This window comes from Desulfatibacillum alkenivorans DSM 16219, from assembly GCF_900142135.1.
GTDB classification, from domain to species: Bacteria; Desulfobacterota; Desulfobacteria; order Desulfobacterales; family Desulfatibacillaceae; genus Desulfatibacillum; species Desulfatibacillum alkenivorans.
The window spans coordinates 58,180-115,850 of the sequence record NZ_FQZU01000018.1 but is presented as its reverse complement, the minus strand read 5'-3'; the positions used below and the strand labels follow the sequence as shown (position 1 = coordinate 115,850).

The window sequence follows — 57,671 nt, the reverse complement described above, 5'->3', positions numbered from 1 at the left end:
TGCCCGTGGACCGGGTGTTCACCATGCACGGATTCGGCACGGTCATTACAGGAACCCTGACATCCGGAAAGATTCAGGTGGGCGATCCCGTGGAGATCTATCCTTCGGGCGTCATGTCCAAGGTCCGGGGCATTCAGGTGCATAACGACGCCATGAACGAAGCCCAGTCCGGCATGCGCACGGCCATCAACTTCCAGGGATTGGAAAAGGAATCGGTCAATCGGGGCGATGTTTTGGCCTCGCCGGGCGCCCTGTTCCCCAGCTACATGGTGGACATTCAGCTGAACGCCTTAAAGAGCCTGACCAAGCCCATCAAAACCCGGCAAAAGGTGCGTTTTCACACCGGTTCCAGCGAAATCATGGGCCACGTAATCCTCTTGAACAAAAACGAACTGCTTCCCGGAGAGAGCGCTTTGGCCCAAATGCGGCTGGACGCTCCCGTGACCGTGGTCAAGGACGACCATTTTGTCATTCGCAGCTATTCCCCGGTGGACACCATCGGCGGCGGCCGCATTTTAAACCCGGTCCCGGTCAAGCATAAAGCCAACAGGCCCGAAGTGATTGAGCACCTGGAAATGCTTTTGGACGCTGATCCCATGGAAATGGTCAGCCAGCTTGTTTCGGGCGCCAGTTATGCGGGCGCGTCTTTCGCCCAATTGCTGGTCATGACCAATCTTCCGGCCAAGAAGCTGCAGGAAATGACGAACAAGCTCCTGTCCCAAAAAACCCTGGTGACCGTGGACAAGGAGAGCAAGACCTACCTGCACAAAAAAATCATGGACTCCCTGGAAAAGCGGGCCGTCTCCTATATGGAGGATTACCACAAGGCCAATCCCCTGAAAAACGGCATGCCCAAGGAAGAGCTTAAAAGCAAGTTCCCGCCGATCCTGAGCGCCAAAACCTTTCATATGCTGTTGGAAATCATGACCTCCGCGGGCCTGGCCGTCCTGGAAGAGGACCTGATCCGGCTGGCGTCCCACACGGTTTCTCTGCAGCAGGACCAGGAGGAAGTCCGGGCCAACATCGCCAAGGCGTACAAGGACGGCAAGCTCATGCCTCCGTATCTCAAGGAGATCGTCCAAACCATGTCCCTGGATCCGGCCAAGACCAAAGACCTGATTTCCCATATGGTGAGCGAGCAAACCATCGTCAAGGTCAAGGAGGATCTGTACTTTGACGCTGGCGCCATCCAGGACCTCAAGGACAGGCTTACGGCCTTTTTAAAGGAAAACGGGGAGATTTCCATGCCCCAGTTCAAGGAAATGACCGGAGCTTCCAGAAAATACGTCATCCCTCTTATGGAGCATTTCGACTCCATCAGGCTCACCTTGCGGGTGGGGGACAACCGGAAGCTGCGATAAAACAATTTTGAAGCGCCCTATTGGAAACCGGAAAGGAAAATTACCATGGATAAAGATGCTATTCTCGCTAAAATAAGCCAATGGGGATCCGCCCTCTGGATCTGGATGCAGGACAGGAAGCACATGGCCTATGTGTTCATAGGCATGGTGGTTTTTATGATTCTGCTGTCCATCATGGTTTTCTCCGGCGGCGTGGAATCCCCCCAATACCAGACCGCCTCCAACTCGCATGCGGCAGTCAGCAGCCACACAACAACGCCTGCGAAAGCGGTCTCCCAGGATACGGCAGCCGCTGCCGCGCATGAAACCGCATCAAACACGGAGTCCCACGCCGCTCCGGCCGTCAAGGAGGAAACAACGCACAAGGCCGCGCCTGCAGCTTCTTCGCATGCCGCTCCGGTCGTACATTCCAACTTTCCCAAGGGCGTCTTTTTTGTGGAGCAGGCCATGAAGCCCATGCAATACGAACTGGACGACCGGTTCTGGGGCTGGCGTCCCAATGACATCACCCGCCAGTTTACGGACAACGTCAATGAATTCCAACTGGGAGTTTTGGAGGCCACGCGCCGGACCACGGAAAACCTGGCCAAACGCCTTTCCCGCACCGGCGACACCGACTCCTTCGACCCCAACCTGGAGCTGGCCATGAATCAGTTCATGATCGGCGCCAAAAGCCTTGTCTTTCCCTCCGCGGAAGGCGCCTACTCCACGGGCCTCAAGGAAATGGAAAAGTACAAGGAGCGCCTGAAAAAAGGCCAGGCCAGGTTCTACGTCAGATCCGACAACCTGATTCCCCTGCTTAAGGATTACCGCGACCTTCTGGGAAGCTGTGACGAAAACCTGGTCAAGTCCCATGAAGACAACGGCGAGGAAGTCAGCACCTTCAGCGCGGACAACTATCTGTACTACTCCAAGGGCGTGGCAAGCGCCGTGCACACCATGCTGGAAGGCATTTTGGTGGACTTCCAGGAAACCCTGGAGCCCAGGCACGGAGAAGAATTGGTCGAACACGCCATCCATTCCCTGGCCCTGGCCAAGGAAATGGATCCCTGGCTTGTCACCGAAGGCGCCATGGACGGCTTCATCGCCAACCACCGCGCCAACATGGCCGCGCCCATCAGCCACGCCCGGTTCTATTTGGACAAGTTGATCGAAACCTTGTCCACCTAAGCAACGCAGACATAACGCTAAATCAATAATCCCCGCACGCTCTCAAAGCCCGTGCGGGGATTTTTTTGTTTTTCAGGGACGAATGCCAGGCAATCCCTACCGTTTCATCCTTGAAGCTGTTTTGGTTCTATTCATTAGGCGCCTGACGGAATTGCATGATCGTTTGGTTATCGGCCAAGGTCAAATATAAAACGCCGTCCTCCACTTTAAACGAGGAGGCATTCTGCAAATTATCCGCAAAAATGATGTCCTGCGAATCCCGGCAAAACATTTTGGTGGACATCATGGGGCCGAAAGAAAGTCTGCCCCGGCTGATTTCATAAGTCCCGCCGCCCCCGTTGCAGTCAAACTTCACCTGCGCACGGCCGTCAGCCAAAAAGATCGTGTAACGCTCAGGGCCGATCACCGCGACGTCGTGCTGCGGCCCGCTGATGACGGTCCATTGCCAGGTTTTATTCAAAACAGCTTCAGGGTCCGTGCTGGACACCTGGGCGTTTCCGGCGCCTCCGGTTGCGCAGCCCAAAGCAATGAGGCACAGCATCAATACCGTCAAAATTCGACTCATATTTCTTCTCCCGTTTCATAAAAGGATTCAACAATGAAGAAATCCGCGCCCGTTACGCTGAAATCACGCGCACAGACATTTCCCGTTCAGTTTGTGAGATTGAATTAATATACTCGCAAAGATTGGGCGCGGCAACCATGGCGCCCTATTTGGATTCCAAACGCCGCTCTTTACAATGCAAACGCCGTTACGCCTATTCCAAGCAATTAGCCAGCAACTGGCAGACGCCGTCCGAAAAAAGCATGCCCTTTTTGGTCAAGGCGAAGGATTGGGAGGAATCTTTGGCCAGGCCCTCGTCCTGCAAACGTTTCCAGTCCGGGCCGAAAATCTCCAAAAACCCTTTGCCGAACCGCTGCAAAAAGTCACGGGCCTCAATACCTTTTGCCTGGCGCAAGCCCACATACAGCCATTCCAGCATATGCTGGGAGGTGGTCAGGGATTCCTCTTCCTCAACGGCTGAGTTTCCGGCTTGAATCAACTCCAGATATTGGTCCAGGTCGGAAATATTCCATTGCCTTGTTTCGCCCGAATAGGAATGGGCGGCGGGTCCAAGACCGAGATAAGGGGCGTGGTTCCAGTAGTGAAGGTTGTGGCGGCAGGTTTTTTCCCGCCCGCGGGCGAAGTTGGATATCTCGTAATGGAGAAATCCCTCGTTTTCCAAGAAGTCCGAGGTGTGGAGAAAAAGCTCCCCCACCCTGCCCTCGTCCATGGGGGAGAACTCCCCCCGCTCCAGCATGAGACCCAGGGGGGTGGATTCTTCTATGGTGAGCATGTAGCAGGACAAATGGTCCGGGCCGTAGGCCAGCACGCCTTCCAGGTCCTTGGTCCAGGATTTTTTTGTCTGGCCCGGAACTCCGTAAATCAGGTCGCACCCTACGGAATCAAATCCGGCCTCCATGGCCCAGTCCAAAGCCAGCCTGGCTTCGAAAGCGCTGTGAATCCTGCCGAGAAATTGAAGGGTTTGATCGTCCAGAGATTGGACGCCCAGGCTTATCCGGTTGACTCCGGCTGAGCGAAAGGCCTCCAGATCGCTTTGGGAGACAGTGCCGGGGTTGGCTTCCAGGGTAACTTCCGCGTCCGGGGCGATTCCGTATATCAGGCTGGCTCTTTCCAGGATTTCGGCAACGCGGCCGGGAGGCAGAACCGAAGGGGTGCCGCCCCCGAAAAACACGGTGTCAAAGGGGCCTGCATCCCATTCCCTGATTTGCATTTCCCGTTTTAAAGCCTGAATGTAAGCCGGCATTGCGGAGTCATCCGTCACCGAGTAAAAATCGCAATACCGGCATTTTTTCTTGCAAAAGGGAACGTGGATGTACAGGCCGCCCATGGCGCCTCCCGGTTTTCCCGGCCTGGCCGGCCTTTACACGAACCGCTGCATGAGTTCGTAAATGATGGAATCCACATTCTCCGGATTGGCGCCCAGGCGGTTGACCACGCCCTGAGCCTGGCTAAGCTGCCCCGGATCTTTCAGGTCTTCCAGCCCCCGGAATATGCCCGCGCGCCGGCCCACCTGATACAAAACCTGTTTATCCGGCGGCAGGGCCAGGAAATCCTTAACCTGGCCGGTCATTTTCTCCTTGTCCTGGGGATAGCGGCCTTCCAGGGTTTCAAACAGGTTCAAAATATGGTCGCTCTTTAAATAGCTGGTAACGCCGTCCAGGGTTTCCAGGAACAAAAGCAGCTCCTTGGCGGTTTCCACTCCGGTGAGAAGGTCGAAGGCGCCTTCCTGATGCTCCTGATAAATGGGCGCGTTGGGCGGCAGGGCCAGGCTGCGAATGCGGATGAAGTCCGCATTAATCTGGTTGAGGGCGTCCGCGGTTTCCAAAGCATGGTCTTCGCTCAAATCCCGTCCGCCCAATCCGGGCATGACGTATTCGGACAATTCCATGCCCGCATCCTTCACCAGCTTTCCGGCTTTAATATGGGTCGCTTTGTCCACGCCCTTTTTCACCCGTTTCAATACCTTGTCCGATCCGGACTCCATGCCGATATGGATGCGGTTCAGCCCGGCCTCGGCCATGGCGGTCAGGTCTTCCAGGCTGATTCGGGCGATGGTGTGGGACCGGGCGTAAGAGGTGATGCGTTTGGTCCACGGGAACCTCCTGCGCAAATGCTGCAGGATTTCAATCAAGTCCTTGGGCTTGATAATCAGGCTGTTGGCGTCCTGGATGAAAATGGACTCCATGCCGTAGTTGATCCAGTTGATGGCGGCCTGATACGCCGAGGGGTCATGGGGGGTTACCGTGCGCACGGCCTCCTGAAGCTCCTGGTGCGTGATGCGGTCCTGTTTCTCCAGCATAGGCAGGATTCTTTCAAGATACCTGTGGACGGCCTCGATGTCTTCGATAACATGGTCTTTGGACCGCAGGGAAAACTTGGAGCCTTTATAAACCGGGCAAAAAGTGCACCGGTTCCAGGGACAGTTTCGGGACACCCGAATAAGCAGGCTGCGCGCCTCGCTGGGCGGCCTTATGGGACCTTGTTCAAATCCGTTATAGGTTTCCGCCTTGATCTTTCCCGCCACTTTTTGACTCTGAGCCATACGACAGCCTCCCCTGGTCTTTCAATATTCACGTTGCTCGCTCTTGACCCCAGATTACCATGGGCGGCGGCGAGCCGCAAGCTATGCCTTTCAAGGCCGATTTGTTAAAAAATTGTAAGTTAGAATGCAATACCTGCTTTGCATTTTTGCCGGCATGTGATATAGCCGGTCCATGCTTACAATAAGACTTTCCCTCAGCTTGGCAACAAAGGCTTTTGTCCTGGCTGGAATCCTGACCTCTCTCATGATTCCTTGCGCTCCTGCGTCTTATGCATGGGAGCAATCCCTGGATGCGGAAACGCCTTTGCAGTACACCATCCACATTACGCAAAAGGGCGATACCCTTTGCGACATGGCCGCCAGCCTGGATGTGTACGGCTCTTGCCTTAAGTGGCCCCAACTGTACTACTATAATATTGAGGAAATTCGGGACACCATCCCCCATGATATGGATCTGCCCTTCACCCCGCTGCCTCCGGGCCTGAGCATCGCCATTGTGCACCCCAGCAATGTGAAGGAGCGCGCCAGGAAGATCAACCGCGAATTCCGGAATTTTTGGACCATCAACGTCATGTCCAGGGACCAGTCCAGGGATCTGTCGGAACTGGCCCTGGCCCTCATGGACCAGGGCTATTACTGCTACATCACCAAATTTGTAACCGAGGACACGGTTTGGAAAAGGCTCAGGGTCGGATTCTTCCCCAGTTTGGAAATCACCCGGGAAATACAGCAGGAATTGGGGGAAAAGATGGGCCTGAACGATGCATGGATTGTCAAAGCGTCTTCCGAAGAGGTGCTGGAGTTTGTGGGTTTTTTGGAGTAGCATTTTCTGAACTTTCCGCCCGGCGGCCGTCCAGCCTCTTTTTCACGCTGTGAAATACCTCACTCCCAAGTTGTCACTTCATGTTTTCCCTTGCGCTATCAAGCCATTTTTTCTATAAAGAACTTTTAATTCTTATACTTATACTTTTTGATGGAGGTAATGCACATTGGGCGATAATCAAATTAACTTCCAAACCATCCCCATGCACGGAAACCGCCGCAGCGTGGGCTGCGATGAAACCCGCGAAAAAATCCTGGATAACATGGTTATCGTGGGCGGTCCATACCGGGGCGGAACAACCATTCTGACTGATTTCATCAACTCCCATGAAGAAATTTGCGTGGTCAGCGACTTTTTGGAAAGGGAGCACACCTCCATCTTTTATTTCGCCGGCCAAACCGGCTTATGCGCCTATGTGAAGAACCCGGAGCTGTCCCAATACACGGCCAGGGGCATTATCGCCAACGGAGTATTCGACGGCGAACATGTTGTAGGCCTGACCAAAATTCTGGGCAACGGATTCAAAAACGAACGCTTCACCTACCGGGGCGACAAGCGTTTCGTCATCAACGACCTGGGCCGTTACACCCTGCCCATCGAGCATTTTCACCAACGCCACAGGCTGGCCATGAAACACCCCGAGGTGGCCTATTGCTTTCCCAGGCTGGCCGGCGTTCTGGACAAAGCCAAAATCCTGCTCACATACAGGCCCATGCAGTATGTGGTCCGCTCCTGGGTGCGCGCCACCACGTCCAAGCCCGGAACCTGGGCGGACCTGTTTGACGTCTGGCTGGACGATGAGGGCAAGAAAGCCCTGCCCGTGCACGTCCCCCACGACCTTAAGGACGCCTGGCAGGATTATAACGTCTTCCAGAGAATCGTCTGCTTCAATAATGAGTTGTACAAAGCGTTCCTGAAAGGCGTGCGCACCCTGGACAGGGACCGCTTCCTGCTTTTGCACCACCAAAACCTGGTGGAGCACCCGGACCTGCACCGCAAAGCCATCTGCAGCTTTATCGGCATTTCGGACCGGTCCCGGAGCATGTTTGAATTCCAGAAAAAATTCCTGCGCAATCGGAACAAGGAAATCTCTTTCACGGACGAACAAAACGCCCAGGCCAAGGAAGTGCTGGGCGTGAGCATGCAGGAAGCCCAGGAAGCCTTTGAAGAGGAATTTGTCAAGGAACTTACGGTCGTGCCGCGCAAGCTGGCCACCACGACGCCCAAAGAGCCTCCCAAGGCCATGGTGACGCCCATGTTGTTCCAGCAAAGCGCATAAACTTATGAGTGACGTTCCAGGCAAAATCGTGTGGGATAGAGAAGGATCTTACGCGGATCCTTACAAAGTGACGACAATTATAACGGAGCCTACCGGAGGCGCGCCGGAAAATCCATTAATCATCCTATTGTCAAGAGGGGCCTTCCTCCACGTTGAAAGCCCCGCAATGGCGAAAACCAGACAATGGATGGCGGACGAACTGAACGCCGTATGCATTGAAAGCAACTGCTTCATGACCGACTTTCTGAATATTCCGTCCCCCAGGCACAATTATCGCCTCCCCGGCGGGTTGAAGGACGGAATTTCGGGCGCGTTCAAAAACGGGATGGATTTGCAGGAACTGATCGCAAAATGCAAAAAAGGGAATGTTCACCCGGAGTTGCTATGCTCATTCAAGCAAACTCCCCGAGGCCTGAAACATGTGTTTTTTCTGCAGGCCTATGACATATTAACGGGTTTTGTCAAAGCTCTGGAATCCTTGAAAGGCAACGGAGTCGTTCCGGAACGGATCATGGCCGCCGGCTTTTCTCACGGCGGCAACATGGTGCATATCTGCAATGCATTTTGGCCAGGCCTTTTTGGCCTTGTTGTGGATGACTCCTCTATTGGGGAGGTGGATTACATCAAACCCCCCAGAAGGGTCTCTGTGCAAATTAACGGTCTCGCCGTTTCCTTTATTTGGAAATTCGACAGCCTTGTGGATGATGTGGAGCCGGATTTGTACTATCCGGAAAAAATATACGCCCAACTCAATGGAACATTCCCCTCGTCTGATATGTTCTTTTTTTCCAATGAAGAGGATGTAATCGGCGCCGCAGCAAAAAAAGAAACTTTGTGGGGAGACAGGACCGGTTGCCATGTATTCACGGCAAACAAGGAAAACCGTTTTCTGGAGGGGCTGTATAACTCTAGCGGCCATGCGGATTCCGACCGGGCGGCCTTGGTAAAAAAGGCCCTGGAACTGCAATCTTCCCTAAAAAGACCCGAGAGAGCGGGAAAGCCCGAACGTATTCGATTCAAAACAACACATTTTCTCTATGAGGTGGACCTCCCTTTCACCAGGAATGAGGCCGTCTCTATCAAGCCAATATAAGACCAAAGGGAGAACGACCGAACTATGATCATTATATCAGGTACATACAGAACAGGCACCAGCCTTATGATGCAAATCATGGAGGAAGCGGGATTCGACGTTCTGGGGGAAAAATTCCCCAAAGCCTGGAAAGGCGCCAACAACCACCTTAATAAGGAAGGCTTTTACGAATCCCGATGGATCGACAAAGGCGTCAACAAGGAAAACTGCAAGCTGGACCCCAAAGCCACCCAGCTGAAAGCCTGCAAGGTCTTCACCCACGGCTTGGCCACCACCGATATCGAATACATGCATAAATGCATTCTCATGACCCGCGATTGGCGGGAGCAGCATAATTCCGCCACGATCCTGGACGAAACCAACCGGAAGTCCCACGGCAAAAAACTGGTGGGCTACTACCCTCCCGGACAGGTCTTTTTAATCAACTACGCCAAATTTCTGGCCGATTTCTCAAAAAGAAAATATCCGTCCATCGTGGTGGATTTCAATGACTTGGTTTCCCAGCCCGTGAAAACCTGCCAGAGGATCAGGAATTTCCTGGGCGCCGGCAGGTTCGACCTGGCGGCTCAGCGCATCAAACCCAAATTAAAAACCGTAAGCGAGACAGGCCCGGAATGGAAAGAACCCTTCCACCTGTTCATGGACCGTTTTTATAAAAAGCTGAAAACAGGCCATTTGGAAGCCACCTTTCTGAAAGAGGCCCAAGCCTGGATCAACAAGGTTTCCCCTGAAATCCAGAAATTCAATGAATTGAGAAAAGCGGAAGACGGGGACGATGCAAAGCCTCAAGCGGAAGCGGAGGGCGCCCAAGTCGCTTAGCGGACCGGGGAAAAGCCCCTCCCCCGACGGCGTGAGGGTGCGCGCAGTCCTCTCCGTACAATCATTTGCAACTCCAAGGGCCGGGTTTTCCGGCCCTTTTTTTGTCTCCCCCCATAAGCGCCGCTAAACCAAGCCTACGCCCCCTTTACAAACACGTATGCCAGAATCTTTGTTTCGCCGGAATTATGTTTGCCGGCGCCGCTCAAAGACGAGGTTGTTGACGGCCGTTTCAAGGACTGGGGGCAAAAGACCGGCGCAGGCGGCTGGAATTGTGGAAAGGGCGGTTTCGGCCGGCGGGAAAGGCCTGAAGGAATGTAAATTTAATTATCGTCAACATTCCTGCGGGGCCTGACGAAGTTCGTATATTGATTAGCATTATACATGGTACACATTGATTTCAAAGGATATTGCAGGGATAATATTTTCATTTTAGACTACAAAGGCCGTTATACATGATAAAACACCTGTTAAAAACAGTTTCTTCCTGGTTCCCATTTCATAAAATCCGTTGCAATTTTCTCAAAATTTTGTCACCATAGGCTCAAGATAACTAGTTCGGAATTTCGGCCGGGAGTCCAGACTCCAACCGGCTTCATTTTTTCAGGTTCCTTTGTCAATAACAAAATAGAGTTGGTTTTTTCCAAGGAAAATCATCGCATACGGGGGAGGCCCCGGTGTGCAGACGGCTATAACAGCAGTAATGGTAGCAGGTTTGATGGATAGTTTGCCCACAGCCATGAGCACGACTCGCCAGGAATCGCCGCATAACCAATCTGTCCGCCGTATTTTCCAAAACCACCACCTGTTTCACACAGATCCCGTCTTCCGGGAATCATTAGCAGGGCTGCCGCTGAAGCAGTGATTGGAAATGGAGGAGCGGCGATGAACCGCGCTGTTCTTCCTAATCTTTTTTATAGGCCATGCAAAGCGGCGACCCATTAAAAAAGGGAGGGAGTATGAAAGCAATGCATAGATTGGGCTGGTTGGTTGTATGTCTTGCCGTGGTTTTAACCATAGGCGTTCCCGCCTTTGCGCAGGAACAGGCCGTCAAGGAGGAATGCGTGGCCAAAGTGAAGCAGGCTGTGGAAATGGCTCAAAAAGTCGGAATGGAAAAGGCCATCCAAACCCTGAACAACCCCGACAGCCCGTATATATGGAAAGACTCCTACGTATTCTGCCTGGACCTGGAGAAGCGCCTGGTTTCCGCCCACCCCGTCAATCCCGCACTCGTGGGCAAGGACTGGGCCATGAGCGCCAAGGACGCCAACGGCAAGATGTTTTTCGCCGAATTCATCAGAGTCGCCATGGATCCCGGAGAAGGATGGGTGGAGTATGTCTGGCCCAAGCCCGGAGAAACCACGCCCGAAAAGAAAGCCACCTATGTGCTTAAGGTTCCCGGCCAGCATTACTGCATGGGCGCCGGCGCCTATACGGAATAATGCAAACCGGGGATTATCTCTTTTTGCGCCATTTTGATTGCCCGCCGGAACGCCGGGCGGGCGGGAGTTAAGTTATGTTCTTATCCAAGATCAGGTTATCCAGCATCGGAAGACGCATCACCTTTTTGACCTTTATGGGCTTGTTGCTCATGGGAGTCATCGCCGGAATGAACGGGGTGCTGAACTTGCGGAAAACCACTGCTACCCGGGTCGAACGCATGAGCCACGCCATCACCCTCAACGTGGTGGAAAGCATGAAGCTGGAAGAACGGTTCATGAACAACCCGAACCCAGAAACCCTATCGGAGTTGGAAGGCCTTTCCAAGTCCATTAGCAGCGCTACGGAAGGCATTCAAAAAAGAGCGACCGGAAAGGCAGGCAACCCCCTTTGGGTGGATATCAAGCATACGCTTCAGGGAACCTGGCAGGCTGCCATGGGGGGAGACGCCGGCCCCACCGTTGAAGAGCTCAGCAAAGCCATTGAAGTCAGCTTAAAAGAACATGCCGAGAATTTCGACAAAGCAGCCGAGAACACGCAGCAAATCGTCAAGGACGAAAACGCCTTGGCGGCGCAGGCCGAACAGGAAAGCCAGGCGCTGAAGGACTTTATAGCCAGCATCAATCAAAAGGAAGTGCAGTTGATGATGTCCGGCGGCAAAACCCTGGATCCGGCTCTGGCGGGGCTCCGCGATGAGGCTAAAGACCTGCTGCGCGCTACGGAACAGGTTCTGGCCCACGTACGCGCCCTGGTATACATGCATGTTGACCGCGGCGAAGAGCAGGAAAAAGAGTATATGGCCCGGCGGCGGGAGACGCTTGACAACTTCAAGTTGCATGTGACCAACACCATCAACGGCTTAGCCGCCATGCCAAAGCAGGAATATGCAGACCTGGCTGAAAAATTCTCCGCAGCCAAGGACGAATTCCTGGCCCTGGAAGCAGCCATTATCGACAAGTGCATAAAGAAAAAACAGTTGGCCATAGAACTCCAGGGAACCCGGAAAAGAGTCCGGGAAGCGGCGGAAAAAATCGCTGAGCACACGGAAAAAAGCATTTTCATGAGCGAAAGCATTCAGCACGCCGTAGGCTACACCGTGGTTTTCACGGGCCTGGGATTCATGATCCTGCTGGGCTTCGCCGTCCACCGCTCCATTGTAAAGCCCGTCAGAATGGTGGTGGAGGGGCTTAAAAACATCTCGGAAGGAGAAGGCGACCTGACGGTCCGCCTCACCATAAAAGACGATTCGGAAATGGGGGAGCTGGCCAAGTATTTCAATCTCTTTATTGAAAAACAGCACACCATGATCAACCGGATCTCCGAGGCCGCCCAATCCCTGGGCGCCTACACCGTTGAGGTCACCAGCACGGCGTCCCAGCTGGCGGCCAGCGCCGCAGAGGAAACCACCAGCGTCTCGGAAGTGACCACCACCACCGAAGAGGTTAAGCAAACCGTGGCTCTTTCCAGCGAAAAAGCCGAAATGGTGGCCCAGGAGTCCGACGCCATGTCCCAGGTTTCCCAGGCGGGCATTGACGTCACGACAAGAGCCTCCGACGGCATGGCCGCCATCATGGAGGAAATGGAGTACATCGCCCAGAGCATTATCAAGCTGAGCGAACAAACCCAAAGTATAGAAGAAATCATCAACGCCGTCACCGAGCTTTCCAACCAGTCGGACCTGCTTTCGGTCAACGCTTCCATCGAGGCCGCTAAAGCCGGGGAGTTCGGCAAAGGCTTCGCCGTGGTCGCCCAGGAAGTGAAAAACCTGGCCCACCAGTCCAGGGAGTCGGCCAACCAGGTGCGCCGCATCCTTCAGGAAATCCATAAAGCCACGGACGAAGCCGTTATGGCGGCCGAACGGGGCGCCAAAGCCGTGGAAGCAGGCAAAAGCCTTTCCCTGGAATCGGGAAAAGCCATCGAGGAACTGACGCAAAGCATAGAGCATTCCGTCAGGTCGGCGGCGCAGATCGCCTCCTCCTGCAGACAGCAGCTTGCAGGCATGGAGCAGTTGGACATGGCCATGCGCAGCATCAGCGTTTCCAGCGGCCAAAACCTGGACAGCTCCAAACGCCTGGAAGAACTCACCAAGGGTTTGCGCGACCTGGGTTATGCGCTGGAGAGCGAGACCAAACGATTTAAGCTGTAAGGAAATTTTAGCGGAATTTCCTGCACGCTAAACAGCCGGGGGCCAGCAAGGGCGCCCCCGGCTGCTTTATTTCAGGCCCTCAGACGCTCCTTGCCAGCGCGAAAAAAAAAGTGATCCCCCTCCTGTGCGGCGATTGCAGTCCTCTTTTTTTAAGGCGGAAAATTGACGTCCGTTCAGGGGCACATCTTCAATTCCCTACAAAAAGCAACAGGTTGATTAATGGTGGGGACGCAGACAATTATGATGGTTTTTCTTGTCATGGAAAGCGCCTCATGGTATGAGTCGCCAGTAAAAGGATTCTGGGAGGCTTGACCATTGGGGGTTTAAGCAGTCTTTTGTAATCCTTTTTTATCGTCTTTCCATGCAGTATTGTTTCAGGGGCATGTAGTTTGTAATGGCAGTGTATAAACCATCGTTTACCAGTTCCAGGCGGCGCCTAAGGTTCTTTCCAGCCTTTCCGCTTTCTGCGCTATCAATGATCGCTTTTCCGGAACCCGGCTTTAATACTCCCATGCAATTCGTTTTTTGGCAGTTTCCCCAACAGGACAGGACTGCGCCCTGACCTGATTAGGAGTGGCATTTCATGCAGATCAAAAAAATCAATTTTTCCAGTATCAGTGCACGCATCATCCTTTTCGCCGTGCTTGCAGTAGGCCTGATGGTCATTACTCTTTGGTTCAACGGGCTGTTTGCGAGGCAAAAGACCCATTACATGGAGTTGGAAAGAGCCAGCCACCAAATCAGCCGGCAAGTAATGGAAGGAATGCGTTACGAAGCTTTATACATAAACGATCCCTCGAAAAAGACTCTGGACCATTTGGGGGCTATCGAAGCCAGCGTGCAAAAACAGGTCAAGGAATTGTCCAAAAAATCCAAGGACTCGAAAATCCAGTCTCTGACCGCTAAGATGTCCGAACAGGTTCTTGAGCACAAAAAGCGCTTTGAAGAAATGGCGTTTAACGTCAAGAATATGCATGACGACCAAAACACCATCATCGATAAAATCACCCTGACGGAAGGCAGGTTTCAGGCCATCATCGATGATGTGAACATGAAAGAGGCCATGCTGCTCATGGAAAGCGGCCAGACTCTGGACCCCACCAGGACCGGCCTGAGAAACGAAACCAAAGACATCCTCCGGCTGGGCGACGAGTTGACCTCCAACATCCAGGCCCTATTATTAAAGGGAGACGAGGACTTCTACAAAAAGGAAGTGGAGGCTTTCAAGGATAATGTGGCGCTGCGCAGCCGCAACATTGAAACCACACTCAAAACTCTGAAGTCGGAAAAATACGACAAAATGTGGAAGACGGCGCTTACGGAAGTGCCGAACGTCCTGGCCCTGGAAGCCAAGATTCATACATACTGGAAAGAAATTCAGCGTCTAGAACAACCGTTACAAGACACCCAGAATAAACTATTGAAGGTCACTGAAGACATTTCCAAATACTCCAATGAACGCATCAACGCTTCCTCTCGCAGGCAAGGCACGGTCAGCGTCCTGTCCAGTCTGGTCAGCCTGGGGGCTTTGTTGTTCCTGGCCTTCGCCCTGTCCCGGTCCATCATCATGCCGGTGAACCGGGTTGTGGCGAGCTTGAAGGAAATCTCCCAGGGAGGCGGCGATCTGGCATCCCGCCTGCCCGAGGACGACAAGGGGGAGATGGGCGAACTGGCCAGGTGCTTCAATCAGTTCATGTCCACTCTTCACGGCATGATCATGGATATCACCATGGCGGCCAACTCCCTGGCTGCTTTCACCGCCGACGTCACCAGCACAGCCGCCCAAATGGCGGCCAGCGCCGCTGAGGAAACCACCACGGTCACGGAAGTCAGCACCACAACGGAGGAGGTCAAGCAGACCGTTTCCCTTTCCAACGAAAAGGCCGAACAGGTAACTCACGACGCCGACAGCATGGTGGAGGTCTCCCAAAAAGGTATGGAAGTGACGGAAGAGGCTGCAGCCGGCATGGATCTGATCCGGGAGGAAATGGAAAGCATCGCCCAAAGCATCATGCAGTTGAGCAACCAGACCCTGAATATCGAGGAAATCATCAATTCCGTGAACGAAATCGCCAACCAGTCCGACCTGCTCTCCGTAAACGCCTCCATCGAGGCGGCCAAGGCCGGAGAGTTCGGCAAGGGATTCGCCGTGGTCGCCCAGGAAGTCAAAAACCTGGCCAACCAGTCCAAGCAGTCCACAGCCCAGGTCAGGCAGCTTTTGGGCGAAATCCATAAGGCCACCAACGACGCCATCCTGGCCGCAGAGCGCGGCGCCAAGGCCGTGGAAAAAGGCGTGGCCCTGTCCGGCCTGACAGGCGACACCATCAAGAAGCTCTCGGCCAGCATTGAAGCCTCGGTCCGCTCCGCCCAGCAGATCGCCTCCTCCTGCCGCCAGCAACTGGCGGGCATGGAGCAGCTTGACATGGCCATGAAAAGCATCAAGGACGCCAGCGGCCAAAACCTGGAAAGCTCCCAGCGCCTGGAACAGCTCACCCTGGGCCTCCAGCAGTTGGGAGACACCCTGGAAGACAAAACCAGCCGCTTCAAGCTCTAATTTCTCCCCAAATTCAAAAGGCGCTTTTCGTCCATTCCGCGACGAAAAGCGCCTTTTTTTACTCAACCAGTAATATGGTCCAGCGCTACTCCCTGTATTGATAGCTGGACTCCACGCCCATGCGCATCAGGTCGTTAGGGCTGTAAGTCCGGGACAGCCGCACCAGAACCGTGGTGTTGTTCTGGGCCAATTCCTTGGGAGTGCGATCCTCCAGGCCCAAAATCTCCTGCACCGCGTCCGCAACGGCCGGCCCTTTTCGGGGCAGGATTTCTATCGGGTCGCCCTGGAAAATCTTGTTCCGGACCTCCAGGACGCACAAATCGCCGTCCACGCCCAGAATCTTGCCGGCGAACCGATGGATGGTGTCCGGCGAGGTGTTTTCGTAGTTGGGCTCCACGTCCCTGGGATCGCCGAAATAAAACCCCGTGCAATACTTCCTGCTGCTGATGCGGGAAAGCTCCTCCAGCCACTCCGGCCTGACCTCAAAGCCGGGAGGGTCGTCGTAATAGGCGTCTATGGCCTCCCGGTAGGTTTTCACCACCGAGGCCAGGTAGTTCACGCCCTTCATGCGGCCCTCGATCTTGAACGAGCAGATGCCCGCCTCGATCAATTTGGGCAAGTGCTCCAACAGGCATAAATCCCGGGAGTTGAAAATATACGCCCCGCGGTCGTCCTCCACGATGGGATAATACTGGCCGGGCCGAAGCTCCTCCACCACGTGGTATTTCCACCGGCAGGGGTGGCAGCACTGGCCCCGGTTGGAATCCCGGTTAGCCATGAATGCGGAAAGCAGACAGCGGCCGGAGTACGAAATACACATGGCCCCGTGGACGAAGGTTTCCACTTCAATGCCGCTTTGCCCGGCGATCTCCCGGATTTGGTCCAGGGGCAGCTCCCTGGCTAAAATCACCCGGGAGGCGCCCATGCCTTTCCAGAAACGGGCAGAGGCGATGCTGGTGACATTGGCCTGGGTGCTCACGTGGATGTCCACGTCCGGTGCGGCCTCTTTGGCGATGGCGAAAACGCCGGGATCGGCGATGATAAAGGCGTCGGGCTTGAATCGGGACAAGGCCGCCAGATACTCCCCGATGGCGTCCAGCTCATGGTTTCGGGCGAAGGCGTTGCAGGCAACGTATACTTTGACGCCCTGGCCGTGGGCGTAATCCAGGGCATCCCCCAATTCGTCCAGGGTGAAGTTGCCGGAAAAATTCCGCAAGGAGAAATCCTTGCCCGCCAGATACACGGCGTCCGCCCCGTAATGAACGGCGATTTCCAGCTTTTCCCGGTTGCCCGCCGGCGCCAGCAGTTCCACTTTTTTCGTCATGTTTCTTCCAAGTTCGTGTTCAGTCGGTCCGACTTCGAGGGCATGCCCTTGTCTCCTGATTAAAAACAAAAGGCGCCAGGCACAACAGCAGAGAGAAAGATCGCGCCCCCTGAAATCCGAACATGGCGCCCCGCCTTTTGCTTTTCCTATTATGATTCCCTTTTCGTGGCAAGCCTCTATTTTCATCCTCAACGCTTGAAACAGACCGGTGCAACGTGCTAAGTGGAGACAAATCTTATTGGCCTGGAATCATTGACAACCATTGCAAGGAGAGCCCCATGAGGCAATTGGAGTCGCTGGACGCGCTGGTGGTGCAGCAAAAAAAGGAATGGATTGAAATCGTCACGGATTTTGAGACCAAAAACGCTTACTCGGTTTTCGACGTCCAAGGACGGGAATTGTACACCGCTGTGGAGGACGGAGGCTTCTTTCTGTGGAGATGGATTCTGAAAGCCCTCCGGCCTTTCACCATCCTTTTGCTGTCGCTCGACCAACGCCCGGAGCTCAAAGTAAGGCGTTACTTCCGGTTCTGGTTCCATACGGCGGACATCTTCGACGGAAGCGACAGGCTGTTGGGAACCATCAAACGGCGATTTTCCATCTTGCGAAAAAAATACTCGGTTCTGGATTCATCAGGAAACGAAATTTACCACCTGTTCGGCCCCATCCTGCACCCGTGGACGTTCAACATCCTGGACGGGCAGGACATGGAATACGGAAAGATCACCAAAGAATGGAGCGGCCTGCTTACGGAAGGATTCACCGACGCCGACAATTTCGGCGTGGTCTTTCCCCAGGACTGGCCCGTGGAGCGCAAGGCCCTGTTTTTGGGCGCCGTCTTTTTGATCGACTTCGTCCACTTTGAAAACAAGGAAAGCGGCAACCGCCGTTAGGGCTTGCAACCAGCGTGCGTCAACATGATCACCCCGGAGGCGCGGCATGTGCGGAAGATTTCTTCAATTCTGGTTTGAGGGCGACGACCTGGAAAACCTGGGCGTCCGGGATACGCCGGAAAACTTTCAGCCCAGCTACAACGTCGCCCCAACCCAAAAGGCCTGGGTGATCGTGCACGACAAAGGCCCCCGCCTGGAGGCCTTTTCCTGGGGGTTGGTTCCGTCCTGGGCCAAGGATGCGGCGGGCGCGGCCCGCCTCATCAACGCGCGGAGCGAAACCGCGGCGGAAAAGCCCAGCTTCCGCTCGGCCTTTAAAAAGCGCCGGTGCCTGGTTCCGGCCAACGGATTTTACGAATGGACCGGCGGAAAGGGCGCCAAACAGCCTTATTACTGCTCTCCGGCCCCAAAAAAGATGATCGCCTATGCCGGCCTATGGGAAGTCTGGAAGCCCCGGGAAGCCCCCTCAGACAGCCAGGCTCTGCATTCCTTCACCATCCTCACCCGGGAGGCCGACGCGTCTTTCGCCCCAATCCATCACAGAATGCCCGTCATTCTTCAGCCCCAGGCCTGGGCATCCTGGCTGGACCCTCAAAACCAGGACTCCGGAGCGTTAAACAATCTTTTGGAAAACAATTTCATGGGAGAGATTCAAATCTGGCCGGTGTCCAAGGCGGTCAACTCTCCCTCCCACAACGCCCCTGACTGCCTGGCGCCCATAGAGCTTGAAAAAACCGCTCCGCCCGAGCAGCAAACGTTATTTTAACATTTCCACCTAACATACTAAAACTTTATCAAAAATTATCATTTCACATAGTTTTTTCCCTCTGGATTTAGGATTTTTTTCGTGCCTCCCTATTGACTTGATATATATCAAAACGATATATATCACCCCAACATAGCGAAAGGATCCGCCATGGACATCCAAACCATGATCCTGGGCTTCCTCATGAACCAGGATATGACCGGATACGATATCCGCCAAAAATTCGATATGTCCTTCGGCTTTTTTTCAGGACTCAGCTACGGCTCCATCTATCCGGCCTTGAAAAAAATGGAGGCCGCCGGACTCATCACATCCCAGTTGATGATCCAGGAAGGCGCCCCCAACAAAAAGCTCTGCACCATAACGGACAAGGGGCGGGAGGCTTTTCACGAAGCCATGCGCGCACCCTTGGGCCTGGACAAATACAGAAACTCCTTCATGGCGCGGCTGTTTTTCTTCGCCCACCTGGAGCCCTACGAACGCAGGGAGCTGGCCGTCAACTACATGAACTCCCTGGATAAGATGTTTGAAAAGCTCCGGGAATACGAACCGGTCATCCGGGCGTACGCCGACCCCTTTGAACTGCTCTGTTTTGAATGCGGGTTGAGGTTCGCCGAGGATGTGATGAGCAATATGCAGGATACCGTAAAAGCGTTGGAGGAGTCCGGGCTTGACAAGACATAGCCGTCCTGGCGTCTTACCGGACTAAAAAATTAATCACCGTGGCTAACAGGAGGTCATCCATGGAAAATCCCATTCCCAAGTCCCTTCAATTTCCCCATTACCAACAATACGGAAAAGCCGAGCCCAATTCCATCAAGAAGGTTCTGGTCATCCAGGGCAGCCCGCGAAAAGACGGCGTGAGCAAGACCGAAGTGGTCACGGCGGCCTTTTTGGAAGGATGTGAACAGGCCGGGGCGTCCACCGAAATCGTCAACCTGCGCGATAAAAAAATCGCCCATTGCCAGGGCTGCTTCACCTGCTGGACCAAAACCCCGGGAGTCTGCATCTTCAAGGATGACGTGCCGGAAATCATGCAGCAGACCGAAGAGGCCGACCTGGTGGTTTACGCCGCGCCCTTGTATCATTTCGGCATCATCTCCCTGCTGAAAAAATACATCGAGCGCACCCTGCCCTCGGTGGAGCCCTACCTGATTCCCCGGGGCGACGGACACACCACCCACCCCCATCGCAAGGGATACAAGGACGTCCAGAACACGGTGATTATCGGCGTATGCGGATTCCCCGAGGTCTCCCACTTTGGCGCCTTTTCGGCCAATTTCCATTACCTGGCCGCGGCAGGCGGGGACTGGGGCATGAACATCATCGGCGAGATCTACCGCCCGGCTTCCGAGCAGTTGAACAATCCCATTTTCGACGAGGAAAACAACCGCGTCCTGGACGCCGCCAGAGAGGCGGGACGCGACGCAGTCACCCTGGGATACGTCAAGCCCGAAACCGTGGACGCCATCGCGAAAGTCAGCCAGGATCAAAAGGAAATGCAGGACATGGCCAACCAGGCATGGGATTATTGCATTAAAAACAATGTAACCATGCCCGAACTCCAGCTGGCTTTGATGGAGAAAAAATAAGGGCTGTCATTCCGCCCTTTTCTTCCCGTAGGGGCAGGCGGAGGTGCAAATGCCGCAATTATGCCCTTTGTGGAATTCGAAAAAATGCGTTTTTTTATACATGTCGCAGACTTGCGCGTCCAGGATATCCTCCCTGGGCGCGCCGGCCCGCCAACTTTTTCCGCTTAAAGCCCCGGCCGGGCACGCCTCCACGCACTTTCTGCACGTTCCGCAATGGCCTACATCTTTAACTGGGCCGCAATCCAGGGGCATGTCCGTAAAAACCGTGCCCAGGCGAACCCAGGGGCCGTAAGGCCGGGTCACCAACTGGCAATGCCTGCCGATCCATCCCAGACCGGCCCGGGTGGCTGCCGTTTTGTGGGGGAAGTCTCCCCGGATGTTCTCGTAATCCGTACGCATGGAAGCGGCCAGAGTCTTGGCCCGGAATCCCCTGGACCAGATGGCGTGGGCCAGTTCCAGGGCGATGCGGTTGATCTCGTTGTTCACCCGCGTGTACTCCGCCGCATAGGCGTGGTTGGGCCCCTTGCGGATGGACTGCATGATCTCCGGGCTCATGGGCAGGCCGAAAGACACGGCCCCGGGAAAGCCGTCTCCGTGCTCATCTGTGGGCGTTTCAAATTCCTGCAAGTCCGCCCCGCCCCATAACTCCACCCCATGGGCGCTCATCCATTCATTCAGCCAAGCAAATTTTATTTGATCTTTCGAAGCCATGCGCACCTTTATATGCCCTATTGGTCCATGTTACTTACCGGGCTAGTCTTAACAGAATATAACCATCCAAGGCAATTTCCAAACCTGACATTTTTGCAACACACTGTCTTTTTAGGATTTTTGAACGATCGGAATACTTCCTTCCCCATAAGAAAGCAAACAGCAAAATGTAATGATTATCATTGTATCATTATTGACATACCGTGTCGGCCTTTGGTAAATTATTCGGCGGACAGGATGACGTGAAGGAGCGCCGAAAACGACTGCGAAGCATCTCCCCTTCCATGCTGAAAGCCTTCGAGCTTGCGGCTTTTATGGATTTCTGCACTTTCACGATTTTTCGTCCCCAAACAATCAAGAGGTATGATTGTCTTTCCGATAAACAGAGAATAGGCGGCGTTGCTTTTTCTTGCGGCGGGCCGCCCGAATATGCGGCTGGAATGTCCTGTCGAAGTCCGGCTGTTTGCAATTTTGGAAGTGCGTCAAAGCGCATCTTTAAGAACCAAGGAGAATCCATTGACCGAATCGTTAAAGACGACTTACAGCATTTGCGGCATGTGCACCGTGCGTTGCCCCATCAAGGTGGAAACCGGGCACGGCAGAGTAAGGTTCATCCAGGGAAACCCCTATTTTTCCTCCATGAAGGGCGTGTGCCCCCGCGGAGTCGCCGGCAAAGCCCTGGTGGAAGACGATGAAAGGCCCCAAAGCCCGTTGATCCGCGTGGGCGAAAGAGGCTCCGGGCATTGGAAAGCCGTATCCTGGGACGAGGCCTTGGATTACATCGCCAACAAAATGAAAGGGGTCATGGAAAAATACGGCCCCAGAGCCGTCTCCCTGTCGGACCGCGGCGGCCCCTTCCGCGACATGCACCGGGCTTTTCTCCGGGGCCTGGGCACTCCCAATTATTGCAACCACGACGCCTCCTGCGCCCGCAACGTCCAGCACGCAGCATTGTCTGTCACGGGCCAGGGCCGCAAGGCCGTGGAATACGACCTGAAGAACGCCAAGCACGTGGTGCTCCAATCCCGGAACATGTTCGAGGCGGTGAACGTGCAGGAAGTGGGCGACCTGGTGGACGCCATGGACAAGGGATGCCGCCTTACCGTGATCGACATCCGGGCTAACGTCTCCTCCACCAAGGCCAACCGTTTTTTCATGGTGCGTCCGGGCACGGATTACGCCTTGAATCTGTCGGTCATTCACGAGCTTTTGAACGAAGGCTTTTACGACAAGGATTTTGCATCCAAACACATTCAGGACATGGACGCCCTGGAAAAATTCGTCAAGCCCTACTCCCCGGACTGGGCCGCCAGGGAATGCGGCGTGTCCGCCGAAAGCATCCGGGCTTTCGCCAGAGAACTGGCCGACGCCGCCCCCGCTGTGATCTGGCATCCCGGCTGGATGACCGCCCGTTACAAGGATTCCTTCCACGTCTCCCGTACGGCGTATATCATCAACGCCTTGCTGGGCTCCTACGGCGCCAAGGGCGGCCTGCCCTTTGTGAACAAACCCGGAGACATGGGCGTCCGCTCTCTGAAAAAATTCATGGATCTCTACCCCTCCCCGGAGGAGGATCGCGTGGACGGCGCAGGCTGGAAGCTGCCCCATATTGAAAAAGGCCCCGGCCTGACCCATCTGCTGTTCAAGGCCATGGAAACCGAAGATCCCTACCCGATCAAGGCCTACATCGCCTGGCGGCACGATCCCCTCATGGGCTTCCCCGATCCCGACCGCTTGAAGGAAACCTTCAACAAGTTGGATCTCATGGTCAGCGTCACTTTTTCCTGGTCCGACACCGCGTGGCATTCTGACGTGGTCCTGCCCTTGTCCACCTACCTGGAACGGGAAAGCATCATTGCCGCCAAAAACGCCCTGCAGCCCTATTTCTTCCTGCGCCAGAGAGCCATGGAGCCCCGCTTCGACTCCAAGGCCGATTGGGAAATCGTGTCCGGCCTGGCCAAACGCCTGGACCTGCCCGAACTGGTCTTCGACTCCGTGGAAGACGTCTGGGCCTTCCAGTTGAAGGACACCGGATACACCATCGACGATTTCAAGGAAACGGGCCGGATTCTTTTCGCCGACAAGCCCGTTTATAAAGCCAAGGAAGATATATCCTTTAAAACGCGGTCCGGAAAGATCGAAATCATCTCCCAAAAGCTGGAAGACGCCGGCATAAACTCCCTCAAGCCTTATGAGTCTCCCCAGCATCCTCCGGAGGGCGCCTTCCGCCTGACCTTCGGCAGGGTGGCGACCCACACCCAGGGGCATACCGCCAATAACACGGCCCTCTCCGAACTCATGCCGGAGAACGTCCTGTGGATCCACTCCGGACCCGCGGAAGCCCTGGGCATCGAGGACGGCGCCACGGTTAACGTGGCCAAGAACGGAGTCCGGGAAAGCATCAAGGCCCGCGTCACCGACTGCATCCATCCCGAGGCGGTCTTTATGGTCCACGGCTTCGGGCATCGGCTCAAGGCTGAAACCCGCGCTTTCGGCAAAGGCGCGGCGGATAACCGCCTCATGACAGGCGGCCTGGACAACTGGGACCCGGCCGGCGGCGCCATCGCCATGCAGGAGCATTTTGTCACGGTGACGCCTGCTTAAGACGCTCCAAGGGAGGGTAGTGTCACAGCCTCCCGATTTATATTGCCTTAAAACATCAAGAGCGTCGGTTCCGGTTGCCCATGGCAGCCGGAACCGCCGCCCTTTTTTATTTCCGGCGCGCACGCCTGCTTTTTTTCCCCGTTTCATGGACGCCCCGCTGCGTCCATACAAAAAAACCAATAGCGTCCCAACAATCAATGGGCAAAGGACGATGGGTCCCGCCTTGCGGGCGATCCCCAAAAAACGGATCGCCCTTGCCGGGATAACGATCTTACATGGCAAAAATAGCTGAAGGACCTTGGGATTTAGCCCGGTTATTGGCGAAGGCGCATCCACGACCTAAAAAACGCAGCGGCCCGCTCTCCCCGTCATCCCCGTGCAGGGAGGCGGCATGACGCACTCCCGGAAACGGGGACCCAGCGTCTTTCTGAATCCGCCTCAAAAAAACATACAATTCTTCAAAACAGCCTAAATGCAACATGACGCCGTCCTGTCAGGCTTCCCAGGCCTTAAATCAACAATCTCTGCATTCATGGTATGTATATCAAGGGTTTTCCTGTTTTCGGCCCCGATTGAATCACAAAAAACGCGTTGCTCCAAAAACGGCCCTCATCACCTGAAATCAGAATTAGCCTCAAAAAAATAGCGATCCGGCGGCCTCCCAAAAAACTGGGATTGCGGTTCCGCTTTCGGCCATTTTATGGTTCAGGGCAACATAATCCCCCACCCAAAGAGAGATAATTACCAATTAATACAGCGTGATAAAAAGAAGGTAATGAAAATGCAGAGAATTCATTCGGGATGTTTCCTTCTTCATTTTTTCACCCGATCTTTTTTTCTACGATCGTTACATTATAAACCAAATAACCCCAAAAGGGAAAAAACCTTGCACGGAATACTTTTGCGAGGCTATTCTTGTTCTCAATCAAGCCTTGAGAACCGTGCTAGCCGTCCAAGGCCCGCATCAGGAAAACCCTAATCTTCTCCGACTATTGTAATGCCCAAATGGCCCCAGGAAGGGTGCGTCGAGTTGCGCCATTTTCAAAGAAGGGAGTATCAAGATGGATTTTGATCTTAGCCCGGAACAACAAATGATTAAGAAAAACGTGGCGGACTTTATGAGGAAGGAAGTCGGTCCCCTTGCTGAACAAATCGACCGGGAGGACAAGTTCCCGGACAGCATTTGGCAGAAGATGGGAGACCTGGGTTTCCTTGGCCTTGGCATCCCCGAGGAATACGGGGGATCGGGTTACGATCTGACGGCGACCGTTCTCGCCACCGAGCAAATCGCTCGCGTCTGCCCAGCTTTGGCTCTCTCCTATGGGGCGCATTTGAACTTGTGCACGCACAACATCTATCGAAACGCAACGGAAGAACAGCGGCGTAAATACCTGCCCAGCCTTTGCTCGGGCGAATGGTACGGATGCATGGGCCTGACCGAGCCCGACGCAGGCTCCGACGCCGTGGGCATCCAAACCACGGCCGATCCTGACGGAGATGATTTCATCCTCAACGGCGGCAAAATATTCATCACCAACGCCCCCGTCATGAACGTGGCCATGGTTTACGCCAAAACCGACATGGAACGAAAAGCCCGCGGCATCACTGCTTTTATCATCGAACGGGATTTCGACGGTCTGATCATCCCCCCCAAGATGGAAAAAATCGGCAATAAAGGCTCCCCCACCGGCGAACTGGTCTTCAGCAATTGCCGGGTTCCCCGGTCCCAGGTGTTGGGCGACGTCAACAACGGCATCCATATCATGATGACGGGCCTGGACCTGGAGCGGGCCGTGGTGGCGGCCATGGCATTGGGCATTGGCGAGGCGGCCCTGGAGCTTGCCATCAAATACAGCAAAAAACGCAAGCAGTTCGGCAGCCCCATCGGCGACTTCCAGCTCATCAAAGCCAAGCTGGCGGACATGTACGTGGAGATGGAGGCGGCCCGCTGCCTGACATACAAGGCGGCGGTTTTGGCCGATAAAGCCAGCTCCGGCGGCAAGGGAACCGATGTGCACAAGCTGGCGGCGGCCGCCGTCTTGTTCGCAGGGGAATCCGCTTCCCGAGCGGTGAACCAATCCCTGCAAATCCACGGAGGCTACGGCTATACCCTGGATTACCCCATCAATCGATTTTACCGCGACGCCAAACTTTACGAAATCGGCGCCGGCACCTCGGAAATACGCCGTCTGCTCATCGGCGCGGAGCTTCTTCAGCGCGGTATGGGCGACCTCTAAGCCTTTTCCAAAATCCGGCCTAAAAAAAGCGTCCCCTGTATAAACAGGGGACGCCCTTTTTTTCTTCAGCTTCATACTTCTTAACAATCCGTACAAACTCACGCAAGAAAACCGTGGCAGACTCCTGTGCAACGTTGTTGTTGAACCTTCCAAACAAAGGAGATTGTCATGAAGATGAAAACAAAAAAGATGCCTAAAATTTTTGGAATTCTCGTTCTAACGATGGTGCTGGGGGGCGTTCTTTTCGCCGGATGCCGCGATAGCTGCCGCTTCAACCATGATCCGGAGGTTGCGGCGCTTCGCGTGGAAAAAGGCCTGGACCGGGCTTTGTCCAAGCTCAAAGCCGACGAGGCCCAGCAAGAGGAAATCCGTGATATTGCCCACTTGCTCCTGGAAGACGCGCTAACAGTCAGGCAAAGGGGGAAAAATTCCCGTACGGCCATGGTGGAAACCCTTTTGGCCGAAGAAATTGACCGGGAGGACCTGCACCAACAACTGGACGAGCAAATCCGCCTGATGACCGAATTCGCCCACAGGACGGCCGACAAATTGGCCGATATGTCCGCCGTGCTCACGGTTGAACAGAGAAACGCCCTGCTGGAGCACATCAAATCCAAACGAGAGGAATGCTTCTAAAAACGTTTTTAACGACCCGGACGCAAGAGGAAAGGAACGCATCATGAATAATATGGAAGTGGAACAGGAAATATTGGACGGTTTTCACCTGTTTTGGGACAATTTTCCCTTTCCGGTCATGCTGAACAACAAGGACCGTTTGATCGTGGACTGCAACAAGGCGGGCAAGGCCCTTGGATACGCGCCGGGAACCTATTGCTACGAGCAAGGCGGCAAGGAAATGCACAAGGGATGCCTTGCCGGAAAGGCCATGAAGCAGCAAAGCGCCGTACGCAAAGTAGGAATGATCGACGCTTTGGGCATGGTCATTGACACCTACTGGATTCCCCTGCCCGGCCGCGAGGATCTGTTCGTGCATTTTGGCATCGACATCACCGAGTATGTGCAGAACAATCAGCCGGAGCCCGTCTGCCTGGAAAGCCAGGCCTGCTAATCGTTGACCGGATGAAACGGGGCTGATGAATCTCTTATTCTGTTTTCATCAGCCCCGGATTACGCTATGATTTCGCCATGGAACAATCATTGATCAACATCCTGATGATCGAAGACGACCAGCGGCTGGCCAAGCTCACCCGGGAATACCTGGAGCGCAACGGCTTGGCCGTCTCCCTTTCCGGAGACGGAGAAGCCGGGCTTCAGCAGGCCTTGCAGCATCGATTCGACGCCATCGTGCTGGACCTCATGCTGCCGGCGCGCGACGGAATCTCCGTGTGTCAGCGCATCCGGGAGCATTCCGACGTGCCCATCATCATGGTCACAGCCAGGGGCGAGGAAGCCGACCGGGTCATGGGCCTGGAGATCGGCGCGGACGACTATCTGCCCAAACCCTTTTCCCCCAGGGAATTGCTCGCCCGCATAAGGGCCATGGTCCGCCGGGCCCGGGGCCAGGCAGGCCCCCGCAGCTCCGTGGTCGTCGTGGGCGACCTCATGCTGAACCCCGCCGCCCTCATCGCCTCATTGGACGGCGCCCCTCTGGACTTGACCACCTACGAGTTCGCCCTGCTAAAGGCCCTGGCGGAACGGGCCGGGCAGGTGCTCTCCCGGGAGCGTTTGATGGAGCTTGCCAAGGGCAACGCTGAGGAGGCTTTCGACCGGTCCATTGACGTGCATATTTCCCGGCTGCGGCAAAAAATCGGGGACGATCCCCGCCATCCCAAGCGAATCCGCACGGTGCGCGGCGCAGGTTACCAATACCTCAGCAGAGGAAATTCATGAATCTTCCCGGAAAATTATTCTGGCGCATCTATTTGTTCGGGCTGCTCCTCATCATTGCCGCCACGGTAGCGGCGGTTTTACCCTCTATCATTGTAGAGCCCAACGCCCGTTTTCACGGAAGCCCCCACCGCATCAGGGAGTGGGTAACGAGTGAGTTGCACGCAAGATTGAACGAGCCGGTTGAACTGCAGAAGTATCTGGATCATATTGCCTCCCTCGTCAACAGCGGCGCGGCCGTGTACACAAGAGACGGAGTCAGGCTGGCCGCGTCAGGCGGGGCCCCGCCCCCAGCCCTGGAGGCCAAGAACCATCGCTGCATTGGCAAATGGCGCTCCATCCGGTCCCATGGCATATGGGTGTATTCCATGCCTCTGGGGGATGATGACGCGCCTTATCTTGTGATAGACGGCAAAGGAGGAGGCCCCCGGAGACTGTTCCTGGCTTTGGGCGCCGTGTTGCTGACCGTGGGAATCCTGTCCTGGCCGCTGGCCAGGGCCATCACCCGGCCTCTGGAACGCCTCAGCAATAGCGCCCGGGCTTTGGCGTCCGGAGATCTATCCGCCAGGAGCGGCGTGATTCGGAAGGACGAAGTGGGCGAGCTTGCCAAAACCCTGGACAACATGGCGGACCGCCTGGAAGAGCGCATTCACAGCGAAAAAGAACTGTTGGCCAATATTTCCCACGAAATCCGAACCCCCCTGGCAAGGCTTAGGGTTGCCATCGAGCTGTGTGAAGACGCCCCCGGGGACGCTGCGGAAACCATGGAGCGCCTGAGAGGCATGGGCTCCGACCTGGCTGAGTTGGAAAGCCTGTTGGAAAATGTTCTGGCCAGCGCCCGCCTGGACCTAGCCTCCAGCAGCCCGGCCTCCATCCCTGTGCGTTTGCGCCGGGTCGCCATGTCCGGTTTTCTCGAAAAGACCAGGGAACGGTTTGAGCGCCGCTATACGGACAGGGTTCTGGAAATTAACTCCTCCGTCGAGGATATGGAAATCATGCTTGACCCGGATTTGTTCAACCGGGTTTGCGACAACCTGCTGGATAACGCCGTCAAGTACAGCCCGCCGAACGCCAAACCGATCCTGATTGCGAAAAAAAAGGAAAGCCGCCTGAATATCCAGGTCATGGATTACGGCCGGGGAGTCCCCGAAGAGGACCTGCCCCGGCTCTTCGACCCCTTTTTCAGAAGCGACAGAAGCCGGTCCCGAAAAACCGGCGGAACCGGCCTGGGGCTCACCTTGTGCAAACGCATCGTGGAAGCCCACTACGGAACCATATCCGCCAGCGCCAACCCCAAAGGCGGCCTTATAATCGATATTGAAATTCCCGGGTAAGATTATAATAACGGCGGGCTCCGACTTGCGGGAATGACACCCATTGACAACAGGCTGATATAATAGAAAGATATTGTTGGGTTTCGCAAGCTCTACCCAACCTACGTCGCGTTTAGAAAAGTTGTAGGTCGGGTTACGAAGTCCGGCTTTGCGCTTCTCATAGCCGAAAACGCGGGTGGACTTCAAACCCGACAAATGTTGTTTGTTGGGTTTAGATAGCTCCACCCATCCAAAAAAGAAAACAACGCCTACCCTGTCCGTCAGTCCCGGGCGGAGCGGGCCGGGCTGCGGAAGGAATCCTTAATTAATCCAAGAGGCTTTTCAATAAAAAGAAAATGGCTGAGGGCCAAAAACTTGCGCACCGCCTGCATGCGGTCCAGGGGATAGTCGCGCAGGATCCGGTAGGCCCTCCGCGGGTCGAAAAAGAACAGGGAAAAGGCCAGGGCCTGAAACAGGGAAAGCTCCCGGGCGCCCACTCCTGCGATGGACTTGTTGACGTGGTGATAATCCCCCCAAAGGTCTTTGGGCTGCAAACCGTGTTCGGCGGCGGCCATGGCGGCCAGATCGGTGCCTTCAAAGGGCACCACAGTGAAAAAATAGGCGCCGTGAAGTTTGGAGGCGCACGCAAACTTTATGGTCTGCATTAACTCTTTGCGCGTTTCCGTGGGAAAGCCCAGCATAAAAAACCCCCAGGCGAAAATCCCCGCTTCCGCTGCAATGGCTATGTTCTCCCTGATCTTGTCCAGCTTGACGTTTTTTCGGATGAGCTTTTGAACTCGCGGGCTGGCAGTCTCCACGGCGAAAGCCATTTCATACACGCCCACGGAAGCCAACTCTTGAAGGAGATCCCGGTCCAGAAGATCCCCCCGCACCCCGTTGGGAAAGGAAATCCTCACCTTGAGGCCGCGCCTTTTGATTTCGCGGCAAAACTCCATGGCCCTGCCGTAATCCAGGTTGAATATGTCGTCTATAATCTCAAAGGACTCCACCTGGTATGTTTTCACCAGGAATTCCATTTCATCCACGACGCGAGAGGCTTTCATCGGCCTGAATTTTTTGGAGAAAATTCTATGGCAGTAGATGCATCCGTAGGGGCACCCCCTGGAGGTGAACAATACGGCGTAGCGGGTGGAGGAGTCGATGGGCGTGAAGTGGCTCAGGCTTTGATAGTCGGCGAGGTCGATCAGGTTCCAGGCCGGGATGGGAATTTCCTCCATGTCCGGGACATGGAGATTCATGGGATTTTCCACCAGGGTTTGATCTTTATTTATAAACGCCAAACCGCTGATGGGCCGCTCCGGAAACCTGTCCCCATTTTCCAGGGCGTCCAAAAAATCCGTAAAGCCAACCTCGCCTTCTCCCTGAAGGATGTAGTCGATATTTCCCGACTCCAAAACCCTGGCGCCGGAAGCGCTGGCCAGGGGGCCGCCCACGATGATGGGAGTTTCAGGAAAGTCCGCTTTAAACCGGGCCGCGATTCTTTCCAGGCGGCGCCTTTCCACGGTTACGGCGCTGACGGCGATAAGGTCCGGGTTGAATTCGCGCACCAGATCGGCCCAATCGTCCATGGTGCGAGGGGCGACCCTTTCGTCGGCGATAACAAAGACGTCTTTGCCCGGCCTCCTTTCCCTGGCGAAGGCGGCCAGGGACATGAGGCCAAGGGGCGGCGTTGCGGTCTTGTTCAATCCCTTGAAGTGGGGATGCTTGGGTTTGATCATCAATACGCGCGCCAACGAGTTCCCCCCTGCCGGATCGGCGTGAATCCAGGCTGATTCCCGGCGCCGAATCCGCGGCTTTTTCAACCCTGTTGGAACAAAAAATCGCCCCGAAAAAAAATTTATACCTATTTATATAGGCGCCTATACGTTGAAACGGAAATTTATGATGTCCCCGTCCGCCACGATATACGTCTTGCCTTCCAGGCGGACCTTGGCGGCTTTTTTGGCTTCCGCGTAGGAACCTGTATCTATAAGATCCTGATATGCCATTGTTTCCGCGCGGATAAAACCCCGTTTGATGTCGGAATGAATAACGTCCGCTGCGTCCACGGCCTGAGTTTCGCGGGAAATGGTCCACGCCCGGACTTCGTCTTCGCCCACCGTAAAAAAGGACATCTTGCCCAATAGCTCATAGGACCTGCGGATCATCCGATCCCTGGCCGTGGAGGTGACGCCGTACTCCTCCAAAAAGACCTCGGCCTCCTCGGGATCCATCATGGCCAGTTCCGCCTCCAGTTTGCCGCGAACCACCATGCAGGACTCGTGTTCGCCCAGGCCGGGAACCTCGGGCATGGCCTCATCTCCTTCGTCATTATTGAACACGATAAGGGTAGGTTTTGCCGAGACAAAGGTGAATCCGCGCAGCTTGGGCGCGGCCGCCAAATCCGGATTTGTCCGGATGGGTTTGTCGTTTTCCAAAAGCTCGTGGCAGGCCTTGAGCTGGTCCAACTCCTCGGGGTCCACTTTTTTGCCCCGTTTGGCGTCTAGCTCCAGGCGTTCCAGGCGTTTTTCCACCACGATCAAATCGGCGAAAACCAACTCCTGATCCAGCTTGCTGAAATCCTTGGCAGGGTCGGGCGCTTCTCCGCCCATGTCCTCGAAATTGCGAACCACATGGATGAGGGCGTCGCAGGTGCGCACCGGGTTCCAGATGGCGTCGGCGCTTTTGGCCTGGGCGTCCCTGGCGCCTGGCAGCACGTATTGTATTTGGGCGTATATGGTCTTGCGCGGGTTGTACATCTTGCTGAGGATGTCAACCCGGTCGTCCGGCACGTTGATGGTTCCAATACGGACCTCTCCCTTGCGGGCCGGGTCGGATTCGCTTTGGGTCAGGGCCTCGAACAAGGTGGTCTTTCCGCACCGCTCCAGGCCTATGATTCCTAACTGCATGTTATATATCTCCCTGAGAATGAAATAGGATATTGATCAATTTTGCATGATTCTTCTCACAGACTACCCCGTGCGATTTTGGTTGTCAATTGCATGAATGAAACTGGTCAGGCTCCGCAAGGTGTGGTATGGCATTTTCGGAGGCGATTGGAGAGGGTGTTTCTCTTACGGAGGTGCTTATATGGCGGGTTATGGCTTGTATGCAATGTTGGCCGCTTTTGGGGTGCTAGTAGGCGTGGGCGCCAGTTTTTCAGGGCTCGGCGGCGGCTTTTTAATCGTCCCCCTTCTATTGTTCATGAAATACGAGGCTCAACAAGCCGTAGGGACATCCTTTATGGCCATCCTGGTTATTTCGTTTTCGGCGATCATCGCCCATAACAAGTTGTCCAACGTAGATTATGTGGCTGGAATTATGCTCGGCATCGGCGGAATCATCGGAGCGCAAATAGGCCCACGCTTGCTGGAAGGCGTGTCCACGGCCAGCTTCAAGAAAATATTCGCAGGAATTCTGGTGGGACTGGCAGCGTATCTGTTTTTCCAAAAATAGCCTGGCGAAAACCGTTTTTCGCGGCATCAACTCAAACAAAGGCCTTGGATTATGAACATGAATGTCCCGTTTATCGACCTGATTAAAAAACGGTGTTCCTGGAGGAGCTTTTCCGGCGCCTCCCTGCCAGTGGATGCCAAGCAAAAAATGGAGGAGTTCCTGGCAAACCCGGGGATTCCTCCTTTTAACTCCCAAACCCGATTCGAATTGGTGGATGCCGGCGTGGACGGCGCCAAACGGGTTCCGGGAACCTACGGCGTCATCAAAGGCGCCCGAGACTTCATCGTAGGCGCTGTCAAACCCGGTCCCAAATACCTGGAAGATTACGGCTACCTGTTCGAAAAGGCCATCCTGTTCGCCACCGCCCTGGATTTAGGCTCCTGCTGGATGGGCGGCACCTTGAAGCACACCATTTTTGCGGAAAAAATCGGGCTGCAAAAAGACGAAGCCCTGCCTTGCATTTGCCCTGTAGGCATCCGGGCCCCCAGAAAGACCTTGGTGGACGCCATGTTCGCTGCAGGCGCAGGCTCCATGAAACGCAAACCATGGCACGAATTGTTTTTTCTCAACGATTTTTCCAATACTCTATCGAAAAATGCCGCCGGCGAATATTCTACTCCCTTGGAAATGGTGCGGCTGGCGCCTTCCGCCTCCAATCGGCAGCCCTGGAGAATCATATACAGCGGCTCCTGCTTCCACCTGTTCCTCACCAGAAACAAGGCCTACAAAAATATTTTCAAATCCGACCTCCAAAGGATCGACATGGGCATCGCCATGTGTCACTTCGAGCTGAGCGCCAAAGAAAAAGGGCTGGAAGGCTGCTGGACGGAATCCGATCCAGGGCTCTCCCGCATACCCGAGCGCACGGAGTATGTCGCAACCTGGAAGATCAAGGAATAACTTCTCCCCCGGCGCTCCAGTCCGGAAAAAAATCCGCCGATCCTGAGCGGCGCGTTCTCAAACCGCTCCAAAAGGGTCCCCTCGCCCTGAAAAAACGCCGCCTCTGATTTGTTTTTAAACAATCTTGTCGATTTTTCCTTTTTCTTCGTAAAGTGTAACCTCTTGTTTTGGCGATTTTTTTTGCGTATTAAAATCTTTTTGCAACGAACAAGTGAAAAAAAACACTTGGACGGCAATAAATACTTTGATAAACACACTTGGGATTGCAAACCCGGGTTCACCCCGGATGACCACTTAAAAAGTCCGGCAAGGGGTGAGAGGAATCAGGCGTCAAAGGGGACGACGACCGACTTGGCCGGCCGGTTTGGAGTGAGGAATAAAAAAGATATGGATAGCAATATTGAAGCGAAAGAGCCGTTTGATTGGAAGCGATTTTGTTTTTTGATGCTGGGCGTAGCTCTCTTTGTCATCGTGTATTATTGCCCGCCGCTGCCTGATGCGGTGGACCCTAACGGGGTCCACTTTCCGTTGAGCAAGGAGGCCAAGGGGGCGTTGGCGGTGTTCTTGCTGGCGGGCACCTGGTGGGTTTTTGAAGTGGTGCCCATCGGCGTCACCAGCCTGACAATCGGCGCATTGCAGGCGTTGTTCCTGATTCGCCCCGCCAAAGTGGCGTTCAAGGATTTCATGGACCCCTCGGTTCTGTTTATCTTTGGCTCCATCGTCATTGGAATGGTTTTCACCAAGACGGGCCTTACCAAAAGGCTGGCTTATAAAATGCTCATTGTGGTGGGCGAAAAAACCAGCATGATCTACCTCGGCTGCTTCATCGTCACAGCTGCCCTGGCGCACATCATGGCCCATACGGCGGTGGCCGCCACCATTTACCCCCTGCTGCTGACCATCTACGCCTTGTACGGAGAAGGCGACAAGCAGACCAAGTTCGGCAAAGGCTTGTTTATGGGCATGGCTTACGTGGCCGGCGCAGGCAGCATCGTGACCCTGCTGGGCGCTGCGCGCGGCGCCGTGGCCATCGGCTTTTACAACGACGTGGTCGGCAAAACCGTGGGCTTTTTTGAACTGACCAAGTTCATGTTCCCCATCGGTTGGTTGATGGTGTTTTTGCTGTGGGGATTTTTCATGGTCTTCTTGAAGCCTGAAAAAACAACGATCCCCGGCCTGCGCCAAAAAGCCAAAGACCTGGACGCCAACAACGGCCCCATCACCAAAAACGAAATCCTTGCGGCGGTTATCGTAGGCTCGGTTATTTTGATTATGTCCCTGGGGTCTCTCATTGACGGATTCCCCAAACTGCATAAAACAGCCGTCATCTTGTGCTCCACCATCTTGTTCTTTATCCTGAACATCCTGGATATCGACGATCTGGAGGAGATTCCCTGGAACATCATCCTGCTTTTCGCCGGCGCCATGAGCATCGGCTTCTGCCTGTGGGATACGGGCGCCGCGGAATGGCTGGCCGTCAACTGGCTGGTCATGTTCGAAAAAGCCAGCCCCTTTGTGTTCATCATGAGCATCGCCTTTTTTGTCATGATGATGACCAACTTCATCATGAACGTGGCGGCCATCGCTATCTCTCTGCCCGTGGCCCTGGTTATTGCTCCCTACCTGGGCGCTGCCCCGGAAGGCATCCTGTTCGCCTCGCTGGTGACTGCCGGCATGCCCTTCCTGCTGCTTGTGGGCGCCGCTCCCAACGCCATCGCCTACGACTCCAAGCAATTCACCACCGGGGAGTTCTTCATGTACGGCATCCCGGCCAGCGCAATGCTGATGGTGGTGGTGGCCATTGCCGTGGGCGTTATTTGGCCTTTGATGGGCATGCCCATTTACGTGACCCCGGCCGGATAGCAGGCGACAAAAAAACTTGTATTGTATAAAGGGCAAAGGCCGCCCAACCGGCCTTTGCCCTTTTTTATTTTCCCAAAGACGCCAAAATCTGCTGAACGCCCGTGACTGCGCTCAAGAAAGTAAGAGGCTTCACCCAGATTCAGCCCGTCTTTCCAAGGGATTTAATTGGTATTCTCTTGACTGGCTTTTTTATTTTTCCGCCCCCTCTTACAAAGCAGGATTCTTTTCTTTACCAAATGCTCACATGTGGATAAAAATCCCTTCCTGGAATCAAAGGCGATTCCGGTTATTCATTTATTTTCTTTATGGAGGATGTAGTGATGAAGCACAGTAGGATTTGGCAAACCCTGATTGCCGCGGTTGTCATCTGCGGAATGCTTTTGGGCTCTGTTTGGGCCGCAGAGTCCGCGACAAAGGAAGAATGCGTTCAAAAATGCAAGGAAGCAGCAGCCCTGTTTCAAGACAAAGGCATGGACGAAGCCGTCAAGCAAATCAATAACCCTAAGGGGCCTTTTGTTTGGAAGGACTCTTATGTTTTTTGCGTGGATTTGGCCAGCGTATCCAACATCGCCCATCCTTTCAACCAGACATCTCTGGGGATGAGCCTTCTTATGATCAAAGACGCCAACGGCAAAATGTTCTACTCCGAATTTGTAAAGACCGCCAAAGAGCAGGGGGAAGGCTGGGTCACTTATATGTGGCCCAAACCGGGAGAAAGCGCCCCTTCCACCAAGATGGCGTACATCTTACAGGTTCCGGACACGCAATATGCCATGGTCGCAGGAACCTACGAATAAGAATCCTTGGGCAAAAGGATTTTCTTTCCAGTAGAAGCAACTCAAAAGGCCGCCCGTTTATCTTGGGCGGCCTTTTTGTTCATTATGCATTCCCCTTGTCAATTCCGGCTTTTCAAAAGTCTGTAAAATCCTCGTCATCCATGGGTATGACCCGTTCCGGATCCACAATCCTCCCCTGGCCGCTTTCTTTATCCGTCAGCGGCTTAGCCTTGCGGGCGGTGATTCTGGGCCGGGGCTTTGGGGCTTGAGCCTTTTTCTCTTTGGCCTTGGCGCCGACGATTTTGCTTAGCTGCGCCACCATGCTTTGCAACTGCTCAGCCTGGGCGTTAAGCTCTTCCGAGGCGGACGCCGACTCTTCGGCGTTGGCGGCGTTCTGCTGGGTGACTTTGTCCATGTCCGTCACGGCTTTATTCACCTGTTCGATCCCCTGGGATTGCTCTTGGGAGGCTTCGGCGATCTCCGCAACCAGCCCTTCCACCCGGGAAGCGCTGGTTCCCACTTCCCCAAATGCTTCATTGGTTATTTCCACCAGGTCGGCGCCCTGGGTCACCTTTTGCATGGTGGCGTCGATCAAAAAGGAGGTGTTGTGCGCCGCTTCCGCGGCCCTGGTCGCCAGGTTGCGGACTTCATCGGCCACTACGGAGAACCCGGCGCCCGCCTCCCCGGCCCGGGCGGCCTCCACGGCTGCGTTCAGGGCCAGAAGATTGGTCTGAAAGGCTATGTCATCTATGGTCTTGATAATTTTGGAAGTCTCAGCGCTGGCCTGGGCTATGTCCGCAATGGATTGGGTCAACCGGCTCATGGATCCTCCGGCTTTTTGCACCACCTGGGAGGTCTCCTTCATGAGATTGTCGGCCTGGCCGGCGTTCTCCGCATTTTGCTTGGTCATAGACGCCATTTCCTCCAGCGAGGAGGAGGTTTCCTCCAGCGCGGCCGCCTGCTGGGAAGCGCCTTCCGCCAGAGACTGGCTGGAAGAGGAAACCTGTTGGGAAGCCGACGCTACTTGCTCGGAGCCTTCGTTTAAGCCGGAGATGACGGCGTGGATGGGTTTGGTAATGCTGCGGGTGATTGTCAACGCTAAAAATAATCCCAGAATTACAGCGCCCAGAGCCGCTATGATCATATTGCGCGTGGTGGAGGATATGACGTCCAGCATCTTCGCCTTCTGTTCATCACGGGCGGCTGCGCAGACTTTAACGGCCTCTCTCGCGGACTCCACCATCCCGTACTCCGCCATTTGCTGTTCTTCCATCAGGGAAGCGATGGCGCCGAACTCGCCCACATAAGCGCGAACCGCGTCCATGACCGCAGCGATCCTCTCTTTGTTGCGCTGTTGGGTGAACCCGTTTTCCAGGTCTTCGCCAAGAGACAAAATGGAGCCGATCCTTGCGTTGACCGCATCCAGATAAACGAGCCCGCCTTGGGAATTGACAAAATCCTTTTCCGCCAGACGGGCCTCCAAGAACCACTGGACCAGCTTGCGAGAAGAGTCGGCCTTTTCAATTTTATCCTTGGTCTGGGCCTCTGCTTCATCCCGGATTTCGTTCAATACCGCCTTTTGGTTTTCCGTCAACTCCTCCACCTTTTGCACCAGCAAATCCGCCTGGGCGGAGGCCTCCTCCCGGACTTCGGCGGCCTGGGAGTATTCATAATTTTTGGTCATTTCCACAATTTTTGCAAAGCCGTCGAAATAAGCCTGAGACGCGGCCAAAGCCTCTTTAACCAGGGTTTTACCGGGCTCCTTGTCCAATTTCTTTTCAATGCTTTTAAGCAGACTGTTGATTTGAACGCCCGATTCCTGAACCTTATCGGCGTATTTGTCAAAACTGGTGAGCTGATAACTTTTCTCAGCGCCCCGGGCGTCGAAAATCATGTAGATCACTTCTCCGGCGGCCTCGGCGCTCCACTGGGTGTCCGCAATCATTTGCTTGCTGTGTGACCGGATCCGGTCCAACTGGCCTTTTTGCTCTTCGCCGATATCTTTGGCCTCTTGAATGGCCGATTCGGCCAACGCATCAATTCTTTCCAAAGCCTGGTTTCTCTGAACCACGGAAGCCGCATAAGCCTCAAAGGCCTGGGCGTATTCGTCCGCGCCGCCGATCACCTCGTCCATATGCTTCTTGCTGGCGCCGGACTGAAAATTTTTCTTGGAAGCCTTGGCCAGGGCCGTAATATCAGAGAGGTTCTTGCGGACGGAGATCAAGTACTCCTCCTCGCCGCGCAGCATAAAATTCTTTTCCTGCCGGCGCGTTTCCAGAAAGATTTTCACCAGCCGGTTGACGTCGTCCCCCTTTTCCACCCGATCCGCGACCTTTTGGAATCCGTTGTATGCAAAGCCCGCCACAAGGCAAAGAAGCACCATAATCGGGATCACGGCGCCCAAAATTTTGGTTCCCAATTTTACATTTTTGAACATAAGCACCCCCTGTTGCTATCAAGGATGGTTTGTAAACAGAAAAAGGCGCGAACAAGGCCTTTGAGGAAGAAACACCAGAGAGATTATCGGCAGGCCGCTCACCAATCTTTAGCGCCATTCCCCATTATAAGATGCAAAAATTACGCCTAAAACAGCTCCAAATCCCATTTTATTTGGATGAACTATCCGGATTTATTTTAGCGGCATTCAGACTATAATAGAGGCGCAAAGGCGGCTTTCAGCATGCATGATGGCGGGAATCCCTTGACCGATGGGCCAAAGCAAAGATATAATGAAGATCACTAATCCACTTTAAATGCTGTTAAATCTATTCCCCCTTTTTACAATTCAGATTTTTTTCTTGGGAAATAGCCCTGGAAGAAAAAAAGCTCAGGGCCTGTTGTCGCTTTATATGTCGTATTTCACCGTTAATGGAGGGAAAAACAGATGGGCGAGCAATTTTGGAGAAAATCGTACGACCCGGGCATGGAAGATTTGGATCCATCGGTTTGGGAAACCAATTACGTCGATGCGGTCAAACCTGTTTTCGAAAGATTTCCTAATAAGACCGCCTTTGCATACATGGGCGTAGAAATCACTTTCGCCGAGCTGGATCTATACTCCAACCGTTTTGCCAACATGCTGCTTGACAGCGGGCTGAAAAAGGGGGACGTGGTGGGCATTAATTTGCCCAACATTCCTGAATACGCCGTTGCCTGGCTGGGAACCTTGAAGGCCGGCTGCGTGGTTTCCGGCGTATCTCCGCTGATGGCGTCGGACGGCATGAAATACCAGTTGGAAAATTCCAATGCCAAAGCGCTCGTGACCCTGGACGCCATTTTCGCCGCCCGGGTCACGGAAATCGCTCCTTACCTGCCGGATCTGAAACTGGTCGTGGCCGGGTCGGTGGGCGGGTTTCTGCCGGCGGTAAAAAGGACCTTGGGAAAGCTGCTGAAAAAAATCCCTTCCGGCAAGGTGACCCAGCTTCCTGGCAAAAAGGTGCTTAAGTTCTCCCAGGTCATTCAAGGGGAGCAGTTTGACTCCAAGCAGCCGGCTGTGGACCTTTCTCCGGACGACATCGCCTACATCCAATACACAGGCGGCACCACCGGACTTCCCAAAGGCGCCATGCTGAGCCATCGCAACGCCGTATCCGACTTGCTGATCACCCAAAAATGGCTCAGTTGGGAGCAAGGCAAGGGCCTGGCCTTATCCGGCTTTCCTTTCTTTCACATCGCCGGGCTTTTCTTTTGCGAAAACTGCGTGTATCTGGGTTGGACGCAAATCCTGATTCCCAACCCCAGGGACACCAAACATATTTGCAAGGAAATCGAAAAGTACAAGCCCACCGCACTGGTTAACGTGCCGTCTTTGTTTCAGATGCTGTTGGCCGAACCCGCCTTCAAGGCCCTGGATTTTTCCAACTTGGAAGTATGCATATCGGCCGCTGCGCCTTTTCCCGAGGAGTCGCAAAAGGAGCTGGAAGCCGTTGTGGGCCGGGGCAAGCTCCTGGAGGTCTACGGCATGACCGAAACATCCCCCTTGTCGGCCATGAATCCGGCCAAGGGCCGAAAAAAGCTCGGGTCCGTGGGTCTGCCCCTCCTCAATACGGAGGTCCGCCTGGTGGATACATCCACCGGCGAGGAGGTGGAGCAGGGCCAGCCCGGAGAAATCTGCGTCAAAGGCCCCCAGGTCATGGTGGGGTATTACAACAAGCCCGAGGAAACGGCCAAGGCCATTGATTCGGACGGTTTCATGCACACGGGAGACGTGGGAATAATGGACGAACACGGCTACATCTCCATTGTGGACCGCACCAAAGACATGCTCATCGTGAGCGGCTACAAAGTCTTTTCCGTGAAGGTGGAGGAGGTCCTGGCCACACACCCCGGCGTGGACATGATCGCCATCACCGGCAAGCCCAATCCGGAAAGGCCGGGCTCGGAGCTGGTTCGGGCCTATGTGACTTTGAATCCGGATTACGCCAAGACCAAAAACAAGGAGGCCATCAAAAAGGGAATCATGGATCTGGCCAAAGACAAGCTGGCCCCTTATGAAGCGCCCAAGGAAATCATCATCATGGATGAAATTCCCCTGACGACGGTGGGCAAGATTGACAAGAAGGAGTTGCGAAAACTCTAAAGCTCCTATTCAATGTAAAAAGCCCGGGGCCGCGTCAGGCGGCTCCGGGCTTTTATTTTAATCGTAAAAACAGCTTATTATTTGACGGCGTGAACCGCCGCGCATTTCCTGGAATCCAGCCGGAAGTTTTCCACTCCTTCATCAACGGAAACCACAATCACCTGCTCGGCCATGTAGCCATCCGCCCATCTGGGGTTGCTTTTGCTCGACCAGAAGACCAAGCCCGGCGCTGCAGGGTAGCCGTTATCCGTTTTGTAAAAGGCCTCCAACTCCGCTTCGGTGGGCAAGCGCCACCCCCTGACTCCTCCTACGCTCATGTTTTGTACGTAGGCCTTGGCATAGTCGTAGCTCACGCACTCCTGCAAGTCTTCCTGGGATGACAAAAGGGTCCAGGTCAGGCCTGTTTTTCTATCCAGGACGGTCCCTGGCTTTTGTTCGGCGAAGCGTTTATTGGCGCTCAGCTTCAGGCGCATGGCCGCCTGGGCGTTGTCAATGCGGGACTTGTATTTCAACGCCTGCAGCATTCTGATCTGCTCCAGGACCTTGTCTTTTGCCGTGGTCCGGGGGTGGAGCGTCAGATATTCGTTGTAATCCTCCAAGGCTGCGTCATAATCGGTTCCGCGGCGCGAAGCCTTGGCCTGGACAGCGTCAAAAGCCTTCTGGTCAGCCAGCCTCTTTTGGAAGCCTTCCTTTTCCCGGCTCAAGCGTTTGGCGTTATTGTTATCGAAAATCCGAATGTAGGAGTCGCAATATTCGATCGCCTGCGCCCAGTTTTCCTGGCGGGAGGCCAGTTCGATTCTCCGGTTCAGAAACAGGTAATACTCATCGCCCATCTCCCAAATGAGTTTGGAGACTTCGTCCTTGTGCCTGCCGTTAGGATGATTGGCCAGGTAATCCACGTAAGCGGCGATGCGCTGGTCGGTGTCTGCGGCGTCCAGGGCTTTAAGCTCTTCGAACTGGTAGGTCTCGAAGGCGTTTTCAATTTCCTTGATTTTGGCCTTTGCAGCCCCTGTCTGAGAGCCGCCCGGAAAATCCGCAAGATACTTCTTATATAAGTCAAGGGCTTTTCCAAATTCTTCGGCGGCGAGCAATTCCTTGGCCTGTTGATCCACCGACGTAAATGCGGCCTTTTCCTTATCGGCTTTCATCTGCTGCATGGTTTCGCGTATGAGCGCGTTCACCTGTTCGGTGTATTTACTGGGATCATTGACGGCAACGTAGTTGCGATAGATGACGATGCGTTTTTCCGGATCTTTTTGCTGGAGGGCTCTTTCGGTGGTGTCTTCAAACTCGGCTTTGGCCTGCATGGCCATTAATAAGTAGAGTGCGCCCATGGCGGCGACGCAGAGAACGACCAGGGCGGCTCCTATGATAATGAACTGCTTTTTGGAGATCTTCCTTTTTTCCTGGCCTTCGATGGCGTAATTTTTTTTTTGACAGTAATTCTTGATAAAGGACTTGGCCTCGGCCTCATCCATGCCCAGATCCTGGCCCGTTTTGACCAGGATGTCGAAATACTGGGAGCGGATTTTGCCGTCAATGCCGGCCACGTCGATATCGGCTTCCAGATCCTTTAAACGGGAGCGCCCCCGGCTGATGTCGTAGGAAGCGCGGGATTCCTGATCCCGGAAAATGGCCGAGCATTGCCCCGCCAAAATGCCGGAAGCCGTCACAAGGGCGTCCTTTTTGGCGATTTTGAGGATTTCCGCCTCTTTTTTACGGGCGGTTTTCCTAAGAAGCTCGACGCTGGTGGTCTCGGGCAGGCCCAGGAACTCATACAAGGAAGAGTGGCCGACGATCTTCAGGTTGTCGTTGATCACCTTCTCAATGGATTTATCCAGGGATTTGCCTTTGATCTTTTCCGCGGAGCCGGCTTTGCGGATGGGAACGTTCACCCGCTTTTTAACATCCTTTTCGGTCATGCCATGGGCTTTGGCCAACTTGGAGATTTCCTCCTGGGTGATATACCCCTTGGCCATGCGCAGGCCGAGCTGGTTGTCCAGCTCCGCCAGCTTTCCTTCTTCCATGAGCTTGATCCGGGCGCGGATGTCATCTTCTTCAATATGATGCAGTTCGGCGAGTTTGGTGATTTCCTGGTTGGAGACGTACCCCTTGCTCAAATGAAGGGCAAGATGCCTGTCGATTTCGGCAAAGGCTTCGCCTTCTTTTTCCCGGCTGACTTTCAGGGCCTCCCTGGCCTCCGCCTCCCGCAATTCGGGATCGCTCATGACTTTGCGGATTTCGGGAATGAGCCCTATATAGTTTTTCGCCTGAATCCCCTTGGTGGGATGGTTGCGCAAACGGCTCCAGTTAGCCTGCATGCGCTTGATAGCGGCGTCTATCTTAGCAGGGTCCTGCTCAGGGGGATCGATGTCCAGTTCCAACAGAATATAATAGTTTTCCCTATCCATGAAACGCTTATCATCCTAAATCTCTGCGTGATGGCAGCTTGGGCTGCCGATACAATACCCTGAGGCCGTCTGATAATGTTCTATTATTGCACAACGGCCCCCTGGCTGCGGGCTTTGGCTTCATCCAGATCCTTACCGCGGATGACCGACGTGGTTTCAATAACCACATTCACTTCCTTGGATTCCGTGGTTTCCCGGGCCGTAATCTGAAGGCGCCCTTCCCTGTTCAGGGAAAAGGAAATTTCCACGGGAGTTTCCGTGGGCAGGCCGGTCGGCAGGTTAAGGACCGCTGTTCCGATTTCCACGGCCGTTTCCACAGGCACCCATTCCTCGCTGGTTTCACATTCCATGATGCGAATGAGGACTTTTTGCTGATTGGCGACGGCGGTGAAAAAAGTGTCTTTGGCATTGACGGGAACCGCCGTGTTTCTCAAAATCACATTGAACACGGCTTCTTCGTTTTCGGCGTTATTGACCACAACGCCGAAGCTCTTGCTGGTTACGTCCCGGATTTTTATGAGGGAGCTTTCCACCGCGGCCTGGGTCACGCCGGTATCGTCGGCCATTTCCCTTGCAGCGTCCTTGAACTGCTGGGAGCTGGTGTCCATGGTCTTGGTGATTTCCTCCACGGTTTTCTGGGTCTTTTGCGCCACCCTCTTGATCAGGTCGTCGTTGATGGACAGCTTCCAGCCAAAAATGGCGGCGCCCTTGGCTACGGCTTCGTCCGGATCGAAAACCTTGGGATCCATGCCGAATTCCTCCTTGATCCGCTGCTCCACCTGCGGCATGCGGGTGGAGCCGCCCACCAAGATGATTTCGTCAAACCGGTTGTAGCCCTTTTTCCGGGCTTCCTCCAAAATGCCGTGGGTCAGAGAAATGGTGCGCTCCAGCAGGTCCCGCGTGATTTCGTAGAACTTGTCCCTTTGCAGCTCCACCTTGACGCGCTCTCCGCCGTGGGTGACGGCGATGGGCGTTTTTTCCCTTTGGGAGAGGATCTTCTTGGATTTTTCAGCGGAGAGCTGAAGGTCCTGCCAGGTGTCCGGGTCTTCCAGAATGTCTTCCTGGGAGCCGGTCTGGGTCTGGAACTCCTGGACAAGGTTGTTGACGATGCGGTCGTCCCAGTCCTTGCCGCCCAGGTTGTGATCGCCGCCGGTGCAAATGACCTGGATGGCGTCCGGCCGGATGTCGATCATGGTGATGTCGAAGGTGCCGCCCCCGAGGTCGTAGACCAGGACGACCCGGTTGTCGGTTTGCTCAATGGACCCGTAGGCGATGGCCGCGGCGGTGGGCTCGTTGATGATCTGGCGCACGTTGAACCCGGCGATTTCGCCGGCGATCTTGGTGGCCTCCCGCTCGTTAATGCCGAAATAGGCCGGGCAGGTGATGACCACGTCCGTAATGGCCTCGCCGATTTTCTCCTCCGCGTCCTTGGCCACCTTTTTCAAAACATACGCGGAAATTTCTTCAGGACGGTAGCTCTTCCCGTTGTATTCGAATAAAAAATTGGGCTCGCCCATGGAGCGCTTGATAAAACTGACAACCTCGTTGGGGTACAGCCTGGCGCTTTCCTTTGCCACGCCTCCTACCACAACAGCGTCCCCGTCGAAAAATACCACCGAGGGCGTTACGCGTTCATTTTCAGAATTTGGAATGACAACCGCTTTTCCGAACTCGTCAACATAAGCGATGGAAGAATAAGTGGTGCCCAGGTCAATTCCGTATATCCGTTTCATTTGCGTGCCCATATTGACTCCTAATCCCTAGTCCTCTGAGACGGGCTTGTAAGTGTAAACCCCAACCATCTCAAGTCTTATAATAGTATCATCCCATTCGTAGCCGGGCAGCAGCCGCTTGGCCACCATTTTATCCAGCGACTCGTCCTGCGTTGCGACTTTTTGCAGCACCCTTTGCCTGGACGGGTTGAAAGCGTCCCCCTCGCATGTATACGGCCTGATCCCCTGGAAGGAAAAGGCGTCCTCCAAATCCGAAGGCAAATCCTCCAATATATCCAATAATTTGGGAAGATCGCTTTCACTCAGTTCCTTTTCCCGGTAATGGCGGACGATCTTTCGCACGTCGTCGATGATCTTCACAATGTCCATTACCATGGACTGCATGTGTTTTTTCAGGAGCCCGTCCTTATACTCCTGCAACTCCCCGTGCAGAGAATCAATGATTTTCTCCTTATGGGAGTCGTATTTCAACTTGCTTTCAAAATCCCGGGACAACTGCTCTATCTGCTGGGACAGCCCGGAAATCTGCTCGGAGACGAAACCCAGGTCCTGGGAAGGATAGCTCTGATCGGGTGCGTACTCCGGCGTTTCCGGATCATCGGAATCCGGCGGCGCCCCCTCCTCGCCTTGCGGCGGATCAATTACGATGAAGCCGATCTCAGAGTCGTCTCCATAATCCCCGCCGTCTGAGGCGGACGCCTCAGGCATGGAAGCCCCCAAGGTAAAATCATCCTGAACCGCTTCCTCGCCCGAATCCGGGTCCATGGGGGCGTCTTCCCGGAACTCCGATTCCTCTCCGGACAGGGCGCCCGGAGCCTCAGTCGGACTTTCCATCCGGAACGAAGAGGAACGGCCCGGCCCTATCAGCGCGGCATCCAATCCATTCCCAGACGCCGAGTCCTGATCTCGAGGCGTTCGATCCTCGGAATCGTCCGGAAAAATATCCAACTCGTCATTGTCGATATTGCTCAAAACACACTCCCCGTATTGCGCAATGTTTTACACCATAACAAAATGCAAGGCTGCGGCATTAGAGAAAATATCATTAAAAACTGTGCAATAAAGGCACATTATCATTCCAGCTTTGCATATAAAATGTCAAGCATTTTCTATACTTTACCTTAAACAATAAAGGCTTGACGGCATACCCGGGAATTTTATCAGCATTCCGGTAAGGCTACCTGCAACTTTTCGTAATCATCCCGGCTGATACTAGTGAATTGCACCCCCATACCTGCAGGCATCTCAATGGGATCGTCCGTCTTGGGCCGGTTCCACATGACTTTGCTTTTGATTTTCAGCGGCTTGGGATGATTAGGCAGCCACAGACTCAATTCAAACTCCCGGCCTATATCCAGGGGCCTTTCGGTCTTTATAAAAAGGCCTCCGCAACTGGCGTCGTGGGAATAACTTTCCCTGACCGTGTCGTCGGCCAGGAAGGCCAGCGAGAACATTTTTTTCACCCGGGGCTCTTTGCGGAGAAAATGGACTCCCGAGGAAGTGTCCGTAGCCTTTTTAAGGCGCATAACCAGGCTCTGGAATATCTGCCTCATACCCTGGCTCAGGCCGGAAAACTCGTCGCGGATTGCCCCCGGGTCCAGGACGTTGACCACCGTGGCGCCCAAGGCCCTGGCTGTGGCGGTTCGGGGTATTTTTGCGATATAGGACATTTCTCCGAAAATCTCTCCTTTTCGGATGACCTCAACCACGATGTCCTCGCCGTACACCTTTTTGGTGATGGTTACGGCGCCGGTTTCCACCTGGTAGATTTTATCGCCCGTCGTGTCTTCCTCGAATATAATATCTCCGTCATTGAATTCTTCTCTGGCAACGACTTCAAACATAACTATTCCCCAATCCCCGCAAAGCCGCCCTGCAGGTCGCCCCCTGCCGCGGCTCGCATAAATCATTAGGCTGGCGTGTTGTTCTTAAGAGAGATACTTCCTGTTTTTCAGAGCAAAGAGTCCGAATATCTTTTCTTCTTCATCATTGAGCTTTTCTGCAACAAACTGACTTACCATCGCGAAAACGGACTGGATGCCGTTTGATTGATCCGGTGAGAGCATGAGCCTTTTGTCACGGGTTTTGCTTAGGCTTTCGGTCAAGGCGGCGATAACGTCCAGGGTCCTGAACCCCCCAATGATATCAGGCAAGTCTTTTAACAGGTTCGTCAAATACAACTTGTACCCTTCCTCCAATATCCGTGCGCCTTTCTCCGGAGCCTCCTCCTTAAAGCATTCAAAAACCCAATCTTTGGTTTCGCTGGGCGTGTTATCCGGATGGATCCCCTTGAAAACGCCTCGAAACTCATCGTCTTTCGGCCGAGCCTTGAGTAATATATTGGAAATCCATTTCCACAATTCAGTCTCGTGCAAATTCTTTATAAAATCCCTGCGTTTGGAAGGAGAGGCGGGCGGAGGACTCCCGACGATGATAAAAGGCCGTGAACCCAGGTCCTTTTCCAACTCCTTGCGAACCACCACCCAAAACTGCCTGTAAAGATCCAAAATCGGGCCGTAGGCTTCGACTTTGGAGGCCAGTTCCTCATCCTTTTCCGCCAGTCCCAAGGACAGCAGAGAATTTAAAACCTGATAAACAGTGAACTTGTCGTATCCGCTTTCCCGCGTGATGTCCTTGATCTTGCGTTTGCCGTCCACCAGGGAAAGAAAGCGCCATTCAATGGGGCTCATCTTGACCTGGTCCACGGAGGCGGCCCCCACGGCCTTCAAAACCACATCGTCGCCGGGGAGGTGCTTTTTCAGCACATCCAATTCGTCAATGCGCCGGGTGGCTTCCAGCAGGATGTTCATGATGTCCAGGTGAGTGACCAGAACCCCCGGAGGAACCAGGTCGGAGTCCGAATAATCGAAACGGCCGCCGTCCCAGAAAAAAACGCTGTAAATCACTTGCTCCGCCTGATCCGCGATATGTTTCTTAAGCCTTTTTAGGCTTACATGCCCTTTTTTAACCAGAATGTTGCCCAAGGCCTGCCGGGTCCGGGAGGATTCTTCCAGGCATTCGTCCAGTTGATCGCTTGTAATGACGCCTTTGGACATCAGCATCTGGCCCAGAGCGTGCTCCTGGGCCGTTCCTCTTGCATAGATCACCACGCCTTCCTTGAAGAAAATGCGAACGTCATTCTCTTCATTTGTCAGGCGCAGAAGCCCGGTTTTCATGTCGTTGGACAACATCTGAAAGATGGTGGTCAACGACGCAGTCTCAAAATTGCCTTTTAAATGCATGTACGCCAGGCCTTCATAAATAACTACAAGAGGTAACAAGCAAACCGCTTTGGGACGCGCTTAAGCGGATGCGAGCCATAATATCAAAATCAACGGTAACCATCAAGAATAAACCTGGAAACTTATGCTATCTTCAGGGAGGCGTTCCTGACTGCGCGCAAGGCCCTTTCCGCACTGGCGAACACAGGAATCCCCGCAGCCTGATATTTGGCGCGCAATTGCCGCCACGCGGCATCGGCTTCCATGTCTTCCAGGCGATAGGCCCGGTTTTCAAAAACCAGGGCCAAATCCTTTCCGGTCTGCTCCTTGAGTCCCATGAGAGTCTCAAACAGGCTGTCCACGTACTGCCCCGGAGGAGGCGGCTCCAAACCGTACATTTTGCAAAATGTGGAGGAAACCGTTTCCAGAGGATGGGTCAATAAAATGAGGATCATGACGTCCACGGGCTCGGCGGTCAGGATTTCGGTCACGCAGCCTTTCAGCACGTCCAGGGGAAGCGCGGGCGTGCCCGTGTCCAGGGGGTTTTTCATGCTGTTGCCGGGCGTGGGAAAATACGCCCTGAGCTTCTTCTGAGTCCCGTCGCTGAAAACCGGAATCTCCAGGCCCCAGCGATAGGCCAGGTCCGAGGTGAAAACGCCGATGGCGCCTCCTCCGCCCACCAGGGCGATCTTCTTACCCCGGCTTTTGGTGTATACCAGGCCCATCAAAGTGTCCATCATCTCGTCCAGACCCTGCACCGCATAAGCGCCGGCCTGGGCCAGGGCGCCTTCCCAGATTTTCGACTCCCCGCCCATGGATCCGGTGTGGGACAGCGTGGCCCGGCCGCCCAAAGGAGTGAGGCCCCCCTTCCAGATGACCACGGGCTTCTTCTTTGTCGTCTTCCGAACCGCGTCCAAAAAGGCGCCGGCGTCCGCCACGCCTTCGATGTATGCGGCGATGTACTCGGTCTGGGGATCGTCGGCCAGATATTCCATAAGCGATATGGCGTCCAGGTCGCAGCCGTTGCCGAACGAGACCACCTTGGAAATCCCCAGGCCGGCCAGGGCCGCTTCGTGGCCGAAATCATTGGCAAGGCCGCCGCTCTGGGAAATCATGGAACAGGGGCCGGGCTCTTTATTAAAATCGAACCCCGGCAGGACGGTCAGTCCGCCTTTGGGGCAGTGGATGCCGAAGCAATTGGGTCCCACAATCCGCAAGCCCTTGGCCGCGTATTCCTCCAGTTTTTTCTGCAGGGCGACGCCTTCCTCGTCCCCCATTTCAGCAAAACCGGAAGTATGCACCTGCACCCCGGCCACGCCGTTTTGCAGGCATTGCTCCAAAACTTCGGGAACCGCCTTGGCCGGCACGGATATGGAGGCCAGATCCACCGGGCCGTCCGCCTGATCCAGGCTGGCGATGGCCGGAACGCCCAGCACGTCCCCTCCTTTGTCGGATATGGGGTAGATCTTTCCCGCGTAACCGTATTTCATAATGGAAAGCATGACGAAATTGGCAAAAGACCCGAACTTGGTTACACCTCCGTAAAAGGCGATTCCTCTGGGATGGAACATCCGGTCGATTTGTTCGCGCATTTGTTCTTGCATAAGACAGGCCTCCAAAAACATTTAAGTGCAATATGAAGCTATCTTGTCGGACTGGAATCAATAAAGGGCTGAATCCGTCGGGCGGCGGCTTAAAATCTGAAGAGCCTATTAGTCATACATCAAATAAGCCCTGACGCCAAGTTCAGGCTTGGTTTGGGAGGAAATTAACCATGCGAAGAAAAATACAACTAAAATGATATTCAGTTAGGTTCCAGGCCGTTAGTCCTGGAATAATATTTATTCGCGATGGATTTGAAATAAGCCATGCGGAGAAAAAAGTGCACTTTAACCTTTGCACGTACGCTTTTTTTCTTTGTTCCAATGCAAAAAAACAGGATCTGACTTAATGGGTGGATTTGCGAAGGATGGGAAATGCAGTCAGCCTCTCCCGGGCGAAGTCCACCGAAACCGGAGCGCCGAAAGGGACGCCATGGATCTTCCCGGCCGCGCTCCTGGAAACGAGAATTTCAAACCTATGCTTCTTGGCCGCTTCCTCCACGGTGTAGGCGACGCTCACCTCCTTGCCCATAACCGAGTAGCCCATGCGCTGGTTGGAGCCCCTATTCCCCACGACCATTTGCCCGGTGGTTATCCCGATTCTTATCCCCGGACACGGATATCCGCGCTCCGCCGCCCAGGCATGAAGCCGCTTCATGGTCTGAATTTGGACCATGGCCGCCTCGCAAGCCAGTTGGGCGCTGTGCTTTTCCGTCCGGAAAAGCCCCCAGAAGGCGAAAATCTTGTCCCCTTCGAACCGGTCCACGCATCCTTTCCGGGAATGGATCTCCCCGCAGTTCAATTCAAAACACCGGTTTATGAATTCTGACAGGGCGTCCAAGGGCGGAATCTCCGAGCCCCTGACGTAATCCGCAATTTTGGTCACGAACACGGTCAATTCCCGTTCCTGGGGGTCGTATTTAGGCGCTTTGGGCCTTTGGATTTTTTCAAAGAAGAGCCACATGGGGTTTTGCCTTTCGGCGAGCAGCCTAAAATTTGATGCTATTTATTCTCCATCATCGAGTACACACCTTCACACAATCCGCGCGGCAAACTCCAACATTTTTTGTATCGTTGAATTTCACCCAAAACAACAATAGGGCCGCAGGAAAGATCTCCCTTGCGGCTCCTTGGATATTGTTCGGGCTGAACAGGCTCGGCGATTCCTTGCCCGTTTATTTTAAGTCCGGCTTATTCGTAAATGCCGGCGCACATGGCGTAAGGCTGATTGGGGACTTTCTTGACGTAGGTGATTTTGGGGGAAGGCCCCTGGTCGCCGGGTTTGGGCCACATGTAGCTGACCCACCCGTCTCCCTGATTAAGGGCCACGCTGATGAACTCCGCAAAGAACATCTTGCCGTTCACGTCCTTGGCCATCATGAGATTACGCCCAATGAGCGCCGGGCTGATGGGATGCGCTGCGTTGCACTGCTTTTCCAAGTCCAGGCAAAAAACATAGGAATCCTTCCAGACAAAATCCCCCTCCTTGTCGTTGATCGCCTTAAAGGCCTCGGCCACGCCTTTCGTCTCCATCGACAGAGCCGCCGCCTCACACTTGGCCATGCACTCCTCCTTGGTAGCTTTATCGGCTGCAAAAGCAGGCAAAATCAAAGAAAACAGGGCCGCAAACACCGCTGCCTTGGGCAGCCATCCAAACAACTTTTTCATACTCCCTCCGTTCTCAAAGCTGCATCAGCAAAAAACCGGCCGGCGCATTCACCGTCTGGCGCACCGGCCGGAACAAGCGTAGAAATAATACAGCGAAGGGGCCCATCCGTAAAGAAGCAAATTAATATTGGCAAGGATTTCAGTATATAAGCATAGCCCAGGCCTCATATAAGATGGACCGTTAGGGGGTTGGAGAATGTCTCTTTATAGAATGTAAGATGTTTAATATCCAAAATAAAAGTTTTTAAATGATATTTCTTTTTGATGAAATGGAATATCAAACGCTCTTCACCGATAATCCCCGCTAAAAACGCCCTGACTCACGACTTGGGCGGTTTGTACCGAGGACCGGTCAATTGCTTGGGGGAGAGCTGATACAAGAGGCTTCCCGCTCCCAAGGTAAGCCTGGGCAGCAGGGATTTCTGGATGCCTTTCAGCTCCTCGATCCGCTCGGCCGCGTAGGCCAGGACGTCCTTGGACGGCGGTTTGTGGCCGTAGCGCTCCTTGAGGCTGATGGCTTTTGCCTTGCTGCATTTGGGGACGCACAGGCCGCAGCCGATGCACCGGGAGTGGTCGATGACCGCTTTATTATCCGCCAGGGAGACGGCCTCCATGGGGCAGATTTCCACGCATTGGCTGCAGCCGATGCATTTTTCCGCGTCCACGCTGGCCTCAAAATGGCTTTTGGCGATAATGGTGGGGATGTTGTATTCCTTGAGGATGCGCATGACGCCGCAGCAGCAGGTGCAGCATGAGCACACCTGCATGGGGTCTTCCAGGTTGTCCACCATGTTCACCAGACCGGCTTCTACGGCGGCGGCTTTGGCTTCCAGGAACTCCTCCCGGGAAACCCTCCGGGCGATGCCCTTGTCTATGGCCAAATCCGCCAGCCAGCCCATGGCCGAACACGCGTGCATGGCCCGTCCGCAGCCCTGCCCCAGGTATTCCTGATGCGTGCGGCAGGCGCACACATCCACCAGGGAAAAGCTCCGGTTCCGCTCTACGATTTCAGAGTACCTGTCCGTAGCCAGGGGCATGATGCCTGTGGTGGCTTCCAGGGATTTTTCAATGGGCACGATCCGGCCGAAGCGCAGGTCTTTGCCCTTGGCCTTATCCTTAAAATAGAGCATGTATTCGTGATACACGTCCTCGAACAGCCTCGCGAATTCCCTGTAATAGGAGGCGTTTTCCCCATCGTTTTTGCTCCGGATCATCTGGGACTCAAAGATGCCGGGCGCCAGGGGAAGGAGGTTGTATACGGGAACCCCGGCCATGGTCAGGCGCAAGATCATAAACCGGTCTCCCAGGTCCTCCAGGATGGGGCGCACCGTCTCCAAAGGCAGGTTGGCGTAGCGGGCCACGGTCTTGGCCGGTTTGGGCGCAAAGGAAAGGGCGTTTAGGACCTTCGCCTCCTGCTCGTCGAACAAAAACTTGACCAAAGCCAGCAGGGAGTCGGTTACAAGCACGTTGGGAAACATGCTTTTAAAAACAAATTTCTCGGCCAGGGACCGGTATATTTTCAAGCCGCTCATCGCAATCTCCTATTTAAATGAAAACAACCATTGCAGCGCCCCTTTTTTCAAGCCGATGGCGGCTTCCGGGCAAATCTCCATGCAGCAAAAGCAACGGATGCATTTTCGATAGTCAAAATCCGGCGTTTTTTTGCCTTCCCGAGGCTTGGAGATGGCTTCCGCCGGACAGGTTTTCATGCATTGATAGCATAAAACGCATTTTTCCGGGTTCGGGGCCGGCTTTTCCACCAGCCAGTTTTTAACCGTTTTGGACGTCAGGGGCCACACCACTCCGCCGTAAACGGTGTTTTTCGGCGGTGTAAACCGGCATGCCAAATCCTGTATGCTTTCCCCCAACACCTGGATGTCCTCCGGCGAGTTGGGGCCGAAATCCCTCTTAAATCCCTGCACCAGGGTATACGCCTTATCGGCATCCAGGCCTGCAGTCTTTACCGCCACCCAGTCAACGGCGATGGCGTCCTCCCCGGCGATGACCACGCCCCAATCCCTGGGCGAGCCCGTGGGACCCGGACCCTCCCCTTCCATGGAGCGCACGCCGTCTACAATATGAAATATTTTCCTGCCGTCCCCCAATCCGTACTTCAGGCCGCCGTAAAGGTCCAGCAAATAATCGGCGAAATCCATCTGGTCGGGCACGCGCATGTGCATCCGGGACTTTTTCAAACCGGGAATCGTCCCGAACCAGTGCTTTACTGCGCCGGTTATGTAGGAATAGGAATGGGTCTTGAACTTCACCAGACTCAGGATGACGTCCGCTTCAAAATAGACGGCGGAAATATCAATGGTCCGGTACAGTTTGGCGTGCTCCCAGTGCAAGGGCCGGGTGGGGACGGGATCGGCGACTTCGATGCCCAGCTCCTCCACAATGGGGCCGTAGCCCGCCTTTTTGAGCGTGTTTTCCAGGGAGAAAAAATTGGGATTCTCGATCAGAACAGGATGGCCGCCGTAATCCTTTACAATGGACGCAACCGTTTGAAAAAACACGGGATGAGTGACAATGCACTTGTCCGGGTTGCTGGGCATCAACAAATTGGGCTTCAGGGCGACCCTCAAACCATTCAATGAAGAAAGATCGAATCCGGCCGCCGTCATCCCCCTGGCGACGACGTCCTTCAAGACTTCGAAATCATACTCCTTGCACCGCATCAAGGCCACTTGAGTCATCAAGCTGTTCTCCTTTGTCAGGAGGCGTTTCCCCTCCCCGTCAAAACATGGATGGCGTCGTTCAATACCTGTTCAAAGTCAAAGCCCGACTGGGCGCTACGGGCCGAAGCCAGGGTCAGCTCCGCCACGCCGGTAATCATGCTCCAAATAATGGGTATGCCCCTGGCGGGCTCCAGCCCATTCAGCATGGGCGCCATGGCCGGACGCGCCAGAATAAGATGGATCTTTTCCAGAATCCGGTTCAGCAGGGCGTTTAGCTCCTCCATCAGATCCGGGTTGATATCCTTTGTCTTATCGCCCTGCTCGTAAAAATACCCCATGGCGCTGATGTACCGTCCACATTGCAGATAATAGTCCTTGTAATCATGAGCCATGGCTTTGAAGGCTTTTACCGGATCCTGCTCCTGGATTCTTTCCTCAAAAGCCGCGTCCAAGGCCGCAAGATGCCTGAGAAGAATGCTTAAAAGCAGCTCTTCCTTATTCTTGAAATACACGTAGATCGAGCCCACGGAAAGACCAGCGGCCTTGGCCACACTGCGAATGGCCACCCCATCGATCCCCTTGGCCGTGAGAATTTCCTCCGCCGTGTCCGTAATGGCTTGTCTGCGGTCTTCTTTTTGCGATTTACGCAATTCCCTGAATCGTTTGATGGTCACAAAAAATCTCCAAAAATTGAAATATACCCTAAACCCCAAGCCCTACGATGAAATCCGGCCGGGGCGGAGGCGCTTTTTCCGCACACCGAACCATGCTAATGGCTTTCTGGGGCACACCGTAGCGCAGTTGCCGCATCCAATGCAATATTCCCCGGCGATTACGGCGGCGTCCCCGTCCAGGGAGATGGCCGCCACCTGGCACCGATCCAGGCATTCGCCGCATCCAATGCAAAGATCATCGTCTATTCTGGCGGCGAAATTGGAAGGATACACCATGCGTACGCCCCGGTATTTTTTCATCTTGATCATGAAGTCGCAGCAGCATCCGCAGCAATTGCAAAGCACGATGTTATCGCCGTCAAAATTGCTCACATTATGCACCAGCCCGGCTTTTTCGCTGGCTTCCAGGATTTCCATGCACTCCTCCCGGGTGGCCCTGGAGGCGAATCCGCGATCCACCACATAATCCGCCGCGCTTCCGAAGTATAAACAGGTGTGGGAAGGCGCGTCCTTCACCTTGCAGGGATCCCCCGTCAACTTGGCCTGCTGCCGGCAATGACAGACCGCGGCGGCGAACGAGCTTTCGGCCTTGATAACCTCGGCCACCCGTTCGTAAGGTTGAACCCCGGACTCCAAAGGCAACTCCTGCTCAACGGTCAAGGTGCGCAAGGCCGGCTTGATCACACGGCGGGCCTTTTCCGGCATCATGAAAAGCCCCTTGACCGCTTCCTCCACCCCGTCCAGCATCTTCTTAATCATTTTGGCCTGGCGAATCTCGAAATAATCCTCCCTGCCGCGCATGAGTTGCAGCTCAATCAAGCCGGGCATAAAGGGAGGCAAAGAATACTCCCGCACGCCAGAATCCCTGTCCTTGGAAAAAACCAGGCCCTTATCCGCCATGGATTCCAGCATGTCCTGCAACTCCCCGGGGTCGCGCGCCATAGCTTCCGCCAAAACCTCCACCGGATGGGAGCCCAACGGAAAATCGGCGCCCACCTGGGCCTCCTCCTCACTGAAAATCGATTGAAGAAACTCCAAAACCTCCGGAACCAGAGGCATTCTTGTAGGATTTTTATTCAGCCTTTCTCCCAGCCTGGTGTACACGTCCTCTTTCATACTCCCCCTTAGCGCCTGCTGTGGGCTGTTGGATGATTGAAAAAAACAGCTCGGTATTGGAAATCACGCACAATTTCGTTGACAGCATGAACCATGTTCATTATCATGGACCATGTTCAAAAGAATTTCAACCCTTTTTCCCGCCCCAGGAGACCGCCTATGACTGCACATCCGGATCAAGCCCTTAAGCAAGCCCAGGACGGCCTGAAAAAAATCATGGTCCAATGGGCGGCAACCAAAACCTGCGACCAGGACAAAGCCCTAAAACTCAGGGAGCAGGCGGCGTCGGCCAATTATCTCAGGTATCGGCGCAACATCCCCTATTTCGCCAAGGTCTGCAGTATGGCCGGCATGAACGGCGACAATCCCGGCCTGGACCAAATCATCGAACACTGCATGATTCCCGACGACATCTTCAAATCCTATCCCCAGGGCTTCTTGGACGACAGGGACTTCCGGGGCATGAATCGTTGGCTCGCCAGGGTGGGCGACGTCCGGCCCTCTAAGGCTTCAGGAGAGGCCCGGAACATGGACCAGTGGCTGGATCTTCTGGAAAAAGAAGGAATCCATCTGGTTTTTTCCTCGGGCACGTCCGGGAATATGTCTTTCGTCCCCAGGGATGAAAGCACCTGGCGGCATTTTTTAAAAAATTCGCTGCTGTATACGCCTATGGCGGCCGCGGATCAGGGGGTGATTCCCTCCTGGAAAAAACTGGCTTTGAAGCTGCTCTGCCAAAATATCGAACCAGACTCCCTGCTGAGCCTGGCCGATCGTTACGGCCGCTTAATTTTTAGGGATTTCGACGGATACTTCTGCAATTTTTCAGGCGGCGCCCAGGGCATTCAGCTTGTGGGCCAGGAACTGGCCAAGTATTGCCGCAACGCCTTTTTTCTTTATGATGCGCCCTTATCTCCCATGGCTGTCCGGGGCGTCATCCGGGGGGCGGCCGCTCCGGAGGAGCAGGCGGTCATCGACGCCTTTTTAAACACCACGGTCCACGACAAAAAAGCCAATTATCATCGCATGCTGAGCGCCTTGGAAAAATCCTCCAAACGGGGGCGGAAGGCCATTATTTTTGGAACTCCCTATTTATTGCTGGAAATTTGTCAGGAGGTCAAGGCCCATAAGCTGAATTTACGACTAAAAAAGGGCAGCGCCGTATTTTTCGGGGGAGGCTGGAAATCCTTTGACGGCAATCGTATTCCCGAAGAGGAATTGGTAGGACTCATCGGCGAAAGCCTGGGCATAGAGCGCAATTTCATCGCCGAAGGGTATTCCATGACGGAAATCCAGGGGCTTATGCTGCGTTGCCCGGAGGGGCGATACCACGTACCGCCCCATTTTGAAACCGTCATCCTGGATCCTGAGCTTAGGCCTATGGACGGAGACGATGTGACAGGGACTTTGGGAATTATCGACCCCTTCGCCGAAAGCTATCCCGGCTTTTTGATTACCGGGGACCATGTACGGCGCGTAAATGAGGGGTGCCCGTGCGGCCGGAGCGGACCGGCCATCATTTCCATTGCCAGAAGCCCGGGACGGGAGATCAAAGGATGCGGGGGCATTATGGCCAAAATCAACGCCTGATGAACGACCGTGGAGGGGATCATGAAAGACGACTTAAGGGAAGAAGGCTGGCGCCTTATCGATTCGAACATGCAGGATCTTTGCACCAAATATGACCTTTTGCATTCCGGCGAAAACAACGTCATGCGGCTCCCCTTTTTAATAAAGGGGAGCCTTCGCGCGCCCTCACGGGTAAATTTTGACGACATACTCCAGGCCTTTGACGCGGCGGAAAGAGTTGCTCCGGCGGGAGCGTTTCCCAGTCATGTGCGTCTGGAAAAGGTTCAGGTATTGCGGGAACCTGTCATCAACCGCAAAACCATGCGCCCGGCCGGCGCCTATCAATACTCAGTCA

46 protein-coding genes (2 of these 46 only partly in view) are annotated in these 57,671 nt (G+C 54.4%); 26 read left to right on the top strand and 20 right to left on the bottom strand.

Going from position 1 to position 57,671, the window contains the following annotated elements; all coding sequences use genetic code 11:
- Positions 1–1,361, top strand: partial view of a selenocysteine-specific translation elongation factor gene (gene selB, locus BUE18_RS15020; protein WP_073476924.1) — the 3' portion only. Its footprint begins 544 nt before the window's first position; the window shows 1,361 of its 1,905 coding nt (coding positions 545–1,905); the start codon falls outside the window, past its left edge; its stop codon occupies positions 1,359–1,361.
- A 45-nt stretch (positions 1,362–1,406) separates the two neighbouring features.
- Positions 1,407–2,531: a DUF2333 family protein gene (locus BUE18_RS15015; RefSeq protein ID WP_073476923.1), complete on the top strand. Its 1,125-nt coding sequence runs from the start codon at positions 1,407–1,409 to the stop codon at positions 2,529–2,531.
- Between the two features lie 127 nt (positions 2,532–2,658).
- On the opposite strand, the gene BUE18_RS15010 is transcribed toward BUE18_RS15015, so the two are convergent.
- The 3 genes from BUE18_RS15010 to BUE18_RS15000 all read right to left on the bottom strand — a co-directional run bounded on the left by BUE18_RS15010 (position 2,659) and on the right by BUE18_RS15000 (position 5,638).
- On the bottom strand, positions 2,659–3,096 hold the full coding sequence (locus tag BUE18_RS15010; protein ID WP_083611048.1) for an META domain-containing protein: 438 nt from the start codon (positions 3,094–3,096) through the stop codon (positions 2,659–2,661).
- 193 nt (positions 3,097–3,289) lie between these two features.
- A complete protein-coding gene (hemW, locus tag BUE18_RS15005) occupies positions 3,290–4,423 on the bottom strand; it encodes a radical SAM family heme chaperone HemW (protein ID WP_073476921.1) in 1,134 nt (377 codons plus the stop codon).
- A 33-nt stretch (positions 4,424–4,456) separates the two neighbouring features.
- Positions 4,457–5,638 carry a radical SAM protein gene (locus tag BUE18_RS15000; protein WP_073476920.1) on the bottom strand — a complete coding sequence of 394 codons (1,182 nt, stop codon included), beginning with the start codon at positions 5,636–5,638 and terminating at the stop codon, positions 4,457–4,459.
- 172 nt (positions 5,639–5,810) lie between these two features.
- On the opposite strand from BUE18_RS15000, the gene BUE18_RS14995 reads away from it, so the two are divergent.
- The 7 genes from BUE18_RS14995 (at position 5,811) to BUE18_RS14965 (ending at position 15,789) form a co-directional block, all read left to right on the top strand.
- A complete protein-coding gene (locus tag BUE18_RS14995; protein ID WP_170868377.1) occupies positions 5,811–6,461 on the top strand; it encodes an SPOR domain-containing protein in 651 nt (216 codons plus the stop codon).
- A 166-nt stretch (positions 6,462–6,627) separates the two neighbouring features.
- A complete protein-coding gene (locus tag BUE18_RS14990; RefSeq protein ID WP_073476918.1) occupies positions 6,628–7,740 on the top strand; it encodes a sulfotransferase in 1,113 nt (370 codons plus the stop codon).
- A gap of 166 nt (positions 7,741–7,906) precedes the next feature.
- Positions 7,907–8,833, top strand: coding sequence for a hypothetical protein (locus BUE18_RS14985; RefSeq protein ID WP_139264758.1), 927 nt, complete (start codon positions 7,907–7,909; stop codon positions 8,831–8,833).
- Between the two features lie 24 nt (positions 8,834–8,857).
- Positions 8,858–9,652, top strand: coding sequence for a hypothetical protein (locus BUE18_RS14980; protein WP_139264757.1), 795 nt, complete (start codon positions 8,858–8,860; stop codon positions 9,650–9,652).
- A gap of 956 nt (positions 9,653–10,608) precedes the next feature.
- Positions 10,609–11,091, top strand: coding sequence for a cache domain-containing protein (locus BUE18_RS14975; RefSeq protein WP_073476916.1), 483 nt, complete (start codon positions 10,609–10,611; stop codon positions 11,089–11,091).
- 74 nt (positions 11,092–11,165) lie between these two features.
- Positions 11,166–13,235, top strand: a complete 2,070-nt coding sequence (locus BUE18_RS14970) for a methyl-accepting chemotaxis protein (RefSeq protein ID WP_073476915.1) — start codon at positions 11,166–11,168, stop codon at positions 13,233–13,235.
- A gap of 583 nt (positions 13,236–13,818) precedes the next feature.
- Positions 13,819–15,789: a methyl-accepting chemotaxis protein gene (locus tag BUE18_RS14965; protein WP_073476914.1), complete on the top strand. Its 1,971-nt coding sequence runs from the start codon at positions 13,819–13,821 to the stop codon at positions 15,787–15,789.
- An 85-nt stretch (positions 15,790–15,874) separates the two neighbouring features.
- Here BUE18_RS14965 and BUE18_RS14960 read toward each other — a convergent pair whose 3' ends face one another.
- Positions 15,875–17,113: a peptidase U32 family protein gene (locus tag BUE18_RS14960; RefSeq protein WP_073476913.1), complete on the bottom strand. Its 1,239-nt coding sequence runs from the start codon at positions 17,111–17,113 to the stop codon at positions 15,875–15,877.
- Between the two features lie 278 nt (positions 17,114–17,391).
- Here BUE18_RS14960 and BUE18_RS14955 point away from each other — a divergent pair, with 278 nt between their 5' ends.
- From BUE18_RS14955 to BUE18_RS14940, 4 genes are all read left to right on the top strand, one after another.
- Positions 17,392–18,006, top strand: coding sequence for an LURP-one-related family protein (locus BUE18_RS14955; RefSeq protein WP_073476912.1), 615 nt, complete (start codon positions 17,392–17,394; stop codon positions 18,004–18,006).
- A 46-nt stretch (positions 18,007–18,052) separates the two neighbouring features.
- The gene (locus tag BUE18_RS14950; protein ID WP_073476911.1) at positions 18,053–18,769 is read left to right on the top strand and encodes an SOS response-associated peptidase; all 717 of its coding nucleotides are present in this window, start codon (positions 18,053–18,055) and stop codon (positions 18,767–18,769) included.
- A gap of 150 nt (positions 18,770–18,919) precedes the next feature.
- The gene (locus BUE18_RS14945) at positions 18,920–19,453 is read left to right on the top strand and encodes a PadR family transcriptional regulator (RefSeq protein WP_073476910.1); all 534 of its coding nucleotides are present in this window, start codon (positions 18,920–18,922) and stop codon (positions 19,451–19,453) included.
- A 59-nt stretch (positions 19,454–19,512) separates the two neighbouring features.
- A complete protein-coding gene (locus BUE18_RS14940; RefSeq protein WP_073476909.1) occupies positions 19,513–20,361 on the top strand; it encodes a flavodoxin family protein in 849 nt (282 codons plus the stop codon).
- Between the two features lie 6 nt (positions 20,362–20,367).
- Here the strand turns inward: BUE18_RS14940 and BUE18_RS14935 are convergent, their stop codons facing one another.
- A complete protein-coding gene (locus tag BUE18_RS14935) occupies positions 20,368–21,072 on the bottom strand; it encodes a 4Fe-4S double cluster binding domain-containing protein (protein ID WP_083611047.1) in 705 nt (234 codons plus the stop codon).
- Between the two features lie 516 nt (positions 21,073–21,588).
- On the opposite strand from BUE18_RS14935, the gene BUE18_RS14930 reads away from it, so the two are divergent.
- From BUE18_RS14930 to BUE18_RS14900, 6 genes are all read left to right on the top strand, one after another.
- On the top strand, positions 21,589–23,676 hold the full coding sequence (locus tag BUE18_RS14930) for a molybdopterin-containing oxidoreductase family protein (protein ID WP_073476933.1): 2,088 nt from the start codon (positions 21,589–21,591) through the stop codon (positions 23,674–23,676).
- Positions 23,677–24,737: 1,061 nt separating this feature from the next.
- A complete protein-coding gene (locus BUE18_RS14920) occupies positions 24,738–25,913 on the top strand; it encodes an acyl-CoA dehydrogenase family protein (protein ID WP_073476907.1) in 1,176 nt (391 codons plus the stop codon).
- 168 nt (positions 25,914–26,081) lie between these two features.
- On the top strand, positions 26,082–26,549 hold the full coding sequence (locus BUE18_RS14915) for a Spy/CpxP family protein refolding chaperone (protein ID WP_073476906.1): 468 nt from the start codon (positions 26,082–26,084) through the stop codon (positions 26,547–26,549).
- 43 nt (positions 26,550–26,592) lie between these two features.
- Positions 26,593–26,982: a hypothetical protein gene (locus BUE18_RS14910; RefSeq protein ID WP_244549330.1), complete on the top strand. Its 390-nt coding sequence runs from the start codon at positions 26,593–26,595 to the stop codon at positions 26,980–26,982.
- Between the two features lie 77 nt (positions 26,983–27,059).
- Positions 27,060–27,764, top strand: a complete 705-nt coding sequence (locus BUE18_RS14905; RefSeq protein WP_073476905.1) for a response regulator — start codon at positions 27,060–27,062, stop codon at positions 27,762–27,764.
- Complete coding sequence (locus tag BUE18_RS14900) at positions 27,761–29,095, top strand: HAMP domain-containing sensor histidine kinase (RefSeq protein ID WP_073476904.1); 1,335 nt, start codon at positions 27,761–27,763, stop codon at positions 29,093–29,095. The genes BUE18_RS14905 and BUE18_RS14900 overlap by 4 nt, the downstream gene beginning before the upstream one ends.
- A 260-nt stretch (positions 29,096–29,355) precedes the next feature.
- Here BUE18_RS14900 and BUE18_RS14895 read toward each other — a convergent pair whose 3' ends face one another.
- Together BUE18_RS14895 and BUE18_RS14890 are read right to left on the bottom strand one after the other, a co-directional pair.
- Positions 29,356–30,813, bottom strand: coding sequence for a B12-binding domain-containing radical SAM protein (locus tag BUE18_RS14895; RefSeq protein ID WP_073476903.1), 1,458 nt, complete (start codon positions 30,811–30,813; stop codon positions 29,356–29,358).
- Positions 30,814–30,954: 141 nt separating this feature from the next.
- Positions 30,955–31,983, bottom strand: a complete 1,029-nt coding sequence (locus BUE18_RS14890; protein ID WP_073476902.1) for a DUF933 domain-containing protein — start codon at positions 31,981–31,983, stop codon at positions 30,955–30,957.
- Positions 31,984–32,164: 181 nt separating this feature from the next.
- Here BUE18_RS14890 and BUE18_RS14885 point away from each other — a divergent pair, with 181 nt between their 5' ends.
- The 4 genes from BUE18_RS14885 (at position 32,165) to BUE18_RS14870 (ending at position 36,090) form a co-directional block, all read left to right on the top strand.
- Positions 32,165–32,530, top strand: coding sequence for a sulfite exporter TauE/SafE family protein (locus BUE18_RS14885; RefSeq protein ID WP_083611046.1), 366 nt, complete (start codon positions 32,165–32,167; stop codon positions 32,528–32,530).
- 51 nt (positions 32,531–32,581) lie between these two features.
- On the top strand, positions 32,582–33,430 hold the full coding sequence (locus tag BUE18_RS14880) for a nitroreductase family protein (RefSeq protein ID WP_073476901.1): 849 nt from the start codon (positions 32,582–32,584) through the stop codon (positions 33,428–33,430).
- Positions 33,431–33,817: 387 nt separating this feature from the next.
- Positions 33,818–35,293, top strand: a complete 1,476-nt coding sequence (locus BUE18_RS14875) for an SLC13 family permease (RefSeq protein ID WP_073476930.1) — start codon at positions 33,818–33,820, stop codon at positions 35,291–35,293.
- Positions 35,294–35,613: 320 nt separating this feature from the next.
- A complete protein-coding gene (locus BUE18_RS14870; protein ID WP_073476900.1) occupies positions 35,614–36,090 on the top strand; it encodes a cache domain-containing protein in 477 nt (158 codons plus the stop codon).
- A 112-nt stretch (positions 36,091–36,202) separates the two neighbouring features.
- On the opposite strand, the gene BUE18_RS14865 is transcribed toward BUE18_RS14870, so the two are convergent.
- Entirely contained in the window at positions 36,203–38,506 is a 2,304-nt protein-coding gene (locus tag BUE18_RS14865) for a methyl-accepting chemotaxis protein (protein ID WP_073476899.1), read from the bottom strand.
- 447 nt (positions 38,507–38,953) lie between these two features.
- Here BUE18_RS14865 and BUE18_RS14860 point away from each other — a divergent pair, with 447 nt between their 5' ends.
- A complete protein-coding gene (locus BUE18_RS14860; RefSeq protein ID WP_073476898.1) occupies positions 38,954–40,648 on the top strand; it encodes an AMP-binding protein in 1,695 nt (564 codons plus the stop codon).
- Positions 40,649–40,725: 77 nt separating this feature from the next.
- Here the strand turns inward: BUE18_RS14860 and BUE18_RS14855 are convergent, their stop codons facing one another.
- From BUE18_RS14855 to BUE18_RS14800, 12 genes are all read right to left on the bottom strand, one after another.
- Positions 40,726–43,059, bottom strand: a complete 2,334-nt coding sequence (locus BUE18_RS14855) for an Lcl C-terminal domain-containing protein (RefSeq protein ID WP_073476897.1) — start codon at positions 43,057–43,059, stop codon at positions 40,726–40,728.
- 83 nt (positions 43,060–43,142) lie between these two features.
- Positions 43,143–44,804 carry an Hsp70 family protein gene (locus tag BUE18_RS14850; protein WP_139264756.1) on the bottom strand — a complete coding sequence of 554 codons (1,662 nt, stop codon included), beginning with the start codon at positions 44,802–44,804 and terminating at the stop codon, positions 43,143–43,145.
- A gap of 15 nt (positions 44,805–44,819) precedes the next feature.
- Complete coding sequence (locus BUE18_RS14845; RefSeq protein ID WP_073476896.1) at positions 44,820–45,764, bottom strand: nucleotide exchange factor GrpE; 945 nt, start codon at positions 45,762–45,764, stop codon at positions 44,820–44,822.
- A 188-nt stretch (positions 45,765–45,952) separates the two neighbouring features.
- Positions 45,953–46,636 carry a cyclic nucleotide-binding domain-containing protein gene (locus BUE18_RS14840; protein WP_073476895.1) on the bottom strand — a complete coding sequence of 228 codons (684 nt, stop codon included), beginning with the start codon at positions 46,634–46,636 and terminating at the stop codon, positions 45,953–45,955.
- A gap of 84 nt (positions 46,637–46,720) precedes the next feature.
- Entirely contained in the window at positions 46,721–48,073 is a 1,353-nt protein-coding gene (locus BUE18_RS14835) for a DUF4388 domain-containing protein (protein WP_170868376.1), read from the bottom strand.
- 83 nt (positions 48,074–48,156) lie between these two features.
- Positions 48,157–49,617, bottom strand: coding sequence for a CoA-binding protein (locus tag BUE18_RS14830; RefSeq protein ID WP_073476893.1), 1,461 nt, complete (start codon positions 49,615–49,617; stop codon positions 48,157–48,159).
- A gap of 343 nt (positions 49,618–49,960) precedes the next feature.
- Entirely contained in the window at positions 49,961–50,578 is a 618-nt protein-coding gene (locus BUE18_RS14825) for an adenylate/guanylate cyclase domain-containing protein (protein ID WP_073476892.1), read from the bottom strand.
- Between the two features lie 227 nt (positions 50,579–50,805).
- On the bottom strand, positions 50,806–51,282 hold the full coding sequence (locus tag BUE18_RS14820) for a cache domain-containing protein (RefSeq protein ID WP_073476891.1): 477 nt from the start codon (positions 51,280–51,282) through the stop codon (positions 50,806–50,808).
- Between the two features lie 320 nt (positions 51,283–51,602).
- Positions 51,603–52,814 (bottom strand): 4Fe-4S binding protein, encoded by a 1,212-nt coding sequence (locus BUE18_RS14815; RefSeq protein WP_073476890.1) that lies wholly within the window; start codon positions 52,812–52,814, stop codon positions 51,603–51,605.
- A 9-nt stretch (positions 52,815–52,823) separates the two neighbouring features.
- Positions 52,824–53,978: a DUF362 domain-containing protein gene (locus BUE18_RS14810; protein ID WP_073476889.1), complete on the bottom strand. Its 1,155-nt coding sequence runs from the start codon at positions 53,976–53,978 to the stop codon at positions 52,824–52,826.
- Positions 53,979–53,995: 17 nt separating this feature from the next.
- Positions 53,996–54,634: a TetR/AcrR family transcriptional regulator gene (locus tag BUE18_RS14805; RefSeq protein WP_073476888.1), complete on the bottom strand. Its 639-nt coding sequence runs from the start codon at positions 54,632–54,634 to the stop codon at positions 53,996–53,998.
- Positions 54,635–54,676: 42 nt separating this feature from the next.
- The gene (locus BUE18_RS14800; RefSeq protein ID WP_073476887.1) at positions 54,677–55,750 is read right to left on the bottom strand and encodes a 4Fe-4S dicluster-binding protein; all 1,074 of its coding nucleotides are present in this window, start codon (positions 55,748–55,750) and stop codon (positions 54,677–54,679) included.
- A 159-nt stretch (positions 55,751–55,909) separates the two neighbouring features.
- On the opposite strand from BUE18_RS14800, the gene BUE18_RS14795 reads away from it, so the two are divergent.
- Positions 55,910–57,337 carry a LuxE/PaaK family acyltransferase gene (locus BUE18_RS14795; protein ID WP_073476886.1) on the top strand — a complete coding sequence of 476 codons (1,428 nt, stop codon included), beginning with the start codon at positions 55,910–55,912 and terminating at the stop codon, positions 57,335–57,337.
- Between the two features lie 21 nt (positions 57,338–57,358).
- Positions 57,359–57,671, top strand: the 5' portion of a protein-coding gene (locus BUE18_RS14790) for an acyl-CoA reductase (RefSeq protein WP_073476885.1). Its footprint extends 1,358 nt past the window's final position; 313 of the gene's 1,671 nt are visible here — the first part of the coding sequence; it begins with the start codon at positions 57,359–57,361; its stop codon lies beyond the right edge, outside the window.

Coding starts and splice junctions, on each gene's coding strand:
- BUE18_RS15015 (WP_073476923.1), top strand. CDS start 1,407: ATGGATAAAGATGCTATTCTCGCTAAAATAAGCCAATGGGGATCCGCC.
- BUE18_RS15010 (WP_083611048.1), bottom strand. CDS start 3,096: ATGAGTCGAATTTTGACGGTATTGATGCTGTGCCTCATTGCTTTGGGC.
- hemW (WP_073476921.1), bottom strand. CDS start 4,423: ATGGGCGGCCTGTACATCCACGTTCCCTTTTGCAAGAAAAAATGCCGG.
- BUE18_RS15000 (WP_073476920.1), bottom strand. CDS start 5,638: ATGGCTCAGAGTCAAAAAGTGGCGGGAAAGATCAAGGCGGAAACCTAT.
- BUE18_RS14995 (WP_170868377.1), top strand. CDS start 5,811: ATGCTTACAATAAGACTTTCCCTCAGCTTGGCAACAAAGGCTTTTGTC.
- BUE18_RS14985 (WP_139264758.1), top strand. CDS start 7,907: ATGGCGAAAACCAGACAATGGATGGCGGACGAACTGAACGCCGTATGC.
- BUE18_RS14980 (WP_139264757.1), top strand. CDS start 8,858: ATGATCATTATATCAGGTACATACAGAACAGGCACCAGCCTTATGATG.
- BUE18_RS14975 (WP_073476916.1), top strand. CDS start 10,609: ATGAAAGCAATGCATAGATTGGGCTGGTTGGTTGTATGTCTTGCCGTG.
- BUE18_RS14970 (WP_073476915.1), top strand. CDS start 11,166: ATGTTCTTATCCAAGATCAGGTTATCCAGCATCGGAAGACGCATCACC.
- BUE18_RS14965 (WP_073476914.1), top strand. CDS start 13,819: ATGCAGATCAAAAAAATCAATTTTTCCAGTATCAGTGCACGCATCATC.
- BUE18_RS14960 (WP_073476913.1), bottom strand. CDS start 17,113: ATGACGAAAAAAGTGGAACTGCTGGCGCCGGCGGGCAACCGGGAAAAG.
- BUE18_RS14955 (WP_073476912.1), top strand. CDS start 17,392: ATGAGGCAATTGGAGTCGCTGGACGCGCTGGTGGTGCAGCAAAAAAAG.
- BUE18_RS14950 (WP_073476911.1), top strand. CDS start 18,053: ATGTGCGGAAGATTTCTTCAATTCTGGTTTGAGGGCGACGACCTGGAA.
- BUE18_RS14945 (WP_073476910.1), top strand. CDS start 18,920: ATGGACATCCAAACCATGATCCTGGGCTTCCTCATGAACCAGGATATG.
- BUE18_RS14940 (WP_073476909.1), top strand. CDS start 19,513: ATGGAAAATCCCATTCCCAAGTCCCTTCAATTTCCCCATTACCAACAA.
- BUE18_RS14935 (WP_083611047.1), bottom strand. CDS start 21,072: ATGGCTTCGAAAGATCAAATAAAATTTGCTTGGCTGAATGAATGGATG.
- BUE18_RS14920 (WP_073476907.1), top strand. CDS start 24,738: ATGGATTTTGATCTTAGCCCGGAACAACAAATGATTAAGAAAAACGTG.
- BUE18_RS14915 (WP_073476906.1), top strand. CDS start 26,082: ATGAAGATGAAAACAAAAAAGATGCCTAAAATTTTTGGAATTCTCGTT.
- BUE18_RS14910 (WP_244549330.1), top strand. CDS start 26,593: ATGAATAATATGGAAGTGGAACAGGAAATATTGGACGGTTTTCACCTG.
- BUE18_RS14905 (WP_073476905.1), top strand. CDS start 27,060: ATGGAACAATCATTGATCAACATCCTGATGATCGAAGACGACCAGCGG.
- BUE18_RS14900 (WP_073476904.1), top strand. CDS start 27,761: ATGAATCTTCCCGGAAAATTATTCTGGCGCATCTATTTGTTCGGGCTG.
- BUE18_RS14895 (WP_073476903.1), bottom strand. CDS start 30,813: ATGATCAAACCCAAGCATCCCCACTTCAAGGGATTGAACAAGACCGCA.
- BUE18_RS14890 (WP_073476902.1), bottom strand. CDS start 31,983: ATGCAGTTAGGAATCATAGGCCTGGAGCGGTGCGGAAAGACCACCTTG.
- BUE18_RS14885 (WP_083611046.1), top strand. CDS start 32,165: ATGGCGGGTTATGGCTTGTATGCAATGTTGGCCGCTTTTGGGGTGCTA.
- BUE18_RS14880 (WP_073476901.1), top strand. CDS start 32,582: ATGAACATGAATGTCCCGTTTATCGACCTGATTAAAAAACGGTGTTCC.
- BUE18_RS14875 (WP_073476930.1), top strand. CDS start 33,818: ATGGATAGCAATATTGAAGCGAAAGAGCCGTTTGATTGGAAGCGATTT.
- BUE18_RS14870 (WP_073476900.1), top strand. CDS start 35,614: ATGAAGCACAGTAGGATTTGGCAAACCCTGATTGCCGCGGTTGTCATC.
- BUE18_RS14865 (WP_073476899.1), bottom strand. CDS start 38,506: ATGTTCAAAAATGTAAAATTGGGAACCAAAATTTTGGGCGCCGTGATC.
- BUE18_RS14860 (WP_073476898.1), top strand. CDS start 38,954: ATGGGCGAGCAATTTTGGAGAAAATCGTACGACCCGGGCATGGAAGAT.
- BUE18_RS14855 (WP_073476897.1), bottom strand. CDS start 43,059: ATGGATAGGGAAAACTATTATATTCTGTTGGAACTGGACATCGATCCC.
- BUE18_RS14850 (WP_139264756.1), bottom strand. CDS start 44,804: ATGGGCACGCAAATGAAACGGATATACGGAATTGACCTGGGCACCACT.
- BUE18_RS14840 (WP_073476895.1), bottom strand. CDS start 46,636: ATGTTTGAAGTCGTTGCCAGAGAAGAATTCAATGACGGAGATATTATA.
- BUE18_RS14830 (WP_073476893.1), bottom strand. CDS start 49,617: ATGCAAGAACAAATGCGCGAACAAATCGACCGGATGTTCCATCCCAGA.
- BUE18_RS14825 (WP_073476892.1), bottom strand. CDS start 50,578: ATGTGGCTCTTCTTTGAAAAAATCCAAAGGCCCAAAGCGCCTAAATAC.
- BUE18_RS14820 (WP_073476891.1), bottom strand. CDS start 51,282: ATGAAAAAGTTGTTTGGATGGCTGCCCAAGGCAGCGGTGTTTGCGGCC.
- BUE18_RS14815 (WP_073476890.1), bottom strand. CDS start 52,814: ATGAGCGGCTTGAAAATATACCGGTCCCTGGCCGAGAAATTTGTTTTT.
- BUE18_RS14810 (WP_073476889.1), bottom strand. CDS start 53,978: ATGACTCAAGTGGCCTTGATGCGGTGCAAGGAGTATGATTTCGAAGTC.
- BUE18_RS14800 (WP_073476887.1), bottom strand. CDS start 55,750: ATGAAAGAGGACGTGTACACCAGGCTGGGAGAAAGGCTGAATAAAAAT.
- BUE18_RS14795 (WP_073476886.1), top strand. CDS start 55,910: ATGACTGCACATCCGGATCAAGCCCTTAAGCAAGCCCAGGACGGCCTG.